This window comes from Tepidiphilus thermophilus (genome assembly GCF_001418245.1).
Lineage (GTDB): Bacteria > Pseudomonadota > Gammaproteobacteria > Burkholderiales > Rhodocyclaceae > Tepidiphilus > Tepidiphilus succinatimandens.
On the sequence record NZ_LIPU01000010.1, the window covers coordinates 1 to 56,479 of the forward strand.

Genomic DNA, 56,479 nt, shown 5'->3' on the forward strand with positions numbered 1-56,479 from the left:
CGCCTCTGTTCCGTCTGCGGCTGGAAACACGAAACGCTCACGCTGGGCGAGCGGGAATGGACGTGCCCGGAATGCGGCACGCACCACGACCGTGACCTCAACGCGGCGATCAACCTTCAACGGCTGGCCACCGCAACGGCCCTACCCGTGGCGAGTCCATCCGGTAACGGCGGCGCTACCTCAGGAGGGGTTCCTGAAGTAGTCGGGAAAGTCACGCCTGTCAGGCACGAGCACGGTCATCGAGACGGCTCGGGGCAGGAAGAAAACCGTGCGCACTTTTGCGTACGTTTTTGAGAGCAGCCTTCACCATGAAACGACTGGAAAACCACGTCGCGCTCGTCACCGGCGGCGGGCGCGGCATCGGCAAGGCCATCGCCACCCGCCTCTATCAGGAAGGCGCAAAAGTGGCCATCTGCGGCACCACGCCCGACGTGCTGGAAGCGGCCGCGCGCGAGATCGGCCCCGACGTACTCCCGCTCGTGTGCGACGTCTCGCAGGCCGACCAGGTCGAGGAAACGGTACGGCGCATCCGCGAACGCTTCGGCAAAGTCGACATCCTGGTCAACAACGCCGCCGTGATGCTGCGCCACGTCGGCCTGGAGCGGGCCGCCCGCCCCTTCACCGAACTAGAAGAAGAAGTCTGGGACAAGGCGATGGCGGTCAACGTCAAAGGCCCGTGGCTGTGCGCCCGCGCCGTCTTTCCCGACATGCAGGCGCAGCGCTGGGGGCGCATCATCAACATCGCCTCGGACACCGTCTTCCTTGGCCGCGGCAACGGCGCACAATACATCACGTCCAAGGCCGCCGTCATCGGACTCACGCACGCCCTTGCCTGCGAAGTTGGCCGCCACGGCATCACGGTCAACGCCATCTCGCCGGGCTTGACGCAAAGCGAGACGGTTCGCGAACACGGTTTCGAAGCCATGGCCAAGCAGCTCGCCGAACAGTCGGCCATCCCGCGGCTCGAGGTTCCTGAAGACCTGGTCGGCACCGCCGCCTGGCTCGCCTCCGACGACGCTGCCTTCGTCACCGGCCAGACGATCTGCGTCGATGGCGGGCTAGTGTTGCGCTAGCCTTCTGGCGTGAGTCGCTCGGAACTTTTCCTTCGCCTACGGCCTCTGCAGGCGATTTTCTTTCCCACACTCGTGTGATACGCTCGATCCGCTCCCCGTCCTAGCCGCTGCTTACGGCTTTGAAACGCTGCACCCGAGCCAGCCGTTCCTCGAACGAGGAAAAAAGAACCGCTGAGCAGAACGCCATCCCATCATCTCATGCTGCCGCATGCCGCGGCTCTGTCGAGGCTCGATGATCCCGCTGGACATCCGAACGATGATGGTGATGACGGCCCTTCTCGCCCTCATGATGGCGGGCCAGTTGCTGCTTGCCAGCATCCAGCAAGGAAACCCACGCGGCCTGCGTCTTTGGGCGCTTGCCCAAGCGAGCATTGGCCTGGCCTTCGGTTTGGCCTTGCCCGAGCCGCGCCAACCCCTCGCTTCCTGGCTAATCGTCGGCGGCAGCGCCTTGATCGTCCTCGGCCTCGCCCTACAATGGCAGGGGCTGCGCAGCTTCTACGCCCGCCCTTACATGTGGTGGCCCGTCCTCCTCTCCCTGGGGCTGGCCTTGCTCGGAAATCTGTGGTTTGCCATCCTTGCGCCCAACGTGCTTTACCGCGCGATCTTCAATTCCTTGTTGATGGGTACGTGGAGCCTGCTGTGCGCCCATGCCGCCCTACGCGCTCCCGCCCCACCGTCCATCGCCGCCCGACTGACCGGCGCCGCCTTCCTTGGCCTGGCACTTTTGTTTTTCGTCCGACTGCTCTATCTGCTCACCGCAGCTCCTCCCGATTATGGTCTCTACGCCCGAATTTCGCTCAACCCGATCATGCAGTTCCTCCTGAGCGTGCTACAGATGATCCTCGTCTCCAGTTTCATGCTGATGGTCCATACCCGCATCACCAATGACCTGAACCACCTCGCCAGCTCCGACGGCCTGACCGGCGCACGCAACCGCCGCAGCCTGGAAGAACGGTTCGCCCGCTGGCAAACGCTCGAGCTCCGCAAAGGCGGTATTCTGTCACTGCTTCTCATCGACATCGACCATTTCAAGCACGTCAACGACACCTACGGACATCCAGCAGGAGACGCGGTCTTGTGTGCCATCGCCCGACTCGGTCAGACGATGCTGCGCAAACACGACACCTTTGCCCGCTATGGCGGAGAAGAATTCTGCGTGCTCTTGCCGGCGACGAATGAAACGGAAGCCGCATCTCTCGCCGAACGGTTTCGCCTTGCCGTGGCTGCGTGCGTCCACCCCAACGAGAATCCGGCGCTTCCCCTGACGATAAGCATCGGCGTGGCCTGCTCGAACGAGGTGGGCGACGAATTCTCCCAGCTGCTGCAAGCCGCCGACGACGCGCTCTATCATGCCAAACGCAACGGGCGGAACCGCGTCGTGGCGTTCTCGTCGCTACCGTAACGATCGCCGCACCATGCCTCTGGAGCCTCCCCTTGCCCCCCGAACCATCGACGGGATCGCCGACAGAGATATAGACTGATAATGTGGGGCTATCGCATCTCCCCTCGACCTCATTTCAGGAGTGACGCCATGACGACCGACCCGCCCACCGTTCTCGTCACCCTCGACCCCGCCGTGCGTGAAGCCGTGGAGGCGCGGCTCGGCGGGCTCGGCCGGATCGTCTTCCTCGCCGAACTCCCCGAAGCGCAACGGCGCGAGGCGCTCAAAGCGGCCGAATATCTCCTCACGCTCAATCCGCAGCGGGAATTCGGCCCGTGGTGGCCGCAGCATCCACGCTGGCGCTTCGTCCAGTTCACCACCGCCGGAGTCGATCACGTCGACTTCGGTCGCATCCCCGAGGCGACGATCGTCGCCAGCAACGTCGGCGGCTTCGCCGAGCCGATGGCCGAATACGTGCTCGCCACGGCGCTTGCCCTGAGCAAGAAGCTCCTCCATTACCATCGTCTGCTGCAGCAGGGCGTGTTCGCACAGTTCGGCGAGACCGGAACGCTGCGCGGCAAGACGGTGACGATCCTCGGCTTTGGCGGCATCGGTCGCGCCTGCGCCGACCTACTGCGTATCTTCGACGTGCGCCTCTTCGCCATCAACCGCAGCGGCAAGACCGACGTTCCCGTATGGCGCTGCGGCACCCTCGCCAACCTCGAAGAGGCCCTGCGGCTCGCCGACGTCGTGGTCGTCTGCCTGCCGCTCAACCGCGAAACCCGTGGGCTGCTCGGGGCGCGCGAGCTCGGCTGGCTCAAGGACGACGCCATCTTCATCAACGTCGCCCGCGGCGAGATCGTCGACGAAAAAGCGCTCTACGACTTCCTCCGCGACCACCCCAAGGCGCAGGCCGCGATCGACGCCTGGTGGGTCGAACCCTTCCGGCACGGCGAATTTCGTATGAATTATCCTTTCCTCGACCTCCCCAACGTGCTCGGCAGCCCCCACAACTCCGCCCGCATCCCCGGCTGGGAACGGGTGGCACTCGAGCGTGCCTGCGACAACCTCGCCCGGGCGCTGAAGGGAGAACCCATCCATGGCCTGGTCGACCGGAGCGACTATGAGTGAGCGCGGCTCACGGCCCGCTGGCCGCGGCAGTCCACCGGCGAGCGCGCCCGAGCGCACGGCCGGGAGTACACCCCACCTGCTGATCGTATGGCACTCGCGCACCGGCACGGCCCGGCAGATGGCCGAGGCGGCCCGCGACGGCGCCCTCGAAGCCCTGCGCGAACTCGACGCCGTCGCACGCGTGCCCATCGGTCTGCGCCGGGCGGCAGAAGTCACGCTCGAAGAGGTGCTCGCCGCCCAGGGCTATCTCTTCTGCGCCCCGGAAAACCTCGCCACCCTCTCCGGCGAGATGAAAGAATTTTTCGATCGCTGCTACTACGGTGTGCTCGATCGCGTCAATGGCCGGCCCTACCTCGCCCTGGTCGCCGCCGGCAGCGACGGCAGCGGCGCCGTGCGCCAGATCGAACGCATCTGTACCGGCTGGCGCCTGCGGCCACTCGCCCCCGCCCACATCGTGCTCACCCACGCGCAGACGCCAGACGCGATCATGGCCCCGAAAACGCTGCCCGAGGCCGAACGCGAGCGCTGCCGCACCCTGGGCGCGACCATGGCGGCCTGGCTGGCATGATCCGGCGAAGCACGCTCACACCGCGCCCGGAGCGGAATACATGGGTTTGCCGTCGCTGAGAGAGATCCAGCCTTTGACGATGCGGTAGATCACCCAGACCCATGCCGCGAACAAGATGAAGTATCCTACCGCCACGAACGCGGTGAGCACCCCTACCAAGCTCCACAGCAGGCTGTACCAGAAGGTGCGGCGCTGCCACAGGAAGTGCGATTCGACCCAAGTGCCGCGCACATCGGGATATTTCACGTAGTTGACGATGATCCCTACCAGGTAGGTGACCCCCAGGATCAAGGAGATCGCATAGAGCGCGTAGACGACGGTCGCCCATTTCTTCGCTTCCTGGATCCTGCTTGCATCGTTCGACGAGGCCGCATCGATGATTTCCATGAGACTTCCTTTCCGGCAGAATAGATAAGGTAAAACCGGGACCATCTTAGCGAAAAATGGCAAGAACCCCCAAAAACCGGCCAGGCGATCGATCGTGAAGCAACCGCCTGATTCCACCTTGCGCGGCCGCGGCGCCTCGAGCGCACCGCCACACCGCTACGCCCGCCTTGCGCGCGAGCCTTTCGACGACGGCTGGGCGCAAGAAGAAGAGGCATCTCCAGCCCCGCCGACCGAAGTGCGCTGGGAAGAGGCGCGCAGTGCGATCACCGCCAACCGCTCGCCCGACCTGGGGTTCGACCGCTCGCTGAACCCCTACCGCGGCTGCGAGCACGGCTGCGCCTATTGCTACGCCCGGCCGATGCATGCCTGGCTGGACCTCTCACCGGGGCTCGATTTCGAACGCATCATCATCGCCCGGCGCCATCTGGCCGAACGCTTGCGCGAAGAACTCGCCCGGCCGAGCTATCGACCTGCGCCCATCGCGCTGGGCACCGCCACCGACGCCTGGCAGCCGGTGGAGCGCAAACTGGGGCTCACGCGCGCGGTGCTGGAAGTGCTCGCCGAAGCGCGCCATCCGTGGTCGGTCGTGACCAAGGGCAGCGGCATCCTGCGCGATCTCGACCTGATCGCCCCCATGGCTGCTTCGGGCTTGTGCGAAGTCTATGTGACGCTCACTACGCTCGACGCCGAACTCGCCCGCCGGCTGGAACCGCGCGCGGCAAGCCCGCGGCGACGGCTGGAAGTGATCGCGGCGCTCGCGCAGGCCGGCGTGCCGGTGGGCGTGAGCCTCGCGCCGCAGATCCCCTTCCTCACCGAAGACATGGAAGCCGTGCTCACCGCCGCGGCCGAAGCCGGCGCGGTGGGCGCCTTCATGAGCATTCTGCGCCTGCCGCACGAGCTGGAGGGGATTTTCGACGACTGGCTGCAGCGGCATTTCCCCGAGCGGCGCGAGCGCATCCTCGCGCGGCTACGCGAGCTGCACGGCGGAGCGCTCGACGGGCCGTTCGGCGCCCGCTTCCGCGGCCAAGGCCCGTGGGCGGAGCTACTCGCCCAGCGCTTCGCGATCGCCCGCCGCCGCGTCGGGCTCGACCGTCCGCTGCCACCCCTTGCCGTGCACCTCTTTCGCCCGCCGGCAAAGCGCGCCGGCGAACCGGTGCAGCAGGCGCTTTTCTGAAGCAGATTCGCCCTTCCTGGGCTAGCCCTATTCCCCAGCGCTCACGGTTTGCACGGTTTTTTTCTGGTTGAACCGCCCCAATTCCTGCATCAGGCGCACCAACTGCGGCTGCTTGCTCTGGAGCAATTCCTGGGCGCGCTGCGGCGCGAGCTCCTCGTCGTTCGGGCCGCTGATGCGCTTGCCCACAAACCCCTGCATCTTGGTCGGCAAAGCAATCTTGACGTCGGCATCCTTATAGCCCACGCGCGACCAATCGCTGAACACGACGTACTCGCGCCGCTTGCCGGAAAAGAGATCGTAGCCGGAGGAATAGTCTTCGGGCGGATTCTTCACGCCCAAGAGGGGCATGAGGGTCGGGACGACATCCAGGTGGCTGCTCAGCTGCTCATGCACGGCCGGAGCGCGGCCCGGAATCCACAGGATCAGCGGGGTGCGTGTCTGCGGATCGGAAAACGTCGAGTTGTGCCCCCAGTAGCCGTTTTCCATGAACTCCTCGCCGTGGTCCCCCAGCATCACGACGAGGGTGTTCTCCAACAGGCCATGCGTCTCGAGATACTCGAGGATCCGAGCGAATTGGCTGTCCAGGTGATGCACGGCGTTGAGGTAACGGTTCTTGATCGGGACGATGTCTTTTTGCAGCTCGTCGCGGTCGAGCGTGGCGTAGTTGATGTCGTCGCGATAAGGCGTGCGGATCACGCTCTCCGGCGGGAAGTAGTAGCGCGCATGCGGCGACTCGAAGAACATCCAGGCGAAGAAAGGCCGAGCGGGATCGCGCGTGTCGATGAATTTCAGCAGATCGGAGACGTTCTGCCGGTCTTTTTCCCATCCGGCAAGGGGCGCGTCGATTTCATGCAGCTGCTCGCGCGGCACCTGGCTGAAGACGGTCTGATCGAACTCCGGATAGCTGAATTTGGCGCTGGTGTACAAGGACATCTGATAACCCTGCTGCTGCAGCACCTCGATGAGGGGCGCACCTCGGCGTCCTTTGAGGAAAGCGTCCCAGTAGGTACCGGGCAGCCCCGTCATCATGGTAAAGATGCCGATCCGGGTGCCGTTGCCGCCGCTGTAATGATTGGCGAATACCTGCGCCTTCTGGGCGAAAGCCCAGGTGGCCGGCATGATTTCCGGATCGAGGGTATCGGCGCGCCAGGATTCGGCCACCAGCCAGACGATGTTGTAGGGCTTCTCCGGCTTGGTGAATTCCAGCGGCTTGGCCGGGTATTGCAGGCGTCCTTCCAGATCCAAGGATTTTTCCTGCGCCGCCACCTCGAAGCCCAGCTTCTTGAAGAGGCTGCGGGCCGTGGTGCCGACGTAAAAAGGCACTTCCTGGGTGAGTTCGAGCACGTCGGACTTGCCCATCGCGCTCGCGTAGGCATGGACGGAATGATCCCCCAGCATGGAGAACAACAGCAGCACGAGCAGCGGTCGCGCCAGCCGCCGCACTTCCCAGCGCAGCAGCGCGAAGCGCCGGCCCGAGAAGGCGAGCAAGAGGAACAACAGGGCATGACCGAGGAAGAACGCCAGACCGATCAACGCGAAGCCCAGCGTGGAGGAAGCGCTGCCGCCCAGCGATTCGAGGCCGCCCGGCGTCATCACCAGATTGACGACGAACCCGTTGATGAACATGCCGTAGAGGGCATGGATCTTGGCATTGGCATAGAAAAAGAGGGTGGTCAGGGCTCCCGTCAAGACTGCCATGACATTGGCGGCCAAAACGGCGCCTCGCGGCAGGCGCAACCACCGCCACGGCCACGGACGGCCGGCGAGCCAAGTGAGCACCAAGGCCGGCAGCAAGTAGAGCGCGTTATAGCTCGCGAACGCATTGACGAGGAACAAGAGATTGCCGTAGCCACCGCCGGCTGCAGCCGCAAAGTCGACGTTCGCGGCGTTGATCCACAGCAGGACCAGATAAACCAGCGCGAAATAGGCGAACCGTACACTGCGCCAGTAGGTATGTTCGTTCAAGGGGTGCCGCTCCATCGTCAAACTCGGAAAGGTTTTTGGATCGTCGCCAGCCGGAAGATGCCGCATTGCGCGATCCTTGCTTGCGCCGGCGGCTGCATCGACCGGATTCGACCGCCCCGCCGCCGCCGAGTTCTCACGGCCACCGCCAGCCCACGGATGAGGCGCGCCGCGTCCGAACCGCGCGCATCTTATCCCATGAACGGGTGAAGATGTTATACTGAAATTTTTCCATGTTTGTCTGACGCCCATCTCATGATCGTCATCACCGGCGGCGCCGGCATGATCGGCAGCATCGTCGCCTGGCAGCTCAACCGCCAAGGGCGCGACGATCTGCTCCTCGTCGATCGGCCAACCCATCCCGAGCAGTGGCAGAATCTCTGTCACCGCACCTACGCCGATTATCTCGACAAGGATGAGCTTTTTCCTTGGCTCGAGCGTCATGGCGCGCAGGTCGAGGCCGTCATCCACATGGGCGCCATCAGCGACACCACGGAGCGCGACTGGAACCGGCTGCTCGAAGCCAATCTGCGCTATTCGCAGCGGCTGTGGCAATTCTGTACGCAGCAGGGAGCGACGTTCCTCTACGCCAGCTCGGCCGCCACCTACGGTAACGGCGAGCGCGGCTACAGCGACGCGAGCATCGACGGCCTGCGCCCGCTCAACGCCTACGGCTACTCCAAGCACCTGTTTGACCAATGGGCGCTGCGCCAGGCCGCAGCCGGCCATGCCCCGCCGCGCTGGGCCGGGTTCAAGTTTTTCAACGTCTATGGACCCAACGAATACCACAAGGGCCGCATGGCGAGTGTGGCCTACCATGCGTTCACCCAGTTCCGCACCGGCGGAACGGTGCGCCTGTTCAAGAGCGATCGCCCCGACGTGGCCGACGGCATGCAACTGCGCGATTTCGTCTATGTCAAAGATGTTGCCGCGGTCGTAGCCTGGTTTCTCGCCGCCCCGCGCCCTTCGGCCCTCTACAACGTCGGCACCGGTCAGGCCCGCGCCTTCCTCGACCTCGCCACGGCCGTGATGGAGAGCTGCGGCGCACGCCCCCACATCACCTGGATCGACATGCCGGACGACCTCAAAGGCAAATACCAGTACTACACGCAGGCCGACATCGGCAAACTGCGCGCGGCGGGCTACGACCAGCCCTTCCATACGCTGGAAGAGGGCATACGCGACTACGTGCAGAATTACCTTCTGCAGCCCGACCCCTATTGCTGAGACCTCGGGAACCGAATGATTCCGGAACAGGCCATACGGCAAGCGCTGAGCGCACATCGAGCAGCCACCGAACAGCTGCATGAGCAGATGCAGCTCCTCATCGAGATGGGCATGCGGCTGCGAAGCTGCCTCCTTGCCGGCGGCAAGATCCTGCTGCTGGGCAATGGCGGCAGCGCGGCCGACTGCCAGCACATCGCCGCCGAGATCGTCGGCCGCTACAAGCGCGAACGCCGCGGTCTGCCCGCCATCGCGCTCACCACCGACACCTCCATCCTCACGGCCGTGGGCAACGACTACGGTTTCGAACACGTCTTCTCGCGCCAGGTGGAAGCGCTATGCACCCCGAAAGACGTGGTGATCGGCCTCTCCACCTCCGGCAACAGCCCCAACGTGCTGGCCGCCATCCACACCGCGCGCCAAATCGGCGCGTTCACCATCGGACTGACCGGCGGCGGGGGCGGTAAACTCGCGCAATGCTGCGACCTGAGCCTCGTCGTTGCCAGCAACGACACGCCCCGCATCCAGGAGGCCCACATCCTGGTCGGTCACATGCTCTGTGACCTCATCGACGCCGAAACCCTCGATTCCACACCATGCAGCAACGGCTGATCGAGGCGCTCCGTCAGGGTTTTCCCGCCGACGCCTGGGCCCTGGTGATCGGCGACCTCATGCTGGACCGCTATCTCTGGGGCAAGGTCGAACGCATCTCGCCGGAAGCGCCGGTGCCGGTGGTGTTGCTGGAAAAGGAATCGAGCCGCCCCGGCGGAGCAGCCAACGTGGCGGCCAACCTCGCCGGCCTGGGCCTGCCCTGCCGCCTGCTGGGCACCGTCGGCGACGACGCGCCCGGACGCGAGCTCGTCGCAGCCATCGCCAGTCAAGGCGTCGGCACCGAGGCGCTCTTCACCTCGTCTTCGCGCCCCACCACCACCAAGACCCGCATCCTTGGCGGCCACCAGCAGATGCTGCGGCTCGATCGCGAAGCCACGGCCGCCCCCGACGCTGGCGAGCAAGAGGCCCTGAGCCGCCTGCTGCGCGAGATGATGGAACGGAAACCGGCCGTCGTCGTCCTCTCCGATTATGCCAAAGGCGTCCTGACCCCCGAGCTTTGCCGGCTCGCCATCGACCTCGCCGCCCAGGCGGACATCCCCGTACTGGTCGACCCCAAGGGGCGCGACTACGGCAAATACCGCGGCGCGACCGCCCTCACGCCCAACCGGCGGGAAACCGCCGAAGCCTGCGGCGTCTCCGGCCAGGATCTCGACGAGCTCCTGCAGGCCGCGCAGGCGCTGCGCCGCGCCCTCGATCTACGCTTCCTCGCCGTCACCCGCAGCGAGGAGGGCATCACGCTCCTCGACGAGACGCGCACGCTCCATCTGCCCGCCATGGCGCGCCAGGTGTTCGACGTCTCGGGGGCTGGGGACACTGTCATCGCCACGCTGGCCGCGGGGATGGTGGCCGGGCTCGAGCCGGCCGAGGCGCTGCATCTGGCCAACCTCGCCGCCGGCATCGTGGTCGGCAAGGTGGGCACCGTGCCCATCGCCCGCGAGGAACTGCTGGCCGAACTCGCGGTCGAGGAAGTCCGCGAGCAGGCGGACAAGATCTGCGACCTGCCGCAGCTGCTGGCGCGCGTCCGGCAATGGCGCGCCAACGGAGAGTGCATCGTGTTTACCAACGGCTGCTTCGACCTCCTCCACGCCGGCCACGTCGTCTATCTGGAACAGGCGGCCAAGCTGGGGGATCGCCTGGTGGTCGGGCTCAATACCGACCGCTCGGTACGCGCCCTCAAGGGTCCGAACCGGCCGGTCATCCACGAACAGGACCGCGCCCGCGTGCTCGCCGCCCTGGAAGCGGTCGATGCCGTGATCCTGTTCGACGAAGACACGCCGCTCTCCCTGATCGAAGCCATCCGCCCGGACGTCCTGGTCAAGGGCAGCGACTATACCGAAGACCAGGTGGTGGGCGGCAAGGAAGTCAAATCCTGGGGCGGGCGCGTCGCACTCATCGACGTCGTGCCGGGACGCAGTACCAGCAACATCCTGCGCAAGCTCGGCAGCGCATGAGGCGCGAGCGACTGCAGGGCAAGGCGCACGGAGCGCAGGAGGCGAGACATATCATGAAGATAGGCGAGCATCCGAGCACCGCGCAACGCCGCCATGCAGCCGCGCAGTAGGTTGCTCGAGGCGCCCATGACGAACCGGCAAATCCTGGTCATCGGCCCTTCCTGGATCGGCGACATGATCCTGGCGCAGAGCCTTTTCAAGCTGCTCGAGCAGCAGGACGAAGACTGCGCGATCGACGTGGCCGCACCCGCCTGGACCCTGCCGCTGCTGGAACGGATGCCGGAAGTGCGTCAAGCCATCGCTCTGCCCTTTCAGCATGGCAAACTCGATCTGTGGCAGCGCATCCGCATCGGACGGGCGCTGCGCCCCAAGGGGTACGAGCAAGCCATCCTGCTCACCAATTCCTTCAAATCCGCCATCCTGCCTTTCGTCGCCGGCATCCCCCGGCGTACCGGCTTTCGCGGCGAGATGCGCTATGGACTCATCAACGACCTGCGTCGGCTCGATCCGGTTCGGCTGCCCATGACCGTGCAGCGCTTCGTCGCCCTCGGCCTGCCGCCCGAAGCCCCGCTGCCCGAGCCCCTGCCGCGCCCCGAGCTCATCGCCTCGCCCGAGGGGGCTTTGCAGGCGCTGCGCCGCCTGGGGCGCGAGCTGCCTGATAGCCCCGTCCTTGGCCTGTGCCCCGGCGCGGAATATGGCCCCGCCAAGCGTTGGCCGGAAGAACACTACGCCGCCGTGGCCCGCTGGGCGTTGGAGCAAGGCTATGCAGTGTGGCTCTTCGGTTCGGCCAAGGACGCCGCGATCACCCAGGCCATCGATCGCCTGAGTGGTAACCGCTGCCTCGATCTGGGCGGCAAGACCCGATTGGGCGAAGCCATCGACCTCATGTCGCTGTGCTCGGCCGTGGTGAGCAACGACTCGGGCCTCATGCACGTGGCGGCCGCGCTCGATCGCCCCCTGGTCGCCCTCTACGGCTCCTCCGACCCGCACCACACGCCACCGATGAGCGAGCGCGCCTCCATTCTCCACCTGGGCCTGCCCTGCAGCCCCTGCTTTGCGCGCGAATGCCCTCTCGGGCATCTGAAATGTCTGCGCGACATCGCTCCGGCGCAGGTCATCGCCCTTCTGCACCAGCGCTTGGATAAAATAAATACATCGAAAACGGATCCAGCATGATCGTCAAAAAACTTCTTGAAGAGCATCGCATACCCTGGCTAGGAGCCATCCTCGGCGCCATGGTGGCAGCATGGGTCATCTTCCAGTCCAACGGTTTTCTCAACAGCGACGGCATGGTTTATATCGAGGCCGCCAAGCAGTTCAGCCAAGGGGCATGGAAAGCGGGGTTCGCCCTGTACAACTGGCCGCTGTATTCCCTGCTGATCGCTGCCATCCATCACGCGACGGGGCTAAAATTGTTGGCCTCGGCCCATGCCATTACCATCACGACTTTTGCATTGACCAGCGCTGGCCTGCTGGTACTGGTGAGAGAACTCGGCGGCAACCGCCGCGTCATGCTCGCCGCCGCCCTGATGCTGTTTGCAGCCACTCCCCTGGTCAACAACTACCTGCCCATGGTGCTACGCGATCATGGTTTTCTGGCCGCGCATGTCTGGAGCATCGTATTTTTGCTGCGCTTCAGTGCCACCCATCGCTGGAGTGCCGCCTTGGCCTGGGGAATCATCGCCGCGATCGCCACCCTGTTCCGCATCGAGGGCATCGTTTATCTCGCGCTGTTACCGCTAGCGCTCTTGCTGCGCAGCGGCTACGACTGGCGTCAAAACCTGACGGCGCTGGCAAAGGCCAACACGTTCCTGGCCGCCAGCGCCGTCTTGCTCGGCATGGCGCTCTTATTACTCCCCAATGTCAATGCCCACCAGCTGGGCCGTCTAAAGGATCCGCTAACAGTCGCGCAAAACGTTTTCTACCAGCTTACCAAGGGCCTCGAGGAAAAGGCCGACCTTTACGTCAACGTCATCCTCGGGCAGTATCTGAACGACTACGGTATGCCCGGCCTCCTGCTTACGCTGGCCTACGTGGTACTCATCAAAACGGCCACTTCCGTCGGCTGGCCACAGCTACTGTTCGCTGCGTATTCCCGCTTACAGTGCCGTGAGCCGTCCGCGAATCCAGGCCATGCATACCTGCTCGGCTGGCTGTTCGCGATTGGCCTCATCAACGCCGTCTTCATCATCCTGAGTGCATTCACGCTGCCTAAGCGTTACCTGCAACCGCTGGGCCTGATCATCCTGATCTACGCTGCCTTCGGTGCAACAGCGCTGTTCACTAGATGGCGTCAGCAGATCGGCAGCAGGTGGATATTTCCTGCGCTCACAGCACTACTGGGGCTGCAGCTCGTACTCAACCTGCGGCCGAGCGACGCCAGGGACCATTTCGAGCAGAATGCGGCAAAGTGGATCAACACCCACGTCCCCGTCGGCAGCCGTATCTATTACGACTACGGCAGAATGCGCTTCTACGTCAATGAAGACTCTTCCAGCCGCGAGGAAGTACCGTTGGCGGAAATCGAGCGGCTGATCACCACAGGAGACATCAAGCAATACGATTATCTAGTGGTGCACGTTTCCAGAAAGGAGAGGGAGCACCAGCAATTCATGAGTGCCCGCTTGGGCGAGCCGCTGGCCATGTTCGAGAATAGACGTGGCAAGCGCATCCTGATCTACCGCGTGCAGAAATCTCCCTGAAACGGACGCAACGTCAGCCATCGTACGGTAAGGCCAACGACCTGGCTCAGGCACCAGAAGATGGGATAATAACAGAATGCTTTTCCGCGTACACGAATTGGAATAGAGATGTTCACCATTGCAGCGGAATACCAGGTTGAAATGATAATTCAGTTTCCGGTTTGCATGTCCTGGAATCTTTTTCCATTGTAAAATGGTAATGTCAACGCATCCAATATCATGTGCAGTGTAAACTTAAAATTTAGGAGTGATTTGCAATGATTCATATATTCATCGGCTACGACCCAAGGGAAGCGGTAGCCTATCATGTTTGCGCCAACAGTATCATCCGCCATTCCAGCGCCCCGGTTGCGCTGCATCCGCTCTCCCTCAACAACTTGCGAACATTCTATGCCGAAAGGCACACGGACGGCAGTAACCAGTTCATCTACAGCCGCTTTCTCACCCCCCTGCTGATGGATTTTCAGGGTTGGGCCATTTTCATGGACGGCGATATGCTGGTGCGCGACGACATCGTGCAACTGTGGGAAATGCGGGATCCCAGCAAGGCGGTCATGGTGGTCAAGCATGACTACAAAACCCGCCTGAAGCAGAAGTATCTGGGCGCCAAGAATGAAGATTACCCTCGCAAGAACTGGTCTAGCGTCATCCTATGGAACTGTGGTCATGAAGCCAACAGAGTACTGACGGCCGATTTCGTGCAGAACGCAACCGGCGCGCAGTTGCATCGTTTTACATGGCTGACCGACGACCTCATCGGGGAACTACCGAAGGTATGGAACTGGCTGCCCGACGAATTTGGCGCCAACCCGCATGCTAAATTGTTGCACTGGACGCTGGGCACACCCTCATTCCATGAATTCGCCGACGAACCCATGGCATGCGAATGGCATAGAGAGCGCATCCTGATGGATTACTGTCTGCAAAGGGGCATCGGCTAGAAATCGAGCTGCACTGTCTGCTTTCAATCTTTTGGCATAAATGGCGATTATCATTTTATCGTTGTATACCTCGCCCAACGCTTGTCGATCAGCAGGGCAATCTGCTTCTGGAGACCCATCGTGAACACCATTTCCAACGATTATCTGACCAAGCAGAAAGAGCTTCATCAGAATCCACGATACGGATCTGCATCGGTAGATTATGCCCCAATAATCATCGACATACTTGAGACTACAGGGTTTCGCTCAATTTGCGACTATGGCGCAGGAAAATGTCGTCTGGGTGTTATATTAAAGAAAAAAATGCCGATGATCGACTATTTCCCTTATGATCCAGCATTTCCGGATTACGGGCCAGCCAAACCAGCAGAATTAGTCGCCTGTATCGACGTTCTAGAACATATTGAACCGGAATTCCTCGAAAACGTGATTCAGGAGCTTTCCTGCCTGACCACCCATGTCGGCTTTTTCAGTGTTCATACCGGTCCGGCGAAGAAAACGCTCGCCGACGGCAGAAATGCGCACCTCATTCAGAAACCCACATCATGGTGGCTGGAAAGGTTGCTGCCGTATTTCGATATCATCCAACTCACACCAGTCAAACGGGGCTTCTGGGTCATCGTACAGCACAAGGGAAGTGATCATACCGGCATGTTCGTAAAGCGGAAACGCGATTACGCAGCCCTGTGGGGGAAGCTTCAGAGATTTGTACGGCGCCGCTTATTTTCCTTTTGCGACAGACACCCAGAATCAGCTGGCAAACAGCGCCAACTGGCGAATTAGGTTCTGCTGCCTTTCCTTGCCCCGCTCGCCAAAGACCCAGTTGAAATATGCTTCTCGCTGCGGACGGAAATGATCAGACTCTGCCAGTGAGGAGTCGATGATTCGTGCCATATCCTGGCTATCCGGTCTCATGCGCATGCCACACCCGTAGATGGTCAGCAGCTTGGCGATGTACTCCTCTTGGATCTTCTTGCCGCGCATCATGGCGGTGATCGCATCAGGCGACGAACCCGCACTCTCTACGAACAGCAACGGCAGGTCATAATAGAGCGCTTCCTCAGGTGAAGATGCACCGTCGGTTATCACTAGATCTACGACGGCAAACAATGCCGACAGCTTGTAAGAGGTCAAATCCAGCAAAGAATTGCCTCGCTCCCGGCACAACCGCTGCAGGCGCATGAAGCCGAACCGGTCCTTGATACGCGCGGTCACCGACTGGCTCGGATGCGGGCGCAGAATTAAGTTATAGCGGGAAGGTACATTCTTGAGCAGCTTTTCCGCCATCACGTCCCAAGACCCGTACGGTTTGCCCCTAGGCAGGTACAGCAAGGTCTGCGCAGCCGGATCAAGGCCCGCCTGTTGCAAAAACTCATGACGCCAACCCGCGTCGCGCTCAGGAAAATCGAGGAACGGCAGATAACCGGAATAAACCAGCTTGTCCTGCAACCCAGCCCCGGCCAGCGCATCGTACATTCTCGGGCCAATGACGCAGATGTGATCGAAGTGGCGCAGCCCGTCAATCTCGGTCTGAGACATGAACGCATAAGTGCCATGGAACACCATGTATTTCCTGGCCGCATAGCGCGACAGCAGCGCCCGGTTGGGCGAACCGGTGACGATGGCATCGGCTCGGCGCAGCAGCGCATCGCCGCGGGACCAGCGTCCGAGCGATTCGCGCAACAGGGTCACGGGCGCGTCCGGATAGACCCGGCGCAGGGCCCGCCGCGTGCTCGGGCGCGTGGTGACGAATTCCCCGCCCAAGGCTTCATGCAGCGGCATCAAGGCGGGTACGGCTTGGTATTGTTTGGTGAAATAGGCGATCATCGGCCTGCTTCCTCACAGGCAGCACCAAAGCCGAAGACTTCCAGCGACTTTTTTCTCTTGAGGTACGGCGTAAAAGTGCGCAGGCGGCAATCGGCCAGCGGCGAGATCTTCTCGCCATCGCCGCTTTCGGCCAGCACCAGCATGTCGGTGTGTTGCGCGCGCAAGTCTGCCAGACGCGCGTCGTCGATCACGGGGATGTCCCGCTGCGCATAATAGAGCAGGCGCTCGTCGAGCGAGCGGTAGGCATAGAGCGGCACGGGCGGCGCGGTGCGCAGCCACTGCACGAACTGCGGAAAAACCGCGACTCGGTACTCATAGATCCTGGATTCGACGAGACCGAAATACAGGGCGTAGAGCGCCGGCAAGGCGATGCCCAGCGCCAGCACGGTGCGGCGTAGCCGGTCCCCTGAAGTCTCCAACAGCTCGGCGAGGCGCACTCCCAGCAAGAGGGCGAGGAGAGGATAGACCGGCAGCAGATATTTGGCGTGCTTGTTGCTGAAGAGGGAATAGAGCAGAAACGGAATCGCCACGGCAAGGAGCAGCGCCTTGCGGTCGTGATCGCGCCACCAGCGCCGCACGGTGGCCAAGGGCCGGGCCAGCAACAGAAGGGATGCCGGGAAGAAATCCCCCATGATCCATATAACGTAATCGTAAAAAGGATCCGCGGCGGAATTCTGGACTTTGTCCACCATGTCGACTTCGATGATGGAGAGCCATACCTCCCAGCCCAACTGCCAAGTCACGGCGGCATACCAGGAAAGCCCCACCCCCAGAAAGATCAGCCAGCCGAGCGGATCGTACAGGGCCTGCCAGTGACGTGGGCTGCGCGCTTGCACGGCCAGAGCGAAAAGCGGCAGGGTGACGAAGAGCAAGACCAGCGGCCCTTTGGTGAGCATGGCTAGCCCCAGCAGCGCGTAGCTCAGCCGCAGCCAGGCGCGCCCGCCGTCGTCACGTATGTAGTGCAGAGCAGCGAGAAGGGAGCCGACGCACAGGGTGGTGAGCAGCATCTCGATCTCGGCGCGCCGTGCGAAGACGGCGAATCCGGCGTTGGCGATGAGGATCTGCGTCGCGAACAAGGCCGGCCACGGACCGAACACCTTCCGCGCATAGCGGTAGCAGACCCAGATGCACAGGCTCGCCGCGAGCGTCGAGGGCAGGCGCACCGCCCATTCGTTGGCAGCGCCGAAAAGCCAGGAGCAGGCTGCAGCCAACCAGTAGAGGAGCGGCGGCTTGGCGAGATAGAGCTCGCCGTTGAGCCGCGGCAGCAGCCAGTCGCCGCTGCGAAACATCCCCTCCGCGGGAATGGCTCGGCGCGCCTCGTTGAAGGACAGGAGCGCGATGTCGCCCAATCCCCAGTAGAACACCAGCGCGCCGAGGAAGAAGGTGGCAAAGAGCAGTCGCCGGTAGAGGGCGTCGTCGGCGTAAGGCGCTCGTTCCAGGCCGACAGAACGCAGGCTCATTGCGGCACCCCCTCCTTGGTCACCAGGATGTCCTCCATGACGAGATACTGGAGATCGGAACCGAAGAACATGTCGAGCGCGTCGCTCGGGCTGCACACCATGGGTTCGCCGCGGCGGTTGAGCGAGGTGTTGAGCACCACGCCGTTGCCGGTGAGTTTTTCCAGCTCCCGCATCAGATCGTAGTAGCGCGGATGCTGTTCGCGCCGCAGCACTTGGGCGCGGGCGGTGCCGTCCTCATGCACCACTTCCGGCACCCGCTGCCGCCATTCGGGTGCCACCTCGAAGGTGATGGTCATGAAGGGGGCCGGATGGTGGGACTGCAGCATCTGGGGAGCGACGGTATCGAGCATGCTGGGGCAGAACGGCCGCCAGCGCTCGCGGAACTTGATCTGGGCGTTGATGCGGTCGGCGATGCCGGGCACGCTGGGGCAGCCGAGGATGGAGCGCCCGCCCAGGGCGCGCGGGCCGAATTCCATGCGCCCCTGGAACCAGGCCACCGGATGGCCGTCGGTGAGCAGCCGGGCGACCCGCACGGGCACGTCGTCGATTTTCTGCCAGCGCGGGCGCGCCGGGTGTTTGGCGCAGGCGGCGATGATCTCTTCGTTGGTATAGGCCGGCCCCAGATAGACGTGTTCCATCTTTTCCACTGGCACGCCGCGCTGCATGCTGACGTAGGCGGCAGCGCCCACGGCGGTACCGGCATCGCCCGCCGCCGGCTGGACGAAGAGCTCCTTGACGTCGGGCCGGGCGACGATCTTCTGGTTGAGCTTGACGTTGAGCGCCCCGCCGCCGGCAAAGGCAATCAGCCCGGTTTCGCGGATGACGTCCCCGAGATAATATTCCATCATCTCCAGCGCCAGCCGCTCGAAGAGCGCCTGCATGCTTGCGGCGTAATGGATGTACGGTTCGTCGGCCACGTCGCCCTCGCGCCGAGGACCCAGCCATTCGATCAGCTTGGGCGAGAAGTAATAGCCTTTGCCTTTTTCCTTGTAGCGGCGCAGGCCGACGACGTTGACGTAGTCGGTATTGACCACCAATTCCCCATCCTCGAAGCGCGCCAGACGCGAGAAATCGTAGCGGGTGGGGTCACCGTAGGGCGCCATGCCCATCACCTTGTATTCGCCATCGAGCATCTCGAAGCCGAGGTATTCGGTGATCGCTCCGTAGACGCCGGCCAGGGAATCGGGATCGTAGAATTCCTTGATCTTGTGGATGACGCCGTTTTCGCCGTAGCCGAAGAAGGTGGTGGCATACTCCCCTTTGCCGTCGATGCACAGGATCGCCGTCTTGTCGCGAAAGCCGGAGCAATGATAGGCGCTGGCGGCATGGGCCAGGTGGTGTTCGACCGGGACGATCTCGGTTTTGCCGAGGTCGAACCCTAGCTGCTGCAGGCACCATTCGATGCGCTTCTGGTAGCGGTGGAAACGGCGGTTACCGGCAAAAATCGCATCCAGCGCCCGATCGGGCGCGTACCAATAGCGCCGGGCATAATGCCAGCGCGCAGGACTGCCGAAAAGGGGGATGGGCGCATAGGGGATGGCTACGGCGTCCACTTCGTGCGGCCGGATGCCGGCCCACTGCAGGCAGAATTTCGCCGATTCATAGGGCATGCGGTTCTTGGCGTGCTTGTCGCGCACGAAGCGCTCTTCCTCAGCCGCGGCGACCAGCGTGCCGTCGATGTACAGTGCAGCCGAGGGGTCATGCCCCAAGGCACCGGACAATCCCAGAATCTTCATGTCGTACTCACTTTTTCCTCGATGATCGACAGGCCGGCCCGCCGCAGCACCGGATCCGGCCCATAGACGCGCCGCAAGGCCGATTCCAGCAGAGCGCGGACCGGCGGCGCGTCCTGCCAGTTTTGCAGGAAGCGGCGCAGATCGCGGGCATGGCGCCTGCGGTACCTGCCGCTACGGGCGTGGCGGTATTGGCGCAAGGCATCGAGATCAAGCAGCCATGCACCTCGGTCGACGATCTTGAGGTTGTCGGCTTTGAGGTCGCCGTGCTCGATGCCCAGCAGGTACAGCTTGTGCAAGAGCTTCGCCAGGCGCTCGGCCACTTCGCGCCGGACTTCGTCAGCGACCGAGGCATCGGCGAAGAGTTCGTCGGCAGCGGGGCCGTCCACCCATTCGGCGAAAAAATATGCCTGCCGCCGCAGCGGACCGAAGCGGCGCTCCAGCACGGCGAGCGGACGCGCCGTGGCGATGCCGTACATGCGCAGCAGATGGGCGTTGCACCAGGAACGCACGGCCCGGGAACGGCGCAGGGCGATCTTCAGGCCGTGCCAAAAGCCCTTGACGTTGTAGCGCTTGATGACGATACGGCGCGCGCCGGCGGTCACGACGCCGATGGTGCAGGTATTGCCCGTCTTGAGGCGGCGGCATGCCGGGCGCTCCAGCCAGTCATCGGGGCGATCGAGCAGCGCGCGCAGCTCGGGGCCATCATGGGCGCGGGCCACGGCAAGGAAACGATCCCAGCGCTGTTCCACGCGCACGTCGGTGCAGGTGCGCAGGACTTTCCTCATGGCGTACTCTTGCGCCACCTGGTAGCGATGCCGCCAGACGGCCTCTTCGAGACGCCGCAGCATCCGGGCATCGGTCTGCCAGCCGCGCACTTCGGCGTAGACCTGCAGCAGCTGGGGAAGATGAACGTCCTCCTCGACGTCGAACTTGGAGAGCAATAGCGCCAGATTGCGCAGCGAGCGGCGCGGACCGAGCGGGCCTCGTCCGGCACGGATCCCGTCGCCGTCGAGGGTGTAGACCCGTTCGCCCTGGATGAGGAAATTCTTGAGATAGAGATCGGTCTGGCGCACTCCTGCCTGGTGATGCCTCGCCACCACCCGCACCAGCGTTTCCATCAAGCGCAGGCGGGCCTGGGCGTCGCCGGCAAGGGACGCCAGATACTCCTCGGCGTTACAGGAATCCTCGATGGCCTCGAAAAGGAGCACCCATCCGGCGCCGTCGGGCAGCTGCGCTTCATATAGCAGCGCCGGCGTATCGATGCCCCGCTCCTGCAGCCAGCGCACACCGCGCCGGTCGCGTGCGGCGTGGCGCTCGGCGCGGGGGCCGATGAAAATTTTGGCGTAGATCGCCCTGCCCTGCCAGCGGCCGGAGCAGACGAGCCGGGCGCCGGGCACCCGACGGACCACGCGCTCACACACCACGCTCGTGCCGTCGCTCAAAGGCAGGGAGAACGGCCCGTCCTCCGCACCGAGCACGGCGGGCGATCCCAAAATCACGGTTTGCGCCGCAGTCTGCATAGATTCAGTTCGTCGACCGAGGTCACGAGTTCGACGTCGATTCCTTCTAGGGCAGGCGGTTGCTCGGTGATCAGCCAGATCTCGCCCCGCTGCTCGAGCAGGGCAGGAAGATCTTTCGCGGCCACCGGCGGAATCACCCGTCCGGCATAGAAGGAAATCGCGCCATCGCCCGGTTTGGCATCATTCGGCCTGTCTTGATAGAGTGGAACTTCCGGGCCGGGAAGTTGGGCAGCCAGCGTCTTGGCGGCGGTCTTGTGCGGCTCCTTCGACAGATTGGCCTCGCCGTAGAGATAGAGCGCCGCGCTCACCACGGCCACCAGCAGCACGGGGAAAGAAAGCACCCGGGTATTCAGGAGCCGGTACGACACCAAGGGCAGCGCCAGAAGCGCCAGCCAGGGCAGAAATTCCAGCGCCGCGCTTTTATTCTTGAAGACCAGGTAGCCCATGGCCGCGAGCGCCGCCACACAGAACAGCCAGAACAAGATGCGGTTGAAGCGGACGAACCCGCCGCCGGCTTCGGCCAGATAATGGCCGAGGATCAAGGAAAGCGGCGGCGCAAAGAGAAGCGCGTACTGCATCTGCTTGTTGACGGTGAAGGAGAGCAGGACGAACACCACCGCCAGCCACAGCCAGGCGAAACGGATCACCGGCGGCAGACTCCCCTGGCCGCGCTGCCGATGGGCCCACCAACCAGCCGGCAGCAGCAGAATCCCCCAGGGGGCGAAGAATTCGAAGAAATGCTGCGGATACCACCACAGCGGCTTGGCATGGGTGCCGCTGACGAAGGTTTCGTCCACTTGCCTGCCGATGAAATACTGGGCGGCATCGGGTAGCGTCGCCAGCAGCCAGGCATACCAGCCGAAGGCGACGAGGAAGAGAACTGCCAATCCCGGCAGGCTGAAGCAGTTCTGCAGGAACTGCCGCACCCCGGCGCCGCGCCGCTGCAGCAGCGACCACGAGAGCAGCGTGAGGAGCGGAATGGCGAGCGCCGCCGGACCTTTGCTCAGAAAACCGAGCCCCAGGAGCAGGCCGAAGAGCATGCGGCGGCGGGCCTCGCCGCCCCGTTCGAGCAGGTCGTAGCCGACGAAGCAGGCTGCGGCGATGAAGAAGAGCAGGATCGCATCCGCCTCGCCGCTACGAAAGTAGCGCAGGCCGATGAAACTGACCACCAGCACCAGGCCGGCGTTGGTCGCCGCCCTCGCCCCTAGCCGGGGCATGCTCCATAGCGTCAGAAGAAAGGCCGACAGCAACCCGAACAGCACCGCCGGCAGGCGCGTGGCGGTCTCGTTCACACCGAACAGCCGGTAGCTCGCCGCGGTGAGCCAGTACGGCAGGGGCGGTTTCTGCAAGCGGAGCTCCCCGTTGTAGCGCGGCACCAGCCAGTCGCCGCTCACCACCATCTCGCGCGCCGTCTCGGCAATGCGCACTTCCTGGATCTTGTACAGCGGCCGCTCGCCCAGACCGATGAGCAGGGCCGGCAGCAGCAGCGCAAGCATCACGAGCAGCGAGGAATAGGATGTTTTCATCGTCGTGTCCCTGACAAATTTCCAGTCTCGTCGAACGGCGTCCTCGGCCAGCGTCCGTGGAACTTGTGGTAGAGCCGGCGCGCCCGCGCTTGCACCTGCCGCCAGAACGAGCGCTCGCCGACGAGGGTGCGGCGCAGGCTGCCACGGTAGAGACGGATGAAGCGCAGGCAGTCGCGGCGGCTCAGGCCGATGTCCAGCGCCGAGAAATACAAGGCGGCAAGGTCTTTCATCCGATCGCGCCGGGAAGTGACGCGACGCACACCGACGCGGTGCAGGTCCATGAGATAGATCAGGATCTCCCCCTGCCGCAGGCGCTCCCCATCGAGGCAGAAATGGCAGAGATAGAAGTCGCGGTGGTTGAGCCCGTGTTCGTGCAGCGTGCGCGCGATGCGCGCGACTTCGGCGAGGATCGCGCGCTTGTGCGCCAAGGGCGGCGGGGAATGGGGCCAGTCGCGGCAATGATCTTCCAGCGAGACGATGTCCCCCAGGTCGCGCGTCATCACGAAGGAGCGTCGCCGGGCGGGGTTCGAGCCGCGGCTGGCATAGGCGACGCCGGGTGTGGTGGGAATGCCCAGCGCTCGAAGCCGCTCGATGGCGCGCCACTCGACGGAAGCATCCACCACGGGCCACTTGCCGGAGAAGAGATTCTTGAAGATCTCGCGCCACCCCACGCCCAAATGCTGCTTGACGAAGTAGGATTCGTCCCCTAGGCGCACCCTCAGGGTGCGCCGGCCGGGGACGTCGCGAAACACCTCCCCCTGCAGCGCCATGACGCGTTCGAACGGATCGCCGGGTGGCAAGAGGGAAAGGATCTCGGCGGGCAGATGATCGGGCGGCCGTCCCGCGCGGCACGGCGGCGCGGGCACGCCGCCCATCGCTCCGCCCACGGCACTTCGCGCCTGCGTGGATTCAGTCTCGACCACGGCCTTTCCTCTTTTCCCGGGCGATCTCCTCCAGCAGCTCCGCCTCCAAAGTAGGAGAACGGCGCGCGGCGATGTCCGCGGTGTAGCGCCTGCCGGCCTCACCCCATTGCGCGCGCTCCTGGGGCGAAGCCAGCATGCGCGCCAGGGCTTGGTCCATTTGGCGCTGATCGAAAGGCGACGGCAGCACCAGGCCGGCGCCCGCCGCGGCGACGTGCTCGGCGTAGCCACAGACGTCGGTGACGAGCACCGGCAGCCCCGCGGTCATGGCTTCGATGAGCACGAGCCCGGCGAGCTCGGAGCGCGCGGCATGGACGAGGAGGTCGGAGCCCATCATCAGGCGGGGAACGTCCGAGCGACCCGAGGTGAGGATCAGGCGATCCTCCACCCCCAGGCGCTGGGCGAGCGCCACCATGGCGTTCGGACGATCCTCGCCCACGGCGAGCAGCCAGGTGTCGGTGCGCAGCGAGCGCGGCAAGGCGGCCACGGCGCGGATGGCCCGATCCAGGCCTTTGCGCACGAAGGCGGAGCCCACCATCAGAATGACGGTGGCCGAGTCGGGCAGGCCGAATTCGGCGCGCACTGCATCCCGCGCCTCGCTCCGATCGATGCCGGAAAAATCATCGAGGGGAATGTTGGGCAGGAGCACGTGAAAGCGCCCATCGGGCGTGTGATACCAACGCTGGTAGATGCTCCGCTCGCGCGCCGTCAGCAACAGGATGTGGCAAGAACCCTCGCGGCCCATGACCGCCCTTTCGCACGCGGCGAAGAAGCGGTACCGGCCGGTCAGACGGTAGAGCCAGCCGCGCTCGGCGTGCGCCCGCTCGATGAAACAGGGGTCGGCCGCGTAATAGACGTCCAAGCCGGGCATGCGGTTGAAGCCGACCACCAGATCGGGCTCATCGGCGCGCAGCCGCGCGGTGATGGCGTCGATCAGACGCCGATGGCGCCGATGATTGAGCCCGCCAGAGACCGGCAAGAGGACGACCTCGATGCCCTCCCCAGGCGGATCGCCGCGCCATTGGCCGGTATAGATCCGAACCTCATGCCCCCGCGCCGCGCAATCGCGGGCGATGCGCAGCATGTCGCGCTGCGCCCCGCCGTAGGGAAAATACTTGAAGATCACGAAGGCAAGCTTCATCGAAGACCGTCATCGCCGCCGCACGGCCAAAGTTTCCATTGTATGCGAAAATTCCCCCATGCCACGCCTGCTGCTCATCAAGACTTCGTCGCTGGGCGACGTCATCCACAACCTCCCTATCCTCGCCGACATCCGTGTCCACCATCCCGACATGCGGTTCGACTGGGTGGTGGAAGAAAGTTTCGCCGACATCCCTGCCCTGCACCCGGCGGTAGACCATGTCTTTCCGGTAGCGATCCGCCGCTGGCGCCGCAGCCTTTTTTCTGCCGCCACATGGCGCGAGATCGCCGCGGTTCGCCAGCGCCTCAGGGCGTGCCGCTACGACCTTGTGCTCGACAGCCAAGGATTGCTCAAGAGCGCGCTGATCGCCCTGCAGGCGCGCGGCGAGCGGCACGGCTACGATCGGCGCTCCATCCGCGAGCCGCTCGCTGCCCTCTTCTATCCCCACCGGCACACCGTCTCGCGTGCGCTGCACGCGGTGACGCGCAACCGGCTGCTGGCAGCGGCCGCACTCGGCTATCCCCCTCCGCAGACGGCGCCCGACTACGGCATCCGCCCCCCCCGGCAGCCCTTGCCGCTCGAGCTGCCGCCATGCTACGCCGTCGCCCTGCACGCGAGCAGCCGCGATTCCAAGCTGTGGCCGCAGACGCATTGGGTCGAACTCGGGCGCACGCTTGCCGCAGCCGGAGTGCCGCTCGTCTTGCCTTGGGGCAACGAGCGGGAACGGGAGCGCGCCCAGGCGATTGCCGCCCAGGTGCCGCACGCCCTGGTGCTGCCGCGCTTGCGCCTTGCCCAGCTCGCCACGCTGCTTGCCGGTGCCTGGGCCGTGGTGGGCGTGGATACGGGTTTGGTCCACCTTGCCGCGGCGCTCGACGTCCCCACCGTCGCGCTCTACACCGATACCGACCCGCAGCGCACTGGCGTCTTCCCCGGCCGCGCGCAGTCGGCGATCAATCTCGGCGGCGTCGGCCAGGTTCCAGCACCCGCCGCCGTCCTGGAAGCGCTGGAGCGTCTCGACCGGCCCCCAGCCATGTCCCGGCACAGCGGCTGACCCTCCAAACCGGGAGCGCGGTTTCCCCTCGCCGCCGTGTTCCGGGCGTGTTTCCTGCGACAAAGCGATCATCGGATCGATGCCACGATCGCTCTTGACCCGTGTCAAGGCGCCGGGTGCAGCGCCTCGCTACAGTGAGCGCCGGAAGCCCCGACATGGAGACATAAATGAGCACGATCGCCACCTTATTCACCCGAGACCACCGCCATGCCGACGACGGCTTCGCGGCGGTGGAAGCAGCGCTGCTCACCGGTCCTACCGCCTCGGCTCTCGACGCCTGGGAAGCGCTGGAGGCCGAATTGCTGCATCATTTCCTCGTAGAGGAGGAGGCGCTCTTTCCCGCATTCGAAGCCACCACGGGCATGAGCAGCGGACCCACCGAAGCGATGCGGCTCGAGCACGCGCAGATGCGCGAGCTCTTCGCGCCGCTTGCCGCCGCCATTGAAGCGGAAGAGACGGAGTCGGTGCGCGATCTGCTCGAGACCTTGCTCGTGATGCTGCAGCAACACAACATGAAAGAAGAGAACGTGCTCTACCCTCTTTGCGACCAGGCACTGGCAACGGCACAGCGCGAGGCGATTGCCCGACGGCTCGCCGCGACTTCGCCATGACCGGCTCACCCCCCTTCCACCGAGCCCCCGAAGGCTACGCGGAGACGGAGGCGATGCTCTTCGACGCGCGGGAACTGCTGCCGCCCGATCCTTTCGTGCGCACGCTCGAGCTGCTCGAACGGCTGGAAGGTGGGCGCTGGGTGCGGCTGCTGCTCTATCGCGTTCCCTGGCCACTCTTCGAGGCGATCGAACCGGACGGCTGGGCGCACCGGGAGTATGTCCACGACGACGGCACGGTGGAGGTTCATCTTTTCCGCCCCTTGAACGGCATCGAGACGAACGCGCGATGAAAGCCCAGCCGCTCGACGTCAAATCCTCACCGCCGTACGCGGTGCCGCTGCGCTGGTTCGCGCTGGCGCCCCCCATGCTCGCGCTCACCGGCCTACTGCTTCTCTTCGAAGGGCCAACGGCGGTGCTCAGCCGGTGGACACCGGCCGCGCTCGCGCTCACCCACCTCACGGCGCTCGGGTTCATGGGCAGCGTGATGCTGGGAGCGCTGGTCCAAGTGCTGCCGGTGCTCGCCGGCGCCGTCTGGCCGCCGATGATGTTCCGCTGGCATCTGTTACCCGCCGCCTGGGGAACGGGGGTGCTGCTGCTCGCCGCCTCCTTTCTCTGGCCGAATCCGGCGCTGACGGGAACGGCCGCGATGCTCCTCACGGGCACGCTCGCGGTCTTCCTCTCCATCGCCTTCCTCGCCCTGGCATCCGCCCGCAATCCGGCCGGCGGGGATCTGCGCCGGGCCTTGACCGGATTCGCCCTCACGGCGCTGCTGGGGCTGGGGCTACTCGCGCAGCGCGAGGGAATCTGGCTGGCGGATCATTTCGCCTGGGTAAGCTGGCATGTGGCGAGCGCCTGGAGCGTGTGGGGGCTGGGACTGGTGGCAGCGATCGCCTACGCGGTGGTGCCGATGTTCCAGCTCACGCCGCCCTACCCGGAGCGATTCCGGGCGCGCTGGGGTAAAGCCCTGTGGCTGCTGCCGCTGGCCGTCGGCGCGGGCGTGGCGTTCGGCAACGAGGTGGCCACGGGCACGGCCGTACTCGGTGCGCTGCTCTTGGTGCCGCCCTTCACGGTGCAGACGCTGCAGCTGCAGGCGCGCAGCAAACGCCCCCGGCACGACGCCACCTGGAAACTGTGGCGCATGGCCATGGTCTCGACCCTGGCGGCGCCACTCGCGGCTCTCCTTGCGGCGGGAGACGTGCTCTCGCCCTGGTGGGCAGGGGTGATCGTCTTCTGGGGTGGATTCGCGGCGGTGATCTGCGGCATGTGGGTGAAGATCCTGCCCTTTCTCACCTGGCTGCACCTGCAGCAGCGCCCCGGCCGCCAGGGATTCCCCCCGACGATGCTGCGCATCACGCCCGAAGCGCAGGCCGACCGGCTCTGGAGGATGCACGCGCTCGCTGCTGCACTGCTCCTTGCCGGGCTGATCTTCCCCGAACCGTTCATGCGCCTGGCGGGGCTGGCGGTGATCGCCTGCGCGGCGCAGCTGGGGTACATCCTGTGGCTGGCGGTGCGCACCTACCGCCGCTGGCCGCAGACGACGCAAGCGCAGGTCGAAGTACCTCCCTCGACGACCTCACCGGGGTGAGCGCCATGGACTACGACACGCTCAAGACCTTGCACCTCACGTTCGTGAGCCTGAGTCTGGCCGGTTTCCTCGTTCGATACGTCCTCGCCGAGTACCGGCCAGCGCTCCTGCAACGGCGCCTGCTGCGGGTCCTGCCCCACGTCAACGACACGCTGCTCTTCGCCGCCGGCATCGGCCTTGCCGTCCTGCTGCGCCTCTCTCCATTCACTGTTTCCTGGTTCGGCGTGAAGCTGCTGTGGCTGCTGGCCTATATCTTCGCCGGTTCGGTCGCCCTCGGGCACGGACGCACACCTCGCCAGCAACGGCTCGCCTTCGTCCTCGCCCTTTTCTCGTTTGCCCAGATCGTGGGTTGCGCGGTACGCAAATCGCCTTGGGGATGGTTCGGTTAGACGGAATCGGGCGACTTGACGCGAATCAATGCGCCGCCAGCCGCCCTTCCCTATCCTCGGTCTGCCGAATCCCCAAGGAGAACAGCATGGCCTCTTTCTTCAGCACGAGCGCCGCCCGCAACATGTTCTATGGCGGCACGCTCTTTTCCGTCCTCTTGTTCCTCGGCGTGACGTTGCACACGGAGAGCGTGCTGCCGCAGCGCGACCAGCGGGCGCAGATCGCGACCAACCCGGCCATCGCCGCCGGCAAGCGCATCTGGGAGGAGAACAACTGCATCGGGTGCCACACCCTGCTCGGCGAGGGTGCCTATTTCGCCCCCGAACTGGGCAACGTCTATAAACGGCGCGGACCGGAGTTCATCAAAGCTTGGATCCAAAGCCAACCCACCGGCGCACCCGGTCGCCGTCAGATGCCGCAGTTCCATCTCAGCGAGCAACAGCTCGACGATCTGGTGGAATTTCTGCGCTACGTCTCCGAGATCGATACGGCCGGCTGGCCCCCCAACATCGAAGGATGACCGGTTCCCCCAGGAGAATTTCCCATGAAATACGCTTCCCAGGCGGTCGCGAAACCCTATTTCGTCGCCGCGCTCGCCCTCTTCGTCGCCCAGATCCTGTTCGGCCTCGTGATGGGGCTCCAGTACGTGGTCGGCGACTTCCTCTTTCCTCACATCCCCTTCAACGTGGCGCGGATGGTGCACACCAACGCGCTGATCGTCTGGCTGCTGATGGGGTTCATGGGCGCGGCCTACTACCTCGTACCGGAAGAGGCCGAACGCGAGCTGCACTCACCGCGGCTCGCGCTCGTCACTTTCTGGGTCTTCCTCGTGGCGGCTGGCTTGACGGTGATCGGTTATCTTTCCGTCCCTTATGCCACGCTCGCCAAGCTCACCGGCAATGAATTCCTACCGACGATGGGACGCGAATTCCTCGAGCAGCCGACACTCACCAAGATCGGCATCGTGCTGGTGGCCCTGTCGCTGCTCTACAACCTGTCGCTGACCTATCTGCGCGGGCGCAAGACGGCGATCACCTCGGTGCTGCTCTTCGGCCTGTGGGGACTGGCGCTGATGTTCCTCTTCGCTTTCGTCAATCCGATCAACGTGGTGCGCGACAAATTCTACTGGTGGTGGGTGGTGCACCTGTGGGTGGAAGGCGTGTGGGAACTGGTGATGGGAGCGATCCTCGCCTTCGTGCTCGTCAAGATCACCGGTGTCGACCGTGAGGTGATCGACAAGTGGCTCTACGTGATCGTAACCCTGACGCTGGTGAGCGGACTGATCGGCACGGGGCACCACTACTACTGGATCGGTCTGCCGGAATACTGGCAGTGGCTCGGCTCGCTCTTCTCGGCGCTGGAGCCGTTGCCCTTCTTCGCCATGGTGCTCTTCGCCTTCAACATGGTCAATCGCCGCCGGCGCGATCATCCCAACCGGGCCGCGACGCTGTGGGCGCTGGGCACCAGCGTGATGGCCTTCCTCGGCGCGGGGGTCTGGGGATTCCTGCACACGCTCGCGCCGGTGAATTACTACACCCACGGCACGCAGCTCACCGCCTCGCACGGACACATGGCCTTCTACGGCGCCTACGTGATGGTGGTGCTGACGATCCTCTCCTACGCCTGGCCGCAGCTGCACGGGCGCACCGCGCAGGGCAACCGCTCGCAGGTGCTGGAGATGTGGGGATTCTGGCTGATGACGGTGTCGATGGTGTTCATCACCCTCTTTCTCACCGCTGCCGGCCTGCTGCAGATCTGGCTGCAGCGCATGGGTGATACGCCGCTGCCCTTCATGGCGGCGCAGGAGAAAATCGCCTTCTTCTACTGGCTGCGGGAAGGCACGGGCGTGGTGTTCCTGGTCGGGCTTTTGACCTATTTGGCGAGTTTCTTCATCGGCGTAAAGGGCAGCCCCGCCTATGGTGAGGCAGCGCGTTCTTGAGCCGGACGACAAAGGGCGGAGGCTCGAGTCTCCGTCCTTTCTTTCCCCCGAACGTTTCAGTGGCTGGTACCGCCGGAGCGTTCCAACTTGTTCGCGACGTTGTACTTGCCGATGGGCTTGTTCATGGGGATGCGGCGCACGAGCTGCAGCGTCTGCGTATCGATCACCCACAAGGCGCCATCGGGAGCCGGCTCCATGACGCTCGCCAGCGCATGGCGGCCATCGCGCGTGAATTCCACGTGCGCAAACGTCTTTCCTGGTTCGGGGCGCAACGTCGCCACGATCTGCAGCGTCTCCTTGTCGAGAACTTGGATGCCGTCGCGACACTCTTTCGTCATCATGCCGTCGACGAAGGCATAGCGGCTGTTCTCATGGGTGCGCACGAAGAACCCCTGCCCGCACAGCGGCACCTCGGCGACGGTATGCCAGTCGTCGAGGTCGATCACCGACAGCACCGGCCGCTGCAGATTGGTCGAGGCCATCAGGGTTCGCCCCTGCCGCTCGAAGACGACGCCGGAACCGAGATGCGGCATCCCGTCGAGGGCGAGTTCGGCCACGGGGCGGCCGACGTCGAGATCGATCACCTGGGCGCGGCCGTCGCGCGAAGCGCCGAGGACGCGGCGGTAGGACGGGTCGAAGAAGAAATCGTCGAGCACCAGATCCAGATCGACGCGGCGCGGATGCAAAAAACCGGGACGGCCGAGCGCCTCGGCCATGCGGTAGTCGTGCACCAGCCCGTCGTAGACCGGGGCGGCGTGCTCGTCGTAGCTCACTTCCCACAGTTGCGGCAGGTCCTTGAGCGCGACGACGAAGCTGCGGCGAGGAGCCGCGTCATAGACGGCCGAGACGCGCGACTCGGTCTTGCCGTCGCGGCTCGTCGCCGTGAGAATCTTCACCGGTTCGAGATCGGCATCGAGGATGACGAGCGTGTGAGGAAGGTAATTGGCCACGGCCACGAAGCGTCCATCCGCCGAGACTGCGAGGTTGCGTGCGTTGATGCCGACGCGCACCTGGGCCACGCGTTCGAGCGCCCACAGGTCGAATTTCTCCACCCAGCCGTCGCGCGAGGCGGTGTAGACGAAGCGTCCGTCCGGCGAGAATTTCGGTCCCCCATGCACGGCAAAATGCGTCGGCAGACGGGCGAGCACGGTGAAGCGATCGCCGTCGAGCACGCTCAGGTGATGATCCCCCTGCTCGACCACGACGAAGAGGTTGCGCGGATCGGCCTCATGGATCGGCCGCGCGAGCGGACGCGGCGGTTGCGCCTCGCGACTGGCGCGAATGTGTTCCTCGTCCCACTGCGGCGGCTCGGCAGCGGGACGCAGCAGCCAAGTGGCGAGCGCGGCGAAGTCCTCCTCGGCCAGCGTCCCGGCAAAAGAGGGCATTTGCGTGGCAGGGCGACCGTCGCGGATCACCGCCGCGATCTGCGGCGCCCGCAGGCGCTCCAGGCTCTCGGGCAGCAATGCTGGCCCCAGCCGCCCCCAGCGATCGGGGCCGTGACAGCTCGCACAATGCCGGGCATAGAGGACGGCTGGCTCCTCGGATCGGGCAAGGGGTACGACGCCGAGCGCCGCGATGAGACAGGCAAGAAGGGATTTCACGCGGCGATCTCTTCGTCGTAGAGGTAACAGCCGGGATCTTCTCCCCAGGGCGATCCGGCACCGATCTTGGCGCGCACGCGCGAACTGCCGTTACACAGGTCGAGGAAACGGCAGCGGGCACAGCGCCCCTCGAGCCGGCGGGGATGTTCGCGCAATCGTGCCAGCAGCATGTCTTCGGGATCGGACCAGATGGCGGAGAAGGGGCGCTCGCGCACATCGCCGAGCCGCAGATGCCACCACATCGTGTCCGGATGCACTTTGCCCAGATTGTCGATGTTGGCGATATTGACGCCGCTCGCGTTGCCCCCCCATTGCCGCAGCTTGGCCTCGATGTGCGCCGCCCGCTCGGGGAAACGCCGCCGCACCCACAGCAGGAAGAAGGCGCCGTCGGCATCCTGGTTGCCGGTGGTGTATTCGCGCTTTCCTCCTTCCTGCCATTCCTGCAGACAGCGCTCGAAGAGCGTCTCCAGCGCCCAGCGGGCGGTCTGGACCGCGGCGTCCTGAGCGCGGTTCTTGCGGCCGCGTCCGGCGTAATTGAGGTGCGAGAGATAGAAGCGGGGCACGTTCTCGGCACGAACCCAGTCAAGAAGCGGCACGAGGTCGGCGGCGTTGCCCTCGGTGAGGGTGAAGCGCACCCCTACCTTGAGGCCGCGCGCCACGGCGCCGCGCACGGCCCGTGCGCTGGCGGCGAACGCCCCCACGTGACGGCGAAAACGGTCATGCGTGGCCTCGAGCCCGTCGAGGCTGATGCCCACATAGTCGAATTCGGCCGCGGCGATGCGATCGAGCATCGCCTCGTCGATGAGCGTGCCATTGGTCGACAGCGCCACGTACATCCCCTGTGCTTTGGCGTGCGCGGCCAGGGTGAAGAGATCCGGCCGCAGCAACGGCTCGCCGCCGGAGAGGATCAGCGCCGGCACGCGAAAGCGCGCCAGGTCGTCGATCACCGCGAGCGCCTCGGCGGTGCCGAGCTCGCCGGCGAAGTCGGCGTCGGCCGACAGGGAATAGCAGTGCTCGCAAGCGAGGTTGCAGCGCCGGATCAGGTTCCAGATCACCACCGGCCCCGGCGGACGACGGCGCGGTCCGACCGGCGTGGGCGAGAAGAGTTCATCGATGAAGGCGCTCAGGCGAAACACGGTCCTGCTCCTTTCAGAAATCCAGCCGTACACCCGTCTTTTTCAGGATACGGCTGGAGAACAACACCTCGTGAGCGCGCACGGCCCCCGGAAAGCGCGCGGCGAGCAGGGCTGCGACAGAGGCGACCGCCCGCTCCACCTCGACGCGCTCGCGCGCGTGGAACATGGCGAACAAGTTGTAGCGCCACAGCGGCGGGGCACGTGGCCGACGATAGCAGTGGCTCACTTCGCCCTGCTCGGCGAGCCAGCGCCCGAGATCATCGACGTATTCATCGTCCACGTCCCACACGCTCATGCCATTGGCGACATAGCCCAAGGCATAGTGGTTGGGGGCGGCGGCGATGCGGCGGATCACCCCGACCGCGTGCAACCGCGCGAGCCGTGCGAAGACTTCCTCCGGCGCCCAGCCCAAGCGCTCGGCCAGCGCGTGGTACGGCCGCACTGCGAGCGGCAGCCCTTCCTGCGTAGCCAACATCAACGCCCGGTCCCGCTCGTCGGGCACGAAGGGCGCCTCGCCGTTCATGGACGCAACCTCAAGCGCACGAAATACTCGCGCTCCTTGGGGAAGAGCCACACCGGCAGAGAGACGGCATTCTCGATCGCCCGCGCCGTCTCGACGATTCCCTCGGGGCGCGTGGCCGCGAGCACGAACCACATGTTGAGCGCGTGTTCGCGGCGGTAGTTGTGTGCCACCTGGGGAAAGGCGCCGACGGCGACCGTCACCTCGTCGAAGCGCTCCTCGGGCACCGCCATCGCCGCCAGGCAGAACGCGCCCCCCATGCGCTCGACCTGGAAGAAGGGCCCGAAGCGCGTCACGATCCCCTCGGCGAGATAGCGCCGCAGCCGCTGCAGGACCTCCTCCTCGCTCACCCCGAGCCCTGTGGCCAATACGGCGAAAGGCCGCTCACACAGGGGCAGGTCATCCTGCAGCGCCCACAGCAGCTGCCGATCGAGATCATCGAGCGTCGCCGGCCTCCTCTCTCTCATCGCTCCCGCCCCGTGTAGTCCGCGCCGGTCTGCTTGTATTCCTTGGTGCTGAAAAGCACCCGGTGCGGCCAGCGATCGAGCCCGAGCTCAACCCCAAGACGATGGCGCTCGCGCAACACCGTCTCGCGATCGCGGCCATGGATCATCGCATAGAGGTTGTAGGGCCAGTGCGGAGGCGCGCGGAAACGTTCGTAGCACAAGCTCACCGCCGGCTCGAGAGCAAGCCGCTCGCCTGCCTCGCGCACTGCATCGTCGGACACATCCCACACGCACATGGCATTGGCCCGGTAGCCGAGACGGCGGTGACGCACCACCGCCCCGATGCGGCGCACCACCCTCGTGCCGATCCACTGCTCGAGCTGGGCGATCACCGCCGTCTCCGACCAGCCGATTGCCTCCCCCACCGCGGCATAGGGATGCGGCACCAGCGGCAAACCCGCCGAGAGCGCATGGACCAAGGGTTCCATCTCGGCCGAGAGGCTCGCCTGCGTCGGCACCTCCGCCTTGATTGGCGCGCGTTTCTTCTCTCCAGTCAGATCGAAGCCGAGGTCGACGAAGAATTCGGTGCGCAACGGCAGGGCGATCACCGGTACGTCCAGAGCCCGCTCGATCGCCACGAGTATCGCCCGGCCCCGCGATTCGGAAGGAGACGTGATTACGAACCACAGATTCCATTCGTCCTCGCGGGCATAGTTGTGATTCACCTCGGGAAAGATGCTCACGCACTCGGCAACCGCATCGAGCTTGTCAGGCGGTACGCGCGCGGCCGCGAGCGTACTCCAGCCAAGGCGCCGCGGTGCCCACACCGGCCCCAGCCGCGCCATCCATCCTGCCTTCCGGGCGGCGGCGAACGCCTCGATCACCTTTGTCTCGCCCGTTCCCTCGTACCCGGCAACGGCCGCAAAAGGCGAAGGCACGAGTGGGAAACCCCGCTGCCAGCGATTGACCAAGGAAAGCAGCGTATCCATCGACTCACATCCCGAAACGCGTGGCACGGTGCGTGAAAAAAATTCCGCTGGGGCTTCGGGCCGCAAAACGGTTGCGCTCCTGGTGCGTCAGCGCATCGTAGACCACGACGCGGTCGTCGTCGCGGCACGACACCCACACCTGATCCCCTTTCGGCGTGAATTCCATATGTAATACCGCCTGTCCCGGTACGAGCGTATCACGCACCGTCAGCGTCTCGGCATCGATCACCTGCACGCGACCGTTGTCAGGGAAAGCGAAGTTCACCCAGATCTCCCGCCCGTCCGGACGAGCCATGACGAAAACGGGCTGCCCCGCCACGGCCACACGTCCGAGCTCACGCCAATCGCGCCGATCGACGACCAACACCTCGTGCCGCCCGATCGCCGGAAGGAAGAGACGCTCTCCGGCCTGTGCCCAACCCCGCAGATGCGGCATCTTATAGACGGGCAGAAGGGCCTCGCCCCGGCCATATCCGTCGAGGATACGGCGCACCCCGGCCTCCGGATGCCAGGAATCCCACAGCGCCACACCATCTTCGCCGAAAAGCCCGGCAAGGTAGAAACGCCCGTCCGGAGTCACCAGCCCGTCATAGGGCTGGCGACCGGCAGAAGCGCACTCCGTACGGGGGGTGTCGGGCACGGAGAAGTCGCTCACGCAGATCTCGCCAGCATCGAAGAGCGCATAGGCGAAACGCTGCCCCGGCAGATCGGCCAGCCCCACCACTTTCGAGGCTTTGCCGTCCGGCCCTGCTTTGGCCGGTACTTCGGCCACCCGATGCAGATCGTCGGCATCGAACGCCACGATACCACCGGGTTCGTAGTTCTGGGCCACGACGAGGCGCCCGTCCTGCGAAATGGCCCCGCCGATGGAATTTCCTGCCTGCTGCACCCGAGCGACGATGCCCGGTCGCAGCAAATCGATCTTGGTGAGCGCCCCATCGCGCCCAAAAATGTAGGCGAAGCGCTGATCACGCGAGAAAACCACTGAGGCATGCGACAGATCCCCCAGCCCTTCGACGCGGGCGAGCACCTCGGGCGTGGTGTGCGCCACGATCAGCACGCTGCCGCTCGCCCGCTCGATCACCACTCCCAGATCGCCCGTACCGCGCTCCTGCGCCCCAGACAGTCCTACGACGCCGGCACTCAGTGCGAAGACGAACCAGCGGGCAGCGGAGGAAAGCCTTCTTGCAAACGCTCGACGATCCATGTGATCTCCTCCGTACCGAGTAGCCCCGAAAAGGGCGGCATTGGCGTGCCGGGGCGACCTTGGGCGATCACCGCCGCCAGCATCTCCCCGTCCTTGCCGGCGAGCCGCTCCGCCGTGAGCGCCGGCCCCAGCCCACCTCGCAGGCTCAGGCCGTGGCAAGCACCGCAGTCCTGGCGCACCAGGCGCACGAGCGCCTCCTGACGCTCTACCCCCGGTTCGGCGTGGACCGCAGCGGCGAAGACCAGCCCCCAAGCCACGCCGAATACCCCCTGCCAGCACCGCATCCCCTCGCCCTTCGTCTCAATAGACGTCATGCTGCGTGTTATAGACGTTGAAGTGCCCCGTCGGCGTGATCAAGCGCGGATCCTTGATCACCGCTTTCAGCTGCAGCGTCTTGTCATCGACGATGACCAGCGCCGACTGCTTGTCTTTCGCCGACCACACGGCGAACCACACTTCAGTGCCGTCCTTGTTGAATTCGGGCTGCACCACCCGCTTGGCCCCGTCGTCATCGATCCCCGCCCATTCGGCGATTGGCAGCACCTTGAAGCCTTTGTCCAAAGCATCGATGTCGAACACCGCCACCGATTGCGAAATCTTCGCATCTGGGTTGAGCGGGGTATCCACGTAGAGATGCTTGGACTTCGGGTGCGTCTTGATGAAGAGGCTCCCTCCACCTTGGCCGGGCAAGGACTGCACCACTTTCCAGGCATATTGCGGGTGCTTTTGCGGGTCGGTGCCGATGAGCGCGATCGAATCGTCGCCCAGATGCCCCGTCGCCCACACTGGACCGTACTTCGGGTGGACGAAGTTCGCGCCGCGCCCCGGGTGCGGAATCTTGCCGACATCGACGAGCGCGGCGCGTTTGCCTTCCTTGGCGTCGATCACCGCCACCTTGTTCGACTGGTTCGCCGCCACGAGGAAATAGCGTTTCGAGGCATCCCAGCCGCCGTCGTGCAGGAAACGCGCCATCTCGATCTCGGTGATTCTCAGATTGTGCAGATCGGTGTAATCGACGAGGTGCGTCTTGCCTGTCTCCTTGATGTTCACGACGAATTCCGGCCGGAAATGACTCGCCACGATGGAAGCCACCCTCGGCTCGGGATGATATTCCTGCGTGTCGACCGTCATGCCGCGCGTGGCGACGATCTTGAGCGGCTCGAGCGTGTCCGCATTCATGATGACGTACTGGGGCGGCCAATAGGAACCGGCAATGGCGTATTTGTCCTCATAGCCCTTGTACTTGGAAGTCTCGACCGAACGCGCCTCCAGGCCGACGCGAATCTCGGCCACGGTGTCCGGTTTCTCCATCCACAGGTCGATGAGGTTGATCTTGGCGTCGCGCCCGATCACGTAGAGATAGCGCCCGGAAGCAGAAAGCCGCGAGATATGCACCGCGTAGCCCGTCGGGATGATGGCGATGATTTGTTTCGTGTCCCCGTCGATCAGCGCCACCTGGCCGGCGTCACGCAGCGTCACCGAGAAGAGGTTGTCGAGGTTGTAGGCATTCATCTTCTTCTTCGGTCGCTCCTGCGGCGGCACCAGCACTTTCCAGGTCGCCTTCATCTCCGGCATGCCGTATTCGGGCGGCTGCGGCGGCGTCTGCTGCACGTAGCGCGCCATGAGGTCGACCTCTTCGTCGGTAAGCTCGCCCGAAGTGCCCCAATTGGGCATCCCCGCCGGCGAGCCGTACTTGATGAAGACCTTCAGGTACTCGGTGCCTTTCTCCAGAGTGATGTCCGGCGTGAGTGGCTTGCCCGTGGCCCCCTTGCGCAGCACGCCGTGACAACCGGCGCACCGTTCGAAATAGATCTTGCGCCCTTTCTCGAACTCCGTCTTGGTCATCGGCGGCGCTTTCGGATTGATGTCCTGGTACATCTCCACCTCGGCCAAGGGCGAGCTGCCGGCCTGATAGCGGATCTCCTCCTCGGTGACCGGCTTCTCCTGTGCCCAGGCCATGCCAATGGCCAGCGGCAGCACCGCCAGCGTGCCCAACGCTTTTCTGCTCCGTCCCATGATCGATCCTCCCCGCCGATGAAAAAATTTGCGATGCTTCCACTCTAGAGACGACGCAAGGCGATTTCCTTGACACAAGTCAATTCGAAGAAAATGGTCTTCGCCGCACCATCTTGACTGCGATCAAGGACGATCTGACGCCTGAAAAGCACAATGTCCCCCAACCCTGCCTGCGGAGTCTCTCGATGACCGGCATCCCTCTGCAAGAACCGCACCCACCCACCTCCGCCCGTCCGAGCCTTGCCGCCTGGCTGGCGATGGCCTTCCGCCCCTTTTATCTGCTCGGAGCCCTGCTCGCGGTGCTCGCCGTACCTTACTGGGCGGTCACCCTGCGCGGCGCACCTGCCCTGCCGGGCGTGTGGTGGCATGCGCACGAGATGGTCTGGGGCTTCGGCGCAGCGATCGTCGTCGGTTTTCTGCATACGGCGGTGGCAAGCTGGACGGGACAGCCGCCGCTTCGCGGCGTCCGTCTCGGCGTGCTCGTGCTGCTGTGGCTCGTGGCTCGGCTGGCCTGGTTCCTCGGCGAGCGCGCCTTTCCTGCCGCTGCAGGCGCCGCGCTTGCCTTTCTTCTCCTTGCCGCGTTCTGGCTTGCCCGCTCCGTGCTCGCCGCGCGTAACCGGCGCAACTACGTCGTGCCGCTCCTGCTGCTGCTGTTCGCGGGCTTCGAGGCGGGGTTTTTCTGCACGGTGCAAGGAAAACTCGACGGCGAGCCCCTCGCCTGGCTCGATGCCGGCGCCCTGTGGCTCGCCGGGATGATCTTCTTCCTCGGCATGCGGGTCATCGCCTTCTTCACCAGCCGGGCGCTCGGTCTGCCGCAAGTCCCCAATCCAGCCTGGGTGCAGGCCGGTACCGTGGTCGGCGGGTTTGCGCTGGCGCTTGCCACGGCCCTCGGTGCGCCCGCACCGCTCATCGCCGTGCTCGCCGTGGTGACGTCCGGCATCGCCCTGCGCCAGAGCCGGCGCTGGCTGCACCGGACCGTCTGGACCAACCCCATGGTGTGGATCTTGCATCTCGGCTTCGCCCTGACGGCGGCAGGGGTCCTCGCCTACGGGCTGGCCGCTTTCGCCCCGTCCTGGCGCAGCGCCGCGGTGCACCTGCTCACGGTGGGCGGCATCGGCTCCATGACGCTCGGCATGATGACGCGCACGGCGCTCGGCCACACCGGCGATCACCCCAACCGCACCCCTCGCGGCCTCCACTCCGCCTTCCTCGTGCTGCTCGCCGCGGCGCTGCTGCGCGAACTCGCGACCTTCCCGGCCATGGGGAACGGCATGCTGCACGCAAGCGCCTTCGCCTTTGCGCTCGCCTATCTCCTCTACCTGTGGCGTTTCGTCCCGCGCCTCGTGCGCCCGCGCCCCGATGGACGTCCCGGTTGAACGCCCGCGCTCTTTCCATCTTCCCGCGCGGCATGAAGACGCAGGCCAAACCGTGGTACAAACCGCAACCAGGATAAAGACCGCAGGGAACGAGACGATGAAGCGGAAAACGATCGCACCGAAAGTCTATCTGGTGGGCGCCGGCCCCGGCGACCCGGAACTGCTCACCGTGCGAGCACTGCGCCTGCTGCAGGCCGCCGAGGTGCTCGTCTACGACAACCTGGTGAGCCCGGCCGTGCTCGAGTGCGTCCGCCCCGAGGCGCGGCGCGTCTTCGTCGGCAAGCGCGCCGGCCGGCATACGCTCCCCCAGGAGGAGATCAACGCGCTTCTCGTCGAACTCGGGCAGACCGGCGCAGTGGTCGTGCGGCTCAAGGGGGGCGACCCCTACATTTTCGGGCGCGGCGGGGAAGAAGCCGAAGCGCTCGCCGCAGCCGGCATCCCTTTCGAGGTCGTGCCCGGCATCACGGCGGCCTGCGGCATGGCCGCGAGCCAGGGCATTCCCCTCACGCACCGCGACCACGCCCAATCCTGCCTCTTCGTCACCGGGCATCTCAAGGACGGCGCCCTGCTGCTCGACTGGGAAGCGCTCGCCCGGCCGCGCCAGACGGTGGTCTTCTACATGGGGGTGAGCACCCTGCCCACGATCTGCCGCGAACTCGTCGCCCACGGCCTGCCGGCCGACACGCCCGCGGCCGTGGTGCGCAACGCGACGCTGCCCGATGCCGAACGCCTCAGCGGCACGCTGGCGAGCCTGCCTGCCTTGGCGGCCGCCGCCGAACTCGCCCCGCCGGCGCTACTGGTGGTGGGCGACGTGGTAGGGCTCGCCGAGCGGCTCGCGCCCCGAGCGGCGGCCCTTGCTGAATCCACTGTCACATCGAAAGCCACGCCATGACGCTTCCCGCCTATGAACCGGCCAGCGACGAGGTCGAACTCTTCGAACACGCCTGGCGCAACCGCCTGCCCGTGCTCATCAAAGGCCCCACAGGGGTGGGCAAGACCCGCTTCGTCACCCACATGGCGGCGCGCCTTGGCCTACCGCTCTTCTCCGTGGCCTGCCACGACGATCTGACCGCCGCCGACCTCGTTGGACGCCATCTCGTGCAAAACGGACAGACCGTGTGGCAGGACGGGCCGCTCACGCGCGCCGTGCGCGAGGGCGGCATCTGCTATCTCGACGAGATCGTCGAGGCGCGCAAGGACGTCACCGTCGTCATCCATCCGCTCGCCGACCACCGCCGCACACTGCCGCTCGAGCGCACGGGTGAGCTGCTGGCCGCACCGCCCGAATTCATGCTGGTCGTCTCCTACAATCCCGGCTACCAGAATTTCCTCAAAGGGCTCAAACCCTCCACCCGGCAACGTTTCGTGGCGCTGCGTTTCGGCTTTCCCGACGAGGCGCGCGAAATCCGCATCCTGCAGCGGGAAACGGGGTGCGACGCCTTACTCGCGCGGCGTCTCGTCGCCCTGGGTAACGCCATCCGCCGGCTCGACGGGGTCGATCTCGAAGAAGTGGCCTCGACGCGGCTCCTCGTTTATGCCGCCCTGCTGATCCGCGGCGGCCTGCCGGTGCTCGCCGCCTGCCGCGCGGCGCTCGTCGAGGCGCTGTCCGACGATGCCGAGGTCACCGCCGGGCTCGAAGAGCTGGTGCGCACCGTGCTCGGCGAATAGCCATGGAGACCTGGGCCGGAGCGCTGTGGGATCGCTGGGTGCGGCACCTCGCCGAAGCGCACCACCCCCAGGCCGAAATCCGCCTCGAATCCTTACGGCGCCCCCTGTCGGTATTCTTCCGCGGCGTGGGCGGCGAGGCCGGACGCAGATTCGCCGTGGCCGAACGCCGTATCCACGAAGGGCGGCGTACGTGGCGCGAACGGCTCGCCGGAACCGGCCGTCTTACCGAACTTCCCCATCTCACCGCCGACGAGCTGCGCCTTCCCGCCGCGATCGCCCATTTTCCCAAACGCCCCCTCAACCGCGACCTCTATTTCTGGCTCGCCCTGCTCGCCGCCCATTTCGTCCCCAACGGCGAACCGTGGTGGCTCGCCAACCAGCGCGCCACCGCCGTGGCGCTCGCCCGCTACCCTGCGTGGCAGGAACGCTATGATCGCCTCGTCGCAGCAAGCCTCGCGCTTCGCCCCCTACCGCACCAGCTGCCCCCGGTCGACGCTGCCGTGGAAGAAGCGATCCGCGCCGCCCTGCGCGCTCCCGGCAGCGTGCGCACCTTTCCGGCCTCACCGCGCCCACCGCGGCCGGTGATGCTGTGGCTGATGCCTCAGGAGACCGATGCCGCAGCGGCTCGGCGCCGTCCCCCGCCTACCGCCAAGGACGGGGCTTCCTCTTCGGCCGCGGCCCCGATCCAGACCGAGGCGACGGAAGACCCTGGCTCGCAGCACGGCATGCTGCTCGCGTTTCGCGCCGAGAGCCTGCTGTGCTGGGCGGAATACGTGCGCGTCGACCGCTCGCTCGAAGACGCCGAGGGGGACGAAGCCGGACGTGCCGCCGCCCAGCTCGAACGGCTGGCGCTCGCCGAGGACTCCGACCCCGTCGCCTCCCGCGTGCGCATGGACCTGGAACGCCCGCCCGCCGCAGACGCCGATGAAAGGCTGAGGGAGGGAATCCTGCTGCCCGAATGGGATTATCGCCGCGGCCAGTACCGCCCCGATCACTGCCGCATCGATCTGCCCCGTGACGAGGCGATGCCCGCCCCTTTGCCCGGACAGCTTCGCCCGCTCACGCAACGACTGCGCGCCGAACTCGAACGCATCCGCAGCGAGCGCCGGCCCCAGGCGGGTCAGCCCGAGGGCGACGCGCTCGATCTTGACGACTGGGTCCGTCGCCACGCCGAACTGCGCTCCGGCTGCCCCGTCTCGGCGCAACCGCGCTATATCGACACCCCGCGCACGGCGCGCGACCTCTCCTGCCTGCTGCTCGCCGACGTGTCGCTGTCTACCGACGCGCACGCCGATGATGCGCACCGCGTCATCGATGTGATCCGCGACGCGCTGCTCGTGTTCACCGAGGCGATCGAAGCGGCGGGCGACGCCCTTGCCGTGGCCGCCTTTTCCTCGCTCGGCCACGCACACGTGCGTTACCATCGACTCAAAGATTTCGGCGAGCGCAACGGGCCGGCCGTGCGCGGTCGCATCCTCGCGCTACGCCCCGGCGACTACACCCGCCTCGGCGCAGCCATCCGCCACGCCGCCGACCGGCTCGCCGCCACGGCTTCGCGGCAAAAACTGCTGCTCGTGCTCACCGACGGCAAACCGCACGACATCGACCACTACGACGGCCGCTACGGCATCGAAGACACACGGCGCGCCCTCTTCGAATGCCGCCGGCGCGGTATCCGCCCCTTCTGCGTCGCGATCGACCGCGAAGCCGCCGATGTTCTGCCCTACCTCTTCGGCCATGATGGCCACGTCGTCGTGCAGCGCCTCGGCGAACTCGCCGCCCGCCTGCCTCGGCTCTACGCCGAGCTCACCCAGCCGTGAAACCGCTCGCATTCAGCGCCGCTCTTCCCTCCCCCCATAATCCCTCAACCGCCCCACGTCCGGCACCACCACCCTACGCCCTTCGGATCGCAACACTCCCTGCTGCGCGAGCTCATGGAAAACGCGCGACAGCGTCTCCGGCGTCAGGTTGAGGCGCGAGGCGATCACGTAGCGCGGCAGTGGCAGCTCGATCGTTGCCTCCCCGCGCTCGTGCTCGCAGGATTGCAGCAGATAGCCGATCACCCGCTGGGCCGCCGTCTGCAACGAATACGCCTCGATATCGCGCACCATGACGCGCAACCGCATCGCCATGCCGGCGAGCATGCGACGGCAAAAGTCCGGCCGACGCTCCAGCAATTCATCCACCGCCTCCTTGGGCACGAAGACGAGCTCGGCCTCGCCGAGCGCCGCCGTCGACACCGGATACGGTTGGTCGAGAAACATCACCGCCTCGCCGAAGGTCCCGCCCGGCCCGACGGTGTCGACGATCTTCTCCGCCCCCGAAGGAGAATCGAGAAACAGTTTGATGCGCCCGCGCTCCACCAGGTAAAAACCGCGCGCCGGCTCGCCGCGCAAGAACAGCACCTCGTCGCGCGCGAGCTGCACTGGCCGGCAGCGCCGCGCCAGCGCTTCCAACTCCTCCTCGTCCAGCAAGGCGAACAATGCCACCCGTCGCAGCCGGTTCGCGAGATGCTGCGTCTCGTCCATCATCCCCCCTCAATACAGCCGCGGCTCCCCCGGAGGCCGCGTCTTGAAGCGCCGGTGCACCCAATGGTACTGCGCCGGCATGCGACGGATCTCGCCTTCGAGCCAGCGGTTCATGCGTGCCGCGTCGGCTACTTCGTCTTCGGAAGGGAAATCCGCCCAGGGTTCGCCGAAGCGCGTCACGTAGCCCTTTCCATCGGGCAGCATCTCGGTGACGCAGGGCACCACCGCCGCGCCGGTGAGCCGCGCCAGGCGCGACAGACCCGTGATCGTGGCCGCCGGCACACCGAAGAACGGCACGAAGACGGACTCCTTGCGCCCGTAATCCAGGTCGGGCAGGTAATAGAGCGGCCGACCGGCGCGCAAAGCGCGCACCACCGGTCGGATACCGTCCTGGCGCGCCACCTGCAGCTGATCGCCGAAGCGGGAACGCCCCCAGTTGAGCCATCGATCGGCCACCGGGTCCCTTTTGGGGCGCGAATAGACGTAGACCCCGTCGTACTCCATCGCCACGCGCGTGCCGCCCATGTCCAGCCCAAGAAAGTGGGGCACGAGCAGGATCACCGGTCGTCCCTGGGCGCGCACGCCATCCGGATGCTCCTTGCCCTCGAGCCGCACCAGCCGCCGGATGCGCTCGGCCGGGGCAAACCAGGAAATCCCCCGCTCCAGGATGCTGCGCCCCAGCAGGCGGAAGTGCTCGCGCAGCACGGCACGCCGCTCGGCCTCCGTCCATTCGGAAAAGCACAGCCGCAGATTCACCTCGGCCACGTGGCGCCGCGAGCGCGCCAGATGAAAGAGCAGCGCCCCGAAACCGCGGCCGAGCGCCGCCAGCAGCGGCAGCGGCAGCCAATGCAACACCCACAGCAAGGCAACCAGCAGACGGGACATTTCCTCATTACCTTGAAGAAGATTTATAATTATCGCTCATCCGCCGAGTTAATCCGACAACTTGCGGGGCGGACAAGAAGGGCAGATCGAAGAACCGTCGCGAGCGGCTGCAGGGCAAGGCGCCCGGAGCGCAGGATGCGAGACATATCACCCAGATAGGCGAGCATCCGAGCACCGCGCAACGCCGCCATGCAGCCGCGCAGCAGGTTAGTCGAGCTGCCCAAGAAATACCGCTAAAGCGTCGCCGCTCCCTGATCCCCAGAGCCGGCACGCCGCCTCACGGGGATCGAAGGGAGCGATTGCATGGCCAAGGAATACCTCTTCACCTCCGAATCCGTCTCGGAAGGGCACCCGGACAAGGTCGCCGACCAGATCTCCGACGGCGTGCTCGACGTCATCCTCGGCGAAGACCCCCACGGGCGCGTCGCCTGCGAGACCCTCGTCTCCACCGGGCTGGTGGTCATCTCCGGCGAGATCACCACCAAGGCGCACCCCAACTACCGCGAGATCGCGCAGGACGTCATCCGCCGCATCGGCTACGATGATTCCGACATCGGCTTCGACTACAAGTCCTGCGCCATCCTCACCGCCATCAACCGCCAGTCGCCCGACATCGCCCAGGGCGTGGGCAAGGCTTTCGACGACCCGCTCGACCAAGGCGCCGGCGACCAGGGCCTCATGTTCGGCTACGCCTGCACGGAAACCCCGGTGCTCATGCCGCTGCCCATCTACTACGCCCACCGCCTCATGCAGCGCCAGGCCGAAGTGCGCAAGGACGGCCGGCTTCCCTGGCTGCGGCCCGACGCCAAGTCGCAGGTGACGGTGCGCTACGTCGACGGCAAACCCACCCAGGTGGAGACGGTCGTCCTCTCCACCCAGCACCACCCCGACATCACCTACGACGAGATCCGCGAGGCGGTGATCGAGGAGATCATCCACCCCATCATTCCGCCGCAGCTGCGCGCCCCCGACATCAAATACCTCATCAACCCCACCGGGCGCTTCGTCGTCGGCGGGCCGCACGGCGACTGCGGCCTCACTGGGCGCAAGATCATCGTCGACACCTACGGCGGCGCGGCGCACCACGGCGGCGGCGCGTTCAGCGGCAAGGATCCTTCCAAGGTCGACCGCTCGGCGGCCTACGCCGCCCGCTACGTGGCGAAGAACATCGTGGCCGCGGGTCTGGCGGATCGCTGCGAAGTGCAGATCGCCTACGCCATCGGCGTGGCCCGTCCCGTGAGCCTCATGGTCGAGACCTTCGGCACCGGCAAGGTCCCCGACGAGAAGATCGAGGCCCTCGTGCGCCAGCACTTCGACTTGCGCCCGCGCGCCATCATCGAAATGCTGGACCTCCTGCGTCCCATCTATTCCAAAACCGCCGTCTACGGCCACTTCGGCCGCGAGGAACCCGAATTCACCTGGGAGATGCTCGACAAAGCCGAAGCGCTGCGCGCCGACGCCGGTCTGTGACCCACCGAAGCGCCCGGACGTACCGCACGGTACGTCCGGGTGGATTTTTCGAAGGCATCATCAGTTTTTCCCGCTGCCATGACGCGGACCCCCTGAGCTAAAATCCGCCCCATGTCCTCCGATGCCTCGCTCCTGCTCAAATTCATCCTGCTCGCGGCCGGCCTCGGGCTGCTCACCCTGGGCGCCGAATGGCTCGTGCGCGGCGGCGCGCGCCTCGCCACACGATTCGGCATCTCGCCCCTGGTCGTGGGGCTCACCATCGTCGCCTTCGGCACCAGCGCCCCCGAACTCGCCGTTTCGGTCGGCGCGGGCTTGCGCGGTGCGCCCGATCTTGCGCTAGGCAACGTGATCGGCTCCAACATCGCCAACATCCTGCTGATCCTCGGCGTCACCGCGATCATCGGGCATATCCAGGTCCACTCTCAACTGTTGCGGCAAGAAATCCCCGTGCTGCTCGGTGCCGTCGCCCTGTTCTGCACCACCTCCTTCGACGGCATCCTCAGCCGCCTCGATGGCCTGATCCTCTTTTCCTCGATGATCGCCTATACGGTCTTTCTCCTCCGCCAAACGCGCACCCTCTCGCCCCAGGAAGAAGCCGGGCTCGCCACCGACATCCCCCAAAGCCGCTGGGACGCGCACGCGGGCGTGCAGCTGTCGCTGGTGCTCGTCGGCCTAGGGCTCCTCATCTACGGGGCCGACCTGGCCGTGGGGGCCGCCTCCGGCATCGCCCGCAGCTTTGGCGTGAGCGAGCTGGTGATCGGCCTCACGGTCGTGGCGGTAGGCACGTCGCTGCCCGAGATCGCCACTTCCGTCGTTGCTGCCCTTCGCGGCCATCGCGACATGGCCGTCGGGAACGTGATCGGCTCCTGCACGTTCAACCTGCTCTCGGTACTCGGCGCCACCGCCCTGGTCGCGCCGCACGGAATCCTGGTGAGCGAGACGATACGTCACGTCGACTCCTGGGTCATGCTGGGCACCACGGTGGTGCTGCTACCCATCATCGTCTCCGGCGCCGGAATTCGCCGCAGCGACGGAGCCTTGCTGCTCGCCTTCTACCTCGCCTACCTCGTCCATCTGGGATTGGACGCGAGCGCCCACCCCTGGAGCGAAGGATACGTCCGGCTCATGCTCTCCTTCGTCCTGCCGCTCGCCATAGTCTATCTCATGGTGCGCTACGTGCAATCCGTCGGTCGCCGCGAATAGCAGGCTGTTCGAGGCCCCCTAAGCGACTGCGCGACCCTTTGCCTTTGCTATAATCCCCCGCAACCGAGGAGCGCTGCAACCCGCCCGCGCGGGCCAGGCTCGGTTCAGATCCAACGGCGCTCACCCGTCTTCTCCGGCCGGACGGAAGACGCAGGTGAGCTGCGCATCCGCTCGGCCTCGTTCCCGAATAGGAGCATTTCGATGAACCAGGCCGCATCCATTTCCGAGTACGTCGTCGCCGATCTTTCGCTGGCCGAATGGGGCCGCAAGGAGATCCGCATCGCCGAGAGCGAGATGCCCGCCCTCATGGCGCTGCGCCGCGAATACGCCGAGCAACAGCCCCTGGCCGGCGCCCGCATCTCCGGCAGCCTGCACATGACCATCCAGACCGCCGTGCTCATCGAGACGCTGGTGGCGCTGGGCGCTCAGGTGCGCTGGGCCTCGTGCAACATCTTCTCCACCCAGGATCACGCCGCCGCGGCCATCGCCGCCGAAGGCATCCCCGTCTTCGCCAAGAAAGGCGAGACGCTGGAAGAATACTGGGACTACACCCACCGCATCTTCGAGTGGCCCGACGGCGGCCATTCCAACATGATCCTCGACGACGGGGGCGACGCCACGCTCCTGCTGCACCTGGGCGCCAAGGCCGAGCGCGACCCGAGCGTGCTCGACCACCCCACGACCCTCGAAGAAAAGGTGCTCTTCGCCCGGGTGCGCGCGCAGCTCGAGCGCGACCCCACCTGGTATTCGCGGCGCATCGCGGCGATCCGCGGCGTCACCGAAGAGACCACCACCGGCGTGCATCGCCTCTACCAGATGCAGGAGCGCGGCGAACTGCGCTTTCCGGCGATCAACGTCAACGACTCGGTCACCAAGTCCAAGTTCGACAACCTCTACGGCTGCCGCGAATCGCTCCTCGACGGCATCAAGCGCGCCACCGACGTGATGATCGCCGGCAAGATCGCCGTCGTCTGCGGCTACGGCGACGTGGGCAAGGGCTCGGCCCAGGCGCTGCGGGCGCTGCGCGCCGAAGTGTGGGTCACCGAGATCGACCCCATCTGCGCCCTGCAGGCGGCGATGGAAGGCTACCGTGTGGTGACCATGGAAGAAGCCTGCGACAAGGCCGACCTCTTCGTCACCGCCACCGGCAACTACCACGTCATCACCCACGAGCACATGCGCCGCATGAAAGACCAGGCGATCGTGTGCAACATCGGCCACTTCGACAATGAGATCGACGTCGAGTCGCTCCGCCAATACCGCTGGGAGAACATCAAGCCGCAGGTCGACCACGTCATCTTCCCCGACGGCAAGCGCATCATCCTGCTCGCCGAAGGGCGGCTGGTGAACCTCGGCTGCGCCACCGGGCACCCCAGTTTCGTGATGAGCTCGTCGTTTGCCAACCAGGTGCTCGCGCAGATCGAACTCTACACGCACCCCGAGCGCTACCCCGTGGGCGTCTATCGACTGCCCAAACAGCTCGACGAGAAAGTCGCCCGGCTGCAGCTCACCCGCCTCAACGTCCAGCTCACCCGGCTCACGCCCGAGCAGGCGGCCTACATCGGCGTGCCCCTCGACGGGCCCTACAAGGCCGAACACTACCGCTACTGAGCCCCGCACCGCCGCGCACCGCCCCGGTGAGGAGGGCGTGCGCGCGAACGCTGAGGAATCCCGTGATGCAGCACTTGGAACTGTCCGTCGAATTCTTCCCGCCGCAAACGGCGGAAGGCGAAGCCAAGCTCGATGAGGCGCGCCAGCGCCTCATGCAGCGCCTGCGCCCGGCCTACTATTCCGTCACCTACGGTGCCGGCGGCTCCACCCGCGAGCGCACCTTCGCCGTGGTCGAGCGGCTGCACCGCGCCGGGCTCGACGTCGCCCCCCACCTCTCCTGCATCGGCGCCAGCCGCGCCCAGATCCGCGAGATCCTGCAGCAGTACCAGGCGCTCGGCGTACGACGCCTCGTAGCGCTCAGAGGCGACCTCCCCTCCGGCGTGCGCGACCCCGGCGAGCTGCGCTACGCGAGCGAGCTCGTCGACTTCATCCGCGCCGAAACGGGCGATCACTTCTGGATCGCCGTCGCCGCCTACCCCGAATACCACCCGCAGGCAGCAAGCGCCCTGGCCGACCTCGACGCGTTTGCCCGCAAGATGCACGCCGGCGCCGACTGCGCCCTAACGCAGTACTTCTACAACCCCGACGCCTACGCCCACTTCGTCGAGGAATCCCGGCGCCGCGGCGTCACCGCCCCCATCGTGCCCGGCATCATGCCGATCACCAGCTTCGCGCGGCTCGCGCGCTTCTCGGACGCCTGCGGCGCCGAAATCCCGCGCTGGGTCCGCAAGAAGATGGAAGCCTACGGCGACGATGCCGAGTCGGTGCGCGCTTTCGGCCTGGAAGTGCTCGTGCGCCTGTGTGAGCGGCTGCTCCAACTCGGCGCCCCGGGCCTGCATTTCTACACCATGAATCAGGCCGAACCGACGCTGGCGATCGCCGAGGCGCTGGGATTGACCCGGTGCGCGACAAGCTGATCGCTGCGGTACGGCCCCGAAGCCGGCGCATCGTCCGTCGCTTCCACGGCCTCGCGTGGGCAATCTCCCGATCACGTCGCGCACGGCAGCAGAGCCGTGCCCCATTCTGCGAACTTTCTTGCCGTCTGGACGGTCGATGCTTACACTGAAAGGCATGATGCATGTACCGGAGCCTTCCATGTCGAGCTTGACGATCTCCCAGATCGACGAAACCCTAGAGTCGGCCTTGAAACGGCGTGCCGCGCAAGACGGCGTCTCAGTGGAAGAGGAAGCCCGGCGTCTGCTGCGTCGCGCCGTGCTGGAAGAGGAAACACCAGGGCTTGGCCGGCGCATCGCGCAGCGCTTCCACGACCTCGGTGTGGACGATCTCCCCATCCCTCCCCGCACGGCCCCGCGACCGCCCCCCTTCCACGACGAGACGGCATGATCCTGCTCGATACCAATGTCCTGTCCGAACTCATGCGCCCCGCCCCGGCGCCGCAGGTGCTCGCCTGGCTCGATCGCCAAGCGCCCTCCCAGGTCTACCTCTGTGCCACCGTCCGTGCCGAAATCGAACTGGGCATCGCCCTTTTACCAGACGGCCGGAAGCGCCAAGCGCTCTGCAGCGTTGCGCAGAGCATGTTCCAAGAAGAGTTTGCCGGCCGCTGCCTTCCCTTCGATGAGTCTGCCGCCGTTCGCTACGCAGAAATCGTAGCGTTTCGCCTACGTGCTGGACGTCCGATCAGCGTAGAAGATGCCCAGATCGCGGCGACCGCCCTCAGTCGCGACCTGATGCTCGCAAGCCGCAACGTACGCGATTTTTCCGGCATCCCAGTCTTGCGCCTCATCGACCCTTGGATGATGCCTATTTGAGGCCGTTGCCTCAGGGCTGCATGGAAGGGCTCTCTTCCCGTTACGTCAGATCTTCTCTCTGCATTGGCAAAGGCTGCGGCACGTCGGTCTTCAAACCGATCACCCGCTCCAAGCACCGCTGCCAGCGCGCAACGAAGTCCTGCGGCTCGATCGGAGCGCCGTTCAGTTCCGAGAGGCTCACCGTGCGTGCGCGCAGCAAGGGTTCATCCTGCGGCCGGGCGAAAGCTTCGCACAGCAGCGCCCACGCGACGGGGGAAAGCAGCAAGCCCACTCCCAGGACAGCGCCTTCGCGCGTGCGCCGCTGGGCGAAACCAGCGAGCTTGCGCCCCTTGGTATCGGCGAGCTCCCACGGGCCGAAGCCGCCGAAACAAGCCCAATCCAGCCCACCGTCTGGCGCAGGAGCGGCACCGGGCGGTATCGCCCGCACCGCCAACCCCAGATCGGCGAAGAAGGCGACATGCGCCTCGGCACAGCGCCGGTAGGCTTCGACGAGGCTCCCCTCGAGCCAGGGATGGCCGAGGGGCAGATGAATGACGGCACTCACCCACCCCGGGCCGGCGAGCACGGCGCCGCCCCCGGAGCCGCGCACCCGTACGGCGACGCCGGCCGGCAGGCGCGACGCCACTTCCGGCAGCAAACGGTGCTGCGCGCACCCGAGCACCACGGAATGGTGCATGGGTGCGCTCACTTCCACCCTCGGAGCCGAAATACCGTGGTTTGCCGCTCCCGTCATACCACCTCGAGCCGCGCGATTGCCCGTTCCCGGCCGAAAGTCTCTCCTTCAGGCACCAGTATCTGCGCCAAACGCCCCGCCTGCGGCGCGATCACTTCGACGTTGGTCTTTACGATCACCGCATTGGCGATCGGCTGCCCTGCCTCGACCCGCTCTCCTTCGCGGACAAGCCACTTGTCGAGCAACGCTTCGACCCCTTCGTCGACGTCCTCCCACACCTCCGGAGGCAGCCGGATCTCGATCACGCTCATGCACGTCCTCCTGCAGCCACGCGCCCTTGCATCGTTTCCTTGGCGGCAGCCACGATGTGCTCGACTTGCGGAATCACGAACTGCTCCAGCGGTCGGCTATAGGGAATCGGCACGTTGGGCACCCCGAGCCGCTTGATCGGTGCTCGCAGCGCGATGCGGTCGAGATGCTCGCCGACGATCGCGGCGATCTCGCCCGTGAGACCGAAGCCGAGATAGTCTTCATCGGCCACCAGCAAGCGCCCCGTCTTGGCCACGGAAGCGAGCACCGCCTCGCGGTCGAGCGGCACCAGGGTGCGCAGATCGAGGATCTCGGCCTCGATTCCCTCCTTCGCCAAGATCTCGGCCGCGAGCACGGCCTTGTGCACCATCTGGCTCAAGGTGACGATGGTGAGATCCTTGCCTTCACGCACGACGCGCGCCTGGCCGAAGGGGATGGTGTAGGGTTCCTCGGGCACTTCGGTCGTACTGCCCTCGAAGTAGGCCATCCACGGCAAACCCATGATCCCCTTGTGAAACATGTAGAGCACGGGATTGTCGTCGCGAATCGCCTCGATGAGCAGCCCCTTCGCATCGTACGCGTTCGAAGGCACCACCACCTTGAGCCCCGGCACGTGCGCGAACACGCCGTAGAGGCACTGCGAATGCTGAGCCGCGTCGTTGTAGCCGCCGCCGATCGCCGTGGTGATCACCACCGGCAAGCGCACGTTACCGCCGGACATGTAGGTGTTTTTCGCCAGATGGTTGTAGATCTGGTCCATGCACACGCCGAAGAAATCGACGAACATCAGCTCGGCCACCGGACGCATACCCGCAGCCGCCGCCCCGATCGCCGCCCCGATGAAACCGGTCTCGGAAATGGGGGTGTCCATCACCCGCTCGGGTCCGAACTTCTCGATCAACCCTTTGGTCGCCCCGAAGATGCCCCCATAGACGCCGACGTCCTCGCCCATGATGAATACGTTCGGATCGCGCTCCATCTCCTGCGCGAACGCCGCTGAGATCGCCTCCGCCATCGTCAGTCTACGTCCAGCCATCTCTCACCCCCCTCAAACGAACACGTCTTCGAGCGCCTCTTGCGGCGCGGGATACGGACTCTGGCGGGCGAAAGCAAACGCCTCGTCCACGCGCTGCCGCGCCCGCGCGGCGATCGCTTCTTCCTCTTGCGCCGTGAGCACGCCATCCTGCTTCAGCCTCGCGGCAAGCCGAGGGATCGGGTCGAGCTCACGCAGATGCTTCACCTCGTCCTTCGGACGATAGACCTCCGCGTCCCCCTGGAAGTGGCCGAAATAACGGAAGGTCTTCACTTCGATGAGCGTCGGCCCCTCGCCCCGGCGGGCGCGCGCCACCGCCTCGCCCACCGCATCGAACACCTGCAGCGGGTCGTTCTCCTTCACCGCCACGCCCGGCATGCCGTAGGCGCAGGCGCGATCGGCCACCGAGGCCACGCTCACTGCCTTCTCTTTCGGTACCGAGATCGCCCAGTGATTGTCCTCGCACACGAAGATCGCCGGCAGTTTCCACAGCGCCGCGAGGTTGAGCGACTCGTGGAACGCCCCCTGGTTCGCTGCCCCTTCGCCAAAGAAAGCCACTGCGACGCGGTCCTGGCCGCGCTTCTTCGCCGCGAGTGCCGCGCCGCAGGCCGGCGGCAGGCTCGCCCCGACGATGCCGCTGCAGCTGAAATTGTGCGCCGGGTCGAAGAGGTGCATGTGCCCTCCCTTGCCTTTGCCCAGGCCCGTCTTCTTGCCGAAGATCTCGGCCGTCATCTTGTCGAGCGGCACCCCCTTGGCGATAGCGAAATGGTGCGGCCGGTGCGTGCCCACCACCGTGTCTTCATCGCGCAGATGCGCGCACACGCCCACCGCCACCGGCTCCTGCCCGGCGGCGAGGTGCATCTCGCCGGGCACCGGCCCCGAGCCGATGTCGAAAGCGAGCCCCTTCTGAATGTGCGGCGGCAGCTTTCCTTCCAGATAGACCTTGGCCATCGTCTCCTCGTAGTAGCGGATCTCGACCATCTTCTCGTACATCCACAGCAGCTGCGCTTTGCTCGGCGACATGATCTCCTCCTGGCGTGGGTCACGGATCGTGACCTGAAAAGAATAGGGCAAAACCAGCGCCTCCGCCAGAACGCCCCCGCCAAAGTTCCTGCGGCTCGGCGTCCGGCGCCCTCTCAGCGCCGAACACCACTTCCGTTACGAACTCTCGTCCAAGTCCTATCGAGCAGGCGTCGCCAGCAAACCACGTGCCTGCTCGCTTACACTTGGTCTTTAAGCCCGCCATACGCCAACCGAAATACTCCGTTCGCCCCTTATAATTCAAACGGCTTCTTGCCGTGAGCCCCCATGCACACTGCCCTCGCTCTGCTCGCCGGCCCCCTTTTCGAGCACTCGCCCGACGCCATCCTCATCGCCGATACGAACGGCGTGGTGCGCGACGTCAATGCCGAATTCACCCGGCTCACCGGCTACGCACGCGAGGAAATCGTGGGCAAGACGCCGCGCCTGCTCAAGTCCGGCCAGATGTCCCTCGAGTTCTACCGCACGCTCTGGCAGACGGTGCTCTCCGGGCAGCGCTGGCGCAACGACATCCTCAACCGCCGCAAGGACGGTTCGCTCTACTGGGCCGACGAGATCATCCAGCCGATCACGCTCGACGGGGAAACGGTGCTGGTCTCTTTTCAGCGGGACATCACCGAGCTGCGGCGGATGCGAGAAGCGCTGGACGAAGAACGCGCCCGCCTGGACGGTTTTCTGCGCGCGAGCCCCGCCGTGCTCTACGCGGTCCCGGCCACCGGCACCACCCAACCCCTCTTCGTCAGCGAGAACGTCAAGGACCTCTTGGGCAACCTACCGGTAGAACCGTGTTCCGATCCGCATTGGTGGCTGGAGCGCATCCACCCCGAGGATCGCGACGCGGTGCAGCGCACGCTCGACTTCCGCCGCTGGCCCGACGACACGCTCCTGCGCCGCTACCGGCTGCGCCATGCCGACGGCCACTATGTCTGGGTGGAAGACAAGGTCACCCTGGTACGCGACGGACAAGGTCGGCCCCAGTTTCTCAGCGGAGCACTCCTCGACGTCAGCCGCGAAGCCGAGCAAAGGGCGCTGCTCGACAAGCTCGCCCGCCACCTGCCCGGCGTCATCTACATCTTCAAACGTACACCGGACGATCACATGTCCTTCCCCTACGCGAGCGAAGGCATGCGCCGCATCTGCGGCATCGACCCGGAAGCGGTGCGCGAAGACGCCACGCCCTTCTTTGCCTCGGTGCACCCCGAAGACCAGGCGGCGATGAGGGAAACCTCCGACCATTCCGTGGCCACGCTCGAACCCTGGCGGCTCCTCTACCGGCACGTGCATCCCGACGGGCACATCGTCTGGGCCGAGGGTGAAGCCACCCCCGAGCGCCAGCCCGACGGATCCACCCTGTGGTACGGCTTCATCGCCGACATCACCGCGCGCGTCGAGGCCGAGCGCAAGCTGCGCGAGCAGGAAGTCCTCTACCACACCGTGCTCGATAACCTCCAGGAAATCTGCTACGTGGCCGAGGTCACCCCCGAGGGATTCCGCTTCCGCACTGGCAACGCCAAGCTCTACGAGCTGTTCGGCCTGTCGCCCGAGCGCTGGATCGGCGCCAGCCCCCGCGAGCTCTTTCCACCGCAGACCGCCGAACACATCGAAAAGAATCTCCGACGCAGTCTGGAGGAAGGACGGACCCTGCGCACCGAGACCGCGATGGCCACCGCCCACGGCTGGCGCGAGTTCTCGGCCTCCATCACCCCCCTGTTCGACGAAAACGGCCGGGCACGCTACCTCGTCGGCCTGGTGATGGACGTCACCGAGTACAAGCGCGCCATCCGCCGCGCCCAGGAAGCCTCGAGGATCGCCGCCGAGCGAGCGCAGACCCTGAAGACGCTGCTCGATGCCGTCGGCGAAGGCATTTTCGGCATCGACACGGACGGTGCGATCGTCTTCTGGAACCCCGCGGCGGAGCGTATCCTCGGCTACCGCGCCAGCGAAGTCCTCGGGCTCGACGCCCATCAGACGATCCACGGTCAGCACCCCGACGGCACGCCCCATCCGCGCCAGGAATGCCCCGTGCTCCGTGCCATGCTGGAAAACAAAATCATCGCACGGAAGGAAAGCTACTTCCTCCACCGTGATGGGCACCTGATCCCCGTGCTGCTCACCGCCACGCCCGTGCCAGGAAGCGGCGCCGTGGTCGTCTTCACCGACATCACGCAGATCAAGGCCATGCAGGAAGAGCTTCGGCACCAGGCCGAGACCGATCCGCTTACGGGCTTGGCCAATCGCCGCCGGTTCTTCACCGCCCTGCTGCTTGCCGGCGAACGCGTGGCCCGCAAAGGGGACCGTTGCGCCGTCCTGATGCTCGATCTCGATCACTTCAAAGCGGTGAACGACCGCTACGGGCACGCCGTAGGCGATGCCGTGCTGCGCTCCTTTGCCGAGATCCTGCGCGATTCGCTGCGCAGCTCCGATCTCGCCGGCCGCGTCGGCGGCGAAGAATTCGCCGTGCTCCTGCCGCACACCGATCTTGCCGGCGCGCTTCTGCTCGCCGAGCGCATCCGCCACGCCGTGGCCTCCTACTGCCGCGTGCCCCAACACCCCGAACTGCGCATGACGGTAAGCATCGGCGCCAGCGAACTGCTGCCCGAAGACCCCTCCCCCGAAGTCGCCCTCGCGCGCGCCGACGCCGCCCTCTATCGCGCAAAGCAAGAGGGGCGAAACCGGGTGGTGGCCGCCT

54 protein-coding genes and 1 riboswitch (1 of these 55 cut by a window edge) are annotated in these 56,479 nt (G+C 65.4%); of the genes, 31 read left to right on the forward strand and 23 right to left on the reverse strand.

All coding sequences use genetic code 11. The features are described from left to right. From ASC37_RS11290 to ASC37_RS08250, 5 genes are all read left to right on the forward strand, one after another. Positions 1-294, forward strand: a 294-nt coding sequence (locus tag ASC37_RS11290; RefSeq protein WP_141654660.1) for a zinc ribbon domain-containing protein, incomplete at its 5' end; no start/stop codon positions are given. 14 nt (positions 295-308) lie between these two features. After that, entirely contained in the window at positions 309-1,073 is a 765-nt protein-coding gene (locus ASC37_RS08235) for an SDR family NAD(P)-dependent oxidoreductase (protein ID WP_055423928.1), read from the forward strand. Between the two features lie 265 nt (positions 1,074-1,338). Next, positions 1,339-2,475, forward strand: coding sequence for a GGDEF domain-containing protein (locus ASC37_RS08240; RefSeq protein ID WP_157287457.1), 1,137 nt, complete (start codon positions 1,339-1,341; stop codon positions 2,473-2,475). 129 nt (positions 2,476-2,604) lie between these two features. Continuing rightward, positions 2,605-3,585 (forward strand): 2-hydroxyacid dehydrogenase, encoded by a 981-nt coding sequence (locus ASC37_RS08245; RefSeq protein ID WP_055423930.1) that lies wholly within the window; start codon positions 2,605-2,607, stop codon positions 3,583-3,585. A gap of 118 nt (positions 3,586-3,703) precedes the next feature. Continuing rightward, the gene (locus ASC37_RS08250; RefSeq protein WP_055423931.1) at positions 3,704-4,153 is read left to right on the forward strand and encodes a flavodoxin family protein; all 450 of its coding nucleotides are present in this window, start codon (positions 3,704-3,706) and stop codon (positions 4,151-4,153) included. Positions 4,154-4,168: 15 nt separating this feature from the next. Here the strand turns inward: ASC37_RS08250 and ASC37_RS08255 are convergent, their stop codons facing one another. Continuing rightward, a complete protein-coding gene (locus ASC37_RS08255) occupies positions 4,169-4,540 on the reverse strand; it encodes a DUF4870 family protein (protein ID WP_055423932.1) in 372 nt (123 codons plus the stop codon). A 94-nt stretch (positions 4,541-4,634) separates the two neighbouring features. Between ASC37_RS08255 and ASC37_RS08260 the strand changes: the two genes are divergently transcribed. Then, entirely contained in the window at positions 4,635-5,714 is a 1,080-nt protein-coding gene (locus ASC37_RS08260) for a PA0069 family radical SAM protein (RefSeq protein ID WP_198289060.1), read from the forward strand. Between the two features lie 27 nt (positions 5,715-5,741). On the opposite strand, the gene ASC37_RS08265 is transcribed toward ASC37_RS08260, so the two are convergent. Next, positions 5,742-7,679: a sulfatase-like hydrolase/transferase gene (locus ASC37_RS08265; RefSeq protein WP_198289061.1), complete on the reverse strand. Its 1,938-nt coding sequence runs from the start codon at positions 7,677-7,679 to the stop codon at positions 5,742-5,744. A gap of 252 nt (positions 7,680-7,931) precedes the next feature. On the opposite strand from ASC37_RS08265, the gene rfaD reads away from it, so the two are divergent. The 7 genes from rfaD (at position 7,932) to ASC37_RS11515 (ending at position 15,389) form a co-directional block, all read left to right on the forward strand. Beyond that, positions 7,932-8,903, forward strand: a complete 972-nt coding sequence (gene rfaD, locus ASC37_RS08270) for an ADP-glyceromanno-heptose 6-epimerase (RefSeq protein WP_055423934.1) — start codon at positions 7,932-7,934, stop codon at positions 8,901-8,903. Between the two features lie 15 nt (positions 8,904-8,918). After that, on the forward strand, positions 8,919-9,512 hold the full coding sequence (locus ASC37_RS08275) for a D-sedoheptulose 7-phosphate isomerase (protein ID WP_055423935.1): 594 nt from the start codon (positions 8,919-8,921) through the stop codon (positions 9,510-9,512). Further along, positions 9,497-10,963, forward strand: a complete 1,467-nt coding sequence (rfaE1, locus tag ASC37_RS08280) for a D-glycero-beta-D-manno-heptose-7-phosphate kinase (RefSeq protein ID WP_055423936.1) — start codon at positions 9,497-9,499, stop codon at positions 10,961-10,963. The genes ASC37_RS08275 and rfaE1 overlap by 16 nt, the downstream gene beginning before the upstream one ends. A 126-nt stretch (positions 10,964-11,089) precedes the next feature. Then, positions 11,090-12,139, forward strand: a complete 1,050-nt coding sequence (waaF, locus tag ASC37_RS08285; protein WP_055423937.1) for a lipopolysaccharide heptosyltransferase II — start codon at positions 11,090-11,092, stop codon at positions 12,137-12,139. Further along, entirely contained in the window at positions 12,136-13,665 is a 1,530-nt protein-coding gene (locus tag ASC37_RS08290; RefSeq protein WP_055423938.1) for a hypothetical protein, read from the forward strand. Before waaF ends, ASC37_RS08290 begins: the two co-directional genes overlap by 4 nt. A 257-nt stretch (positions 13,666-13,922) precedes the next feature. Next, a complete protein-coding gene (locus ASC37_RS08295) occupies positions 13,923-14,606 on the forward strand; it encodes a glycosyltransferase (protein WP_055423939.1) in 684 nt (227 codons plus the stop codon). 120 nt (positions 14,607-14,726) lie between these two features. Then, on the forward strand, positions 14,727-15,389 hold the full coding sequence (locus ASC37_RS11515) for a hypothetical protein (protein ID WP_141056174.1): 663 nt from the start codon (positions 14,727-14,729) through the stop codon (positions 15,387-15,389). Here ASC37_RS11515 and ASC37_RS08300 read toward each other — a convergent pair. From ASC37_RS08300 to ASC37_RS08330, 7 genes are read right to left on the reverse strand one after another with little or no spacing between them, the layout of a single operon-like run. Continuing rightward, entirely contained in the window at positions 15,357-16,433 is a 1,077-nt protein-coding gene (locus ASC37_RS08300) for a hypothetical protein (RefSeq protein ID WP_055423940.1), read from the reverse strand. The two genes, ASC37_RS11515 and ASC37_RS08300, sit on opposite strands and share 33 nt — an antisense overlap. After that, entirely contained in the window at positions 16,430-17,893 is a 1,464-nt protein-coding gene (locus ASC37_RS08305; protein WP_055423941.1) for an ArnT family glycosyltransferase, read from the reverse strand. The genes ASC37_RS08300 and ASC37_RS08305 overlap by 4 nt, the downstream gene beginning before the upstream one ends. Further along, a complete protein-coding gene (locus ASC37_RS08310; RefSeq protein WP_055423942.1) occupies positions 17,890-19,629 on the reverse strand; it encodes a carbamoyltransferase family protein in 1,740 nt (579 codons plus the stop codon). Before ASC37_RS08310 ends, ASC37_RS08305 begins: the two co-directional genes overlap by 4 nt. Next, complete coding sequence (locus ASC37_RS08315) at positions 19,626-21,149, reverse strand: lipopolysaccharide kinase InaA family protein (RefSeq protein ID WP_055423943.1); 1,524 nt, start codon at positions 21,147-21,149, stop codon at positions 19,626-19,628. Before ASC37_RS08315 ends, ASC37_RS08310 begins: the two co-directional genes overlap by 4 nt. Next, the gene (locus ASC37_RS08320; RefSeq protein WP_055423944.1) at positions 21,125-22,675 is read right to left on the reverse strand and encodes an ArnT family glycosyltransferase; all 1,551 of its coding nucleotides are present in this window, start codon (positions 22,673-22,675) and stop codon (positions 21,125-21,127) included. The genes ASC37_RS08315 and ASC37_RS08320 overlap by 25 nt, the downstream gene beginning before the upstream one ends. After that, positions 22,672-23,550 carry a lipopolysaccharide core heptose(I) kinase RfaP gene (gene rfaP / locus ASC37_RS08325; RefSeq protein WP_082438433.1) on the reverse strand — a complete coding sequence of 293 codons (879 nt, stop codon included), beginning with the start codon at positions 23,548-23,550 and terminating at the stop codon, positions 22,672-22,674. Before rfaP ends, ASC37_RS08320 begins: the two co-directional genes overlap by 4 nt. A gap of 34 nt (positions 23,551-23,584) precedes the next feature. Further along, the gene (locus ASC37_RS08330; RefSeq protein ID WP_055423945.1) at positions 23,585-24,736 is read right to left on the reverse strand and encodes a glycosyltransferase family 4 protein; all 1,152 of its coding nucleotides are present in this window, start codon (positions 24,734-24,736) and stop codon (positions 23,585-23,587) included. 58 nt (positions 24,737-24,794) lie between these two features. Here ASC37_RS08330 and waaC point away from each other — a divergent pair, with 58 nt between their 5' ends. The 7 genes from waaC (at position 24,795) to ASC37_RS08365 (ending at position 30,309) form a co-directional block, all read left to right on the forward strand. Beyond that, the gene (gene waaC / locus ASC37_RS08335) at positions 24,795-25,787 is read left to right on the forward strand and encodes a lipopolysaccharide heptosyltransferase I (protein ID WP_055423987.1); all 993 of its coding nucleotides are present in this window, start codon (positions 24,795-24,797) and stop codon (positions 25,785-25,787) included. A 167-nt stretch (positions 25,788-25,954) separates the two neighbouring features. Further along, complete coding sequence (locus ASC37_RS08340; protein ID WP_055423946.1) at positions 25,955-26,398, forward strand: hemerythrin domain-containing protein; 444 nt, start codon at positions 25,955-25,957, stop codon at positions 26,396-26,398. Continuing rightward, positions 26,395-26,688 carry a DUF2249 domain-containing protein gene (locus ASC37_RS08345; RefSeq protein WP_082438431.1) on the forward strand — a complete coding sequence of 98 codons (294 nt, stop codon included), beginning with the start codon at positions 26,395-26,397 and terminating at the stop codon, positions 26,686-26,688. The genes ASC37_RS08340 and ASC37_RS08345 overlap by 4 nt, the downstream gene beginning before the upstream one ends. After that, complete coding sequence (locus ASC37_RS08350) at positions 26,685-27,983, forward strand: hypothetical protein (protein WP_055423948.1); 1,299 nt, start codon at positions 26,685-26,687, stop codon at positions 27,981-27,983. The genes ASC37_RS08345 and ASC37_RS08350 overlap by 4 nt, the downstream gene beginning before the upstream one ends. Positions 27,984-27,988: 5 nt before the next feature. Beyond that, positions 27,989-28,372 (forward strand): SirB2 family protein, encoded by a 384-nt coding sequence (locus ASC37_RS08355; protein ID WP_055423949.1) that lies wholly within the window; start codon positions 27,989-27,991, stop codon positions 28,370-28,372. Positions 28,373-28,458: 86 nt separating this feature from the next. Beyond that, positions 28,459-28,890 (forward strand): c-type cytochrome, encoded by a 432-nt coding sequence (locus ASC37_RS08360; RefSeq protein WP_055423950.1) that lies wholly within the window; start codon positions 28,459-28,461, stop codon positions 28,888-28,890. Between the two features lie 24 nt (positions 28,891-28,914). Further along, positions 28,915-30,309 (forward strand): cbb3-type cytochrome c oxidase subunit I, encoded by a 1,395-nt coding sequence (locus tag ASC37_RS08365; RefSeq protein ID WP_055423951.1) that lies wholly within the window; start codon positions 28,915-28,917, stop codon positions 30,307-30,309. A 56-nt stretch (positions 30,310-30,365) separates the two neighbouring features. On the opposite strand, the gene ASC37_RS08370 is transcribed toward ASC37_RS08365, so the two are convergent. From ASC37_RS08370 to ASC37_RS08405, 8 genes are read right to left on the reverse strand one after another with little or no spacing between them, the layout of a single operon-like run. Beyond that, positions 30,366-31,910 (reverse strand): nitrite reductase, encoded by a 1,545-nt coding sequence (locus ASC37_RS08370; protein WP_055423952.1) that lies wholly within the window; start codon positions 31,908-31,910, stop codon positions 30,366-30,368. Next, entirely contained in the window at positions 31,907-33,046 is a 1,140-nt protein-coding gene (nirJ, locus tag ASC37_RS08375; RefSeq protein ID WP_055423953.1) for a heme d1 biosynthesis radical SAM protein NirJ, read from the reverse strand. Before nirJ ends, ASC37_RS08370 begins: the two co-directional genes overlap by 4 nt. 13 nt (positions 33,047-33,059) lie before the next feature. Next, positions 33,060-33,569: a siroheme decarboxylase subunit beta gene (ahbB, locus tag ASC37_RS08380; protein ID WP_055423954.1), complete on the reverse strand. Its 510-nt coding sequence runs from the start codon at positions 33,567-33,569 to the stop codon at positions 33,060-33,062. Then, positions 33,566-34,033 (reverse strand): Lrp/AsnC family transcriptional regulator, encoded by a 468-nt coding sequence (locus ASC37_RS08385; protein ID WP_055423955.1) that lies wholly within the window; start codon positions 34,031-34,033, stop codon positions 33,566-33,568. Before ASC37_RS08385 ends, ahbB (ASC37_RS08380) begins: the two co-directional genes overlap by 4 nt. After that, positions 34,030-35,001 (reverse strand): siroheme decarboxylase subunit beta, encoded by a 972-nt coding sequence (gene ahbB / locus ASC37_RS08390; RefSeq protein WP_055423956.1) that lies wholly within the window; start codon positions 34,999-35,001, stop codon positions 34,030-34,032. Before ahbB (ASC37_RS08390) ends, ASC37_RS08385 begins: the two co-directional genes overlap by 4 nt. Before the next feature lie 4 nt (positions 35,002-35,005). Beyond that, positions 35,006-36,208: a cytochrome D1 domain-containing protein gene (locus ASC37_RS08395; protein ID WP_055423957.1), complete on the reverse strand. Its 1,203-nt coding sequence runs from the start codon at positions 36,206-36,208 to the stop codon at positions 35,006-35,008. Next, positions 36,145-36,492, reverse strand: a complete 348-nt coding sequence (locus tag ASC37_RS08400) for a c-type cytochrome (RefSeq protein WP_055423958.1) — start codon at positions 36,490-36,492, stop codon at positions 36,145-36,147. Before ASC37_RS08400 ends, ASC37_RS08395 begins: the two co-directional genes overlap by 64 nt. 16 nt (positions 36,493-36,508) lie before the next feature. After that, positions 36,509-38,224 carry a nitrite reductase gene (locus ASC37_RS08405; RefSeq protein WP_055423959.1) on the reverse strand — a complete coding sequence of 572 codons (1,716 nt, stop codon included), beginning with the start codon at positions 38,222-38,224 and terminating at the stop codon, positions 36,509-36,511. Positions 38,225-38,409: 185 nt separating this feature from the next. On the opposite strand from ASC37_RS08405, the gene ASC37_RS08410 reads away from it, so the two are divergent. From ASC37_RS08410 to ASC37_RS08425, 4 genes are all read left to right on the forward strand, one after another. After that, a complete protein-coding gene (locus tag ASC37_RS08410; protein ID WP_055423960.1) occupies positions 38,410-39,600 on the forward strand; it encodes an NnrS family protein in 1,191 nt (396 codons plus the stop codon). 97 nt (positions 39,601-39,697) lie between these two features. Continuing rightward, positions 39,698-40,492 carry a uroporphyrinogen-III C-methyltransferase gene (cobA, locus tag ASC37_RS08415; protein WP_055423961.1) on the forward strand — a complete coding sequence of 265 codons (795 nt, stop codon included), beginning with the start codon at positions 39,698-39,700 and terminating at the stop codon, positions 40,490-40,492. Continuing rightward, positions 40,489-41,268 carry a CbbQ/NirQ/NorQ/GpvN family protein gene (locus ASC37_RS08420; RefSeq protein ID WP_028873875.1) on the forward strand — a complete coding sequence of 260 codons (780 nt, stop codon included), beginning with the start codon at positions 40,489-40,491 and terminating at the stop codon, positions 41,266-41,268. Before cobA ends, ASC37_RS08420 begins: the two co-directional genes overlap by 4 nt. Before the next feature lie 2 nt (positions 41,269-41,270). Beyond that, positions 41,271-43,088 carry a nitric oxide reductase activation protein NorD gene (locus ASC37_RS08425; protein WP_055423962.1) on the forward strand — a complete coding sequence of 606 codons (1,818 nt, stop codon included), beginning with the start codon at positions 41,271-41,273 and terminating at the stop codon, positions 43,086-43,088. A 12-nt stretch (positions 43,089-43,100) separates the two neighbouring features. On the opposite strand, the gene ASC37_RS08430 is transcribed toward ASC37_RS08425, so the two are convergent. Both ASC37_RS08430 and ASC37_RS08435 read right to left on the reverse strand, forming a co-directional pair. Continuing rightward, positions 43,101-43,796, reverse strand: coding sequence for a Crp/Fnr family transcriptional regulator (locus ASC37_RS08430; protein ID WP_072247965.1), 696 nt, complete (start codon positions 43,794-43,796; stop codon positions 43,101-43,103). 9 nt (positions 43,797-43,805) lie between these two features. Further along, a complete protein-coding gene (locus ASC37_RS08435; protein WP_028873872.1) occupies positions 43,806-44,681 on the reverse strand; it encodes a lysophospholipid acyltransferase family protein in 876 nt (291 codons plus the stop codon). Positions 44,682-44,984: 303 nt separating this feature from the next. Here ASC37_RS08435 and metK point away from each other — a divergent pair, with 303 nt between their 5' ends. From metK to ASC37_RS08465, 6 genes are all read left to right on the forward strand, one after another. Further along, positions 44,985-46,151: a methionine adenosyltransferase gene (gene metK / locus ASC37_RS08440; protein ID WP_055423964.1), complete on the forward strand. Its 1,167-nt coding sequence runs from the start codon at positions 44,985-44,987 to the stop codon at positions 46,149-46,151. Between the two features lie 111 nt (positions 46,152-46,262). After that, positions 46,263-47,354 (forward strand): calcium/sodium antiporter, encoded by a 1,092-nt coding sequence (locus tag ASC37_RS08445; RefSeq protein ID WP_055423965.1) that lies wholly within the window; start codon positions 46,263-46,265, stop codon positions 47,352-47,354. A gap of 59 nt (positions 47,355-47,413) precedes the next feature. Further along, positions 47,414-47,483, forward strand: a riboswitch (S-adenosyl-L-homocysteine riboswitch). Between the two features lie 72 nt (positions 47,484-47,555). Further along, positions 47,556-48,965, forward strand: a complete 1,410-nt coding sequence (ahcY, locus tag ASC37_RS08450; RefSeq protein ID WP_055423966.1) for an adenosylhomocysteinase — start codon at positions 47,556-47,558, stop codon at positions 48,963-48,965. A 65-nt stretch (positions 48,966-49,030) separates the two neighbouring features. Then, positions 49,031-49,882 carry a methylenetetrahydrofolate reductase [NAD(P)H] gene (metF, locus tag ASC37_RS08455; protein WP_055423967.1) on the forward strand — a complete coding sequence of 284 codons (852 nt, stop codon included), beginning with the start codon at positions 49,031-49,033 and terminating at the stop codon, positions 49,880-49,882. A gap of 178 nt (positions 49,883-50,060) precedes the next feature. Further along, entirely contained in the window at positions 50,061-50,309 is a 249-nt protein-coding gene (locus tag ASC37_RS08460; RefSeq protein WP_055423968.1) for a FitA-like ribbon-helix-helix domain-containing protein, read from the forward strand. Next, positions 50,306-50,734: a type II toxin-antitoxin system VapC family toxin gene (locus ASC37_RS08465; protein WP_055423969.1), complete on the forward strand. Its 429-nt coding sequence runs from the start codon at positions 50,306-50,308 to the stop codon at positions 50,732-50,734. Before ASC37_RS08460 ends, ASC37_RS08465 begins: the two co-directional genes overlap by 4 nt. 40 nt (positions 50,735-50,774) lie before the next feature. On the opposite strand, the gene ASC37_RS08470 is transcribed toward ASC37_RS08465, so the two are convergent. The 4 genes from ASC37_RS08470 to ASC37_RS08485 are packed head-to-tail and all read right to left on the reverse strand — an operon-like array spanning position 50,775 to position 53,772. Next, entirely contained in the window at positions 50,775-51,410 is a 636-nt protein-coding gene (locus ASC37_RS08470) for a lipoyl protein ligase domain-containing protein (RefSeq protein ID WP_055423970.1), read from the reverse strand. Positions 51,411-51,463: 53 nt separating this feature from the next. Beyond that, positions 51,464-51,718 (reverse strand): lipoyl domain-containing protein, encoded by a 255-nt coding sequence (locus ASC37_RS08475; RefSeq protein WP_088178279.1) that lies wholly within the window; start codon positions 51,716-51,718, stop codon positions 51,464-51,466. Continuing rightward, positions 51,715-52,752 carry an alpha-ketoacid dehydrogenase subunit beta gene (locus ASC37_RS08480; RefSeq protein ID WP_055423971.1) on the reverse strand — a complete coding sequence of 346 codons (1,038 nt, stop codon included), beginning with the start codon at positions 52,750-52,752 and terminating at the stop codon, positions 51,715-51,717. Before ASC37_RS08480 ends, ASC37_RS08475 begins: the two co-directional genes overlap by 4 nt. Before the next feature lie 12 nt (positions 52,753-52,764). Then, entirely contained in the window at positions 52,765-53,772 is a 1,008-nt protein-coding gene (locus tag ASC37_RS08485; RefSeq protein WP_055423972.1) for a thiamine pyrophosphate-dependent dehydrogenase E1 component subunit alpha, read from the reverse strand. A gap of 285 nt (positions 53,773-54,057) precedes the next feature. Here ASC37_RS08485 and ASC37_RS08490 point away from each other — a divergent pair, with 285 nt between their 5' ends. Continuing rightward, a protein-coding gene (locus tag ASC37_RS08490) for a sensor domain-containing diguanylate cyclase (RefSeq protein WP_055423973.1) crosses the window boundary here: on the forward strand, positions 54,058-56,479 show its 5' portion. 23 nt of this gene lie beyond the right edge of the window; 2,422 of the gene's 2,445 nt are visible here — the first part of the coding sequence; its start codon is at positions 54,058-54,060; its stop codon lies beyond the right edge, outside the window.

Bases quoted from the DNA above. Each gene is read 5' to 3' on its own strand.
- ASC37_RS08340 (WP_055423946.1), top strand. From the start codon at position 25,955: ATGAGCACGATCGCCACCTTATTCACCCGAGACCACCGCCATGCCGAC.
- waaC (WP_055423987.1), top strand. From the start codon at position 24,795: ATGCCACGCCTGCTGCTCATCAAGACTTCGTCGCTGGGCGACGTCATC.
- ASC37_RS08360 (WP_055423950.1), top strand. From the start codon at position 28,459: ATGGCCTCTTTCTTCAGCACGAGCGCCGCCCGCAACATGTTCTATGGC.
- ASC37_RS08460 (WP_055423968.1), top strand. From the start codon at position 50,061: ATGTCGAGCTTGACGATCTCCCAGATCGACGAAACCCTAGAGTCGGCC.
- waaF (WP_055423937.1), top strand. From the start codon at position 11,090: ATGACGAACCGGCAAATCCTGGTCATCGGCCCTTCCTGGATCGGCGAC.
- ASC37_RS08425 (WP_055423962.1), top strand. From the start codon at position 41,271: ATGGAGACCTGGGCCGGAGCGCTGTGGGATCGCTGGGTGCGGCACCTC.
- ASC37_RS08485 (WP_055423972.1), bottom strand. From the start codon at position 53,772: ATGTCGCCGAGCAAAGCGCAGCTGCTGTGGATGTACGAGAAGATGGTC.
- ASC37_RS08435 (WP_028873872.1), bottom strand. From the start codon at position 44,681: ATGTCCCGTCTGCTGGTTGCCTTGCTGTGGGTGTTGCATTGGCTGCCG.
- rfaP (WP_082438433.1), bottom strand. From the start codon at position 23,550: ATGGGCGGCGTGCCCGCGCCGCCGTGCCGCGCGGGACGGCCGCCCGAT.
- ASC37_RS08465 (WP_055423969.1), top strand. From the start codon at position 50,306: ATGATCCTGCTCGATACCAATGTCCTGTCCGAACTCATGCGCCCCGCC.
- ASC37_RS08405 (WP_055423959.1), bottom strand. From the start codon at position 38,224: ATGGGACGGAGCAGAAAAGCGTTGGGCACGCTGGCGGTGCTGCCGCTG.
- ASC37_RS08345 (WP_082438431.1), top strand. From the start codon at position 26,395: ATGACCGGCTCACCCCCCTTCCACCGAGCCCCCGAAGGCTACGCGGAG.
- ASC37_RS08255 (WP_055423932.1), bottom strand. From the start codon at position 4,540: ATGGAAATCATCGATGCGGCCTCGTCGAACGATGCAAGCAGGATCCAG.
- ASC37_RS08365 (WP_055423951.1), top strand. From the start codon at position 28,915: ATGAAATACGCTTCCCAGGCGGTCGCGAAACCCTATTTCGTCGCCGCG.
- ASC37_RS08410 (WP_055423960.1), top strand. From the start codon at position 38,410: ATGACCGGCATCCCTCTGCAAGAACCGCACCCACCCACCTCCGCCCGT.
- rfaD (WP_055423934.1), top strand. From the start codon at position 7,932: ATGATCGTCATCACCGGCGGCGCCGGCATGATCGGCAGCATCGTCGCC.
- metK (WP_055423964.1), top strand. From the start codon at position 44,985: ATGGCCAAGGAATACCTCTTCACCTCCGAATCCGTCTCGGAAGGGCAC.
- ASC37_RS08445 (WP_055423965.1), top strand. From the start codon at position 46,263: ATGTCCTCCGATGCCTCGCTCCTGCTCAAATTCATCCTGCTCGCGGCC.
- metF (WP_055423967.1), top strand. From the start codon at position 49,031: ATGCAGCACTTGGAACTGTCCGTCGAATTCTTCCCGCCGCAAACGGCG.
- ASC37_RS08240 (WP_157287457.1), top strand. From the start codon at position 1,339: ATGACGGCCCTTCTCGCCCTCATGATGGCGGGCCAGTTGCTGCTTGCC.
- cobA (WP_055423961.1), top strand. From the start codon at position 39,698: ATGAAGCGGAAAACGATCGCACCGAAAGTCTATCTGGTGGGCGCCGGC.
- ASC37_RS08275 (WP_055423935.1), top strand. From the start codon at position 8,919: ATGATTCCGGAACAGGCCATACGGCAAGCGCTGAGCGCACATCGAGCA.
- ASC37_RS08395 (WP_055423957.1), bottom strand. From the start codon at position 36,208: ATGGATCGTCGAGCGTTTGCAAGAAGGCTTTCCTCCGCTGCCCGCTGG.
- ahbB (WP_055423954.1), bottom strand. From the start codon at position 33,569: ATGAACGGCGAGGCGCCCTTCGTGCCCGACGAGCGGGACCGGGCGTTG.
- rfaE1 (WP_055423936.1), top strand. From the start codon at position 9,497: ATGCAGCAACGGCTGATCGAGGCGCTCCGTCAGGGTTTTCCCGCCGAC.
- ASC37_RS08320 (WP_055423944.1), bottom strand. From the start codon at position 22,675: ATGAAAACATCCTATTCCTCGCTGCTCGTGATGCTTGCGCTGCTGCTG.
- ASC37_RS08350 (WP_055423948.1), top strand. From the start codon at position 26,685: ATGAAAGCCCAGCCGCTCGACGTCAAATCCTCACCGCCGTACGCGGTG.
- ASC37_RS08420 (WP_028873875.1), top strand. From the start codon at position 40,489: ATGACGCTTCCCGCCTATGAACCGGCCAGCGACGAGGTCGAACTCTTC.
- ASC37_RS08300 (WP_055423940.1), bottom strand. From the start codon at position 16,433: ATGATCGCCTATTTCACCAAACAATACCAAGCCGTACCCGCCTTGATG.
- ASC37_RS08470 (WP_055423970.1), bottom strand. From the start codon at position 51,410: ATGCACCATTCCGTGGTGCTCGGGTGCGCGCAGCACCGTTTGCTGCCG.
- ASC37_RS08355 (WP_055423949.1), top strand. From the start codon at position 27,989: ATGGACTACGACACGCTCAAGACCTTGCACCTCACGTTCGTGAGCCTG.
- ASC37_RS08290 (WP_055423938.1), top strand. From the start codon at position 12,136: ATGATCGTCAAAAAACTTCTTGAAGAGCATCGCATACCCTGGCTAGGA.
- ASC37_RS08310 (WP_055423942.1), bottom strand. From the start codon at position 19,629: ATGAAGATTCTGGGATTGTCCGGTGCCTTGGGGCATGACCCCTCGGCT.
- ASC37_RS08330 (WP_055423945.1), bottom strand. From the start codon at position 24,736: ATGAAGCTTGCCTTCGTGATCTTCAAGTATTTTCCCTACGGCGGGGCG.
- ahcY (WP_055423966.1), top strand. From the start codon at position 47,556: ATGAACCAGGCCGCATCCATTTCCGAGTACGTCGTCGCCGATCTTTCG.
- ASC37_RS08250 (WP_055423931.1), top strand. From the start codon at position 3,704: ATGGCCGAGGCGGCCCGCGACGGCGCCCTCGAAGCCCTGCGCGAACTC.
- ASC37_RS08430 (WP_072247965.1), bottom strand. From the start codon at position 43,796: ATGGACGAGACGCAGCATCTCGCGAACCGGCTGCGACGGGTGGCATTG.
- ASC37_RS08295 (WP_055423939.1), top strand. From the start codon at position 13,923: ATGATTCATATATTCATCGGCTACGACCCAAGGGAAGCGGTAGCCTAT.
- ahbB (WP_055423956.1), bottom strand. From the start codon at position 35,001: ATGGATACGCTGCTTTCCTTGGTCAATCGCTGGCAGCGGGGTTTCCCA.
- ASC37_RS08385 (WP_055423955.1), bottom strand. From the start codon at position 34,033: ATGAGAGAGAGGAGGCCGGCGACGCTCGATGATCTCGATCGGCAGCTG.
- ASC37_RS08475 (WP_088178279.1), bottom strand. From the start codon at position 51,718: ATGAGCGTGATCGAGATCCGGCTGCCTCCGGAGGTGTGGGAGGACGTC.
- ASC37_RS08305 (WP_055423941.1), bottom strand. From the start codon at position 17,893: ATGAGCCTGCGTTCTGTCGGCCTGGAACGAGCGCCTTACGCCGACGAC.
- ASC37_RS08235 (WP_055423928.1), top strand. From the start codon at position 309: ATGAAACGACTGGAAAACCACGTCGCGCTCGTCACCGGCGGCGGGCGC.
- ASC37_RS08400 (WP_055423958.1), bottom strand. From the start codon at position 36,492: ATGCGGTGCTGGCAGGGGGTATTCGGCGTGGCTTGGGGGCTGGTCTTC.
- ASC37_RS08245 (WP_055423930.1), top strand. From the start codon at position 2,605: ATGACGACCGACCCGCCCACCGTTCTCGTCACCCTCGACCCCGCCGTG.
- ASC37_RS08315 (WP_055423943.1), bottom strand. From the start codon at position 21,149: ATGCAGACTGCGGCGCAAACCGTGATTTTGGGATCGCCCGCCGTGCTC.
- ASC37_RS08480 (WP_055423971.1), bottom strand. From the start codon at position 52,752: ATGGCTGGACGTAGACTGACGATGGCGGAGGCGATCTCAGCGGCGTTC.